Below are 57,671 nucleotides of genomic sequence, written 5' to 3'. Positions count from 1 at the left end.
GAGCACCTCTCGCTTGCCCGTTTCCGGTTCGTTCGGGACACCGAGGGACGCCTTCGGTGCGCTGGATGCACCGAGGGACGCCCTCGTCGCGCTCAAGGCACCAAGGGCGTCCCTCGGTGCGGCGGCCCCGCACTGAAGGACGCCTTCGGTGCGCTGGGCGAGCTGAAGGACGCTTTCAGTGCACTCAACGCACTGATGGCGTCCTTCAGCACTCCCCGCCCAGCGACACCGGAACGCGCGTGACATAACGAGCCCCGATACGGCGAAGCGCCCCCGGTCCGTGGACCGGGGGCGCTTCGTCAGCTGGTGCTCAGTGCTCACGCACCGCCGGACAGCTTCTCGCGGAGCGCCGCGAGCTGCTCGTCGCTGGCGAGCGTGCCGCCGCTCTTGGACTCGGCCGGAGCGGAGGTGTAGCTCTGGTCGCCACCCTCGATGCCGGTCGCGGCGTCCGCCGCGGCCTCGGCGTCGGCCTGGGCGGCCTTCTTGACCTGGGCCATGTGCTGCTCGTAGCGCGTGTGGGCCTCGGCGTACTGCCGCTCCCACTCCTCACGCTGCTTGTCGAAGCCCTCTTCCCAGTCCTGGGTCTCCGGGTTGAAGCCTTCGGGGTAGATGTAGTTGCCCTCGGCGTCGTACTCGGCGGCCATGCCGTACTGGGTGGGGTCGAACTCGGTCTCCGGGGTGACGCCCTCGTTCGCCTGCTTCAGCGAGAGCGAGATCCGGCGGCGCTCCAGGTCGATGTCGATGACCTTGACCATGACGTCGCCGTTGACCTGGACGACCTGCTCCGGGATCTCCACGTGGCGCTCGGCCAGCTCGGAGATGTGCACCAGACCCTCGATGCCCTCCTCGACACGCACGAACGCACCGAACGGGACGAGCTTGGTGACCTTGCCCGGCACGATCTGGCCGATCGCGTGGGTACGGGCGAACTGGCGCCACGGGTCTTCCTGGGTCGCCTTCAGCGACAGCGAGACGCGCTCGCGGTCCATGTCGACGTCCAGGACCTCGACCGTGACCTCCTGGCCGACCTCGACGACCTCGGACGGGTGGTCGATGTGCTTCCAGGACAGCTCGGAGACGTGCACGAGGCCGTCCACGCCACCCAGGTCCACGAAGGCACCGAAGTTGACGATGGAGGAGACGACGCCCTTGCGGACCTGGCCCTTGGCGAGCGCGTTGAGGAACTCGCTGCGCACCTCGGACTGGGTCTGCTCGAGGTAGGCGCGACGGGACAGGACCACGTTGTTGCGGTTCTTGTCCAGCTCGATGATCTTCGCCTCGAGCTCGCGGCCGACGTAGGGCTGGAGGTCGCGCACACGGCGCATCTCGACGAGCGAGGCGGGCAGGAAGCCGCGGAGGCCGATGTCCAGGATGAGGCCGCCCTTGACGACCTCGATGACGGTGCCCTTGACGGGCTCGTCCTTCTCCTTGAGCTCCTCGATCGTGCCCCAGGCGCGCTCGTACTGCGCGCGCTTCTTGGACAGGATCAGGCGGCCTTCCTTGTCCTCCTTCTGCAGGACAAGCGCTTCCACCTCGTCACCGACGCTGACAACCTCAGCCGGGTCGACATCGTGCTTGATGGAAAGCTCGCGCGAGGGGATGACACCCTCGGTCTTGTAGCCGATGTCGAGCAGGACCTCGTCGCGGTCAACCTTGACGATCGTGCCTTCGACGATATCGCCGTCGTTGAAGTACTTGATCGTCTTGTCGATAGCCGCGAGGAAGTCTTCCTCCGACCCGATGTCGTTGATGGCGACCTGCGGGGCCCCGGTCGGGGCGGTCGGGGCGGTGGCGGTGTCGGTGGTCATTAGGCGGGTTGCTCCGGTGGATGGGAAGTAGTGGGTGTGCAGTTGGCCGCGCCGCGGGCTCGGAAGCATACGAGGACCCCACAAGCAAACGTCCACCCGTGAACGACCGCGGCATCTCCCGCACACGGTGCGCTCCCCGATCCCCGGTGCCCGCCGAGGCGAGCCTGAGGGGAAGGCAGCGCGAACCCACTGCGCTAACAGGTATCCTACGCGGCCCCCGGTAGTGGGCACAATCAGGGTCCGCACCGGCGTCCGCGCCGGGCGATAGGCTGTCGCCAGACGCTCCCGAGCTGGGAGAACGTACTCGGGAAGGACTGGCTTGGAGCAGGGAACCACCCTCGGCGCGGAGGCGGGCACCGAACCGGCGCCGGAGGACCGGCACGCGCGTGCCGAAGAGCGGCTGGGCACGGCGGGGGTGGCCTACCGGACGGTCGGCGGCGGCGAGGCGGCCTCGGCGAACCTCGCGTGGTGGGACGCCGACGCCGACGACTACCAGGCCACCCACGGCGCGTTCCTCGGCGACGCCGACTTCGTCTGGTGCCCGGAGGGGCTGCGCGAGGCGGACGCCCGGCTGCTCGGCGACGTGCGCGGGCGCCGGGTGCTCGAGGTCGGCTGCGGGCAGGCGGCGTGCGCGCGCTGGCTGGCCGCCGAGGGCGCGCACGCGGTCGCGACCGACCTGTCCGCCGGGATGCTGCGGCACGCCAGCGCCGGCAACGCGCGCACCGGTCTCGACGTCCCGCTCGTGCAGGCCAACGCCGAACGGCTGCCGCTGGCGGACGCGAGCTTCGACATCGCCTGCTCAGCCTTCGGCGCGCTGCCGTTCGTCCCGTCGCTGGAGACGGTGTTCGCGGAGGTCCGCCGTGTCCTGCGGCCGGGCGCGCCGTGGGTCTTCTCGGTGACGCATCCGCTGCGGTGGATCTTCCCCGACGACCCGGGCCCGCTGGGCCTGACGGTCACCCAGCCCTACTTCGACCGGACCCCGTACGTCGAGGTCGACGACGACGGCGCCGCGACCTACGTGGAGTACCACCGGACGCTCGGCGACTACGTGCGCGCGCTGGCCGCCACCGGGTTCGCGCTGCACGACCTCGTCGAGCCCGAGTGGCCGGCGGGACACGAACGCGTCTGGGGCCAGTGGAGCCCGTTGCGGGGCAAGCTCTTCCCCGGCACCGCGATCTTCCGCACCCGCCGGGACTGAGCCCCGGTGGCGGCGCCGCGGCGGATCTGGCACACGCGGTTCGCCGCGCTGGATCCCCTGCTGCGGCCCGTCCCGCTGCCCGCAGGCGGTGTGCCGTTGAGGTCGGGCCCGGACTTCGGCGTGCTCACCAGGACGGTCGTGGCGCCGGCCTCGTGGCGGGCGCTGTGGGGCCCGTCGGTGACCTATCGGCTGAGCCCGGTGCCGGGCGAGGACGCGGCCGCCGGTGTCGGCGCCCTGCTTGACGCGTGGGACGCGCGCCGGGCCGGCGATCCGGAACACGACAGCGCGCGCGTGGTGACCTGGCCGAGCCGGGACCTAGCGGTCGCCGAGGTCCTCCTCTCCCGGGGTTTCGCGCCGGAGGTCGCGCTGGCGGTGCGACCGGCCGCGCCCGTGCCCGGTCACCGCGTCCCCGGGATCGCCGTGCGCGCGGCGAGGGAGGCCGACGTCGAGGAGATCGTCGCGCTGAGGCTGACCGAACTGGAGTACGCCGCGCTGGTCGGGCCGAGCGTGCGGCGGCCGGGCGCGGCGGCGCTGCTGGCCGCGGAAACCCGGCGAGGACTGCGGTTCGGCGCGCGGATCCTGCTCGCGGACCGCGACGGCGTCGCCGCCGGGCTGGTCGCCTTCGGCGGGACGTCCCGCGTCGCGCCCGGCGACGGCACGCTGCCGGAGGGACGCTGGGGGCATCTCGGCACGCTCGCGGTGTCCCCCGCCGCACGGGGCCGCGGGATCGGCAGGGTCCTCGCCGCGACGGCGCATCGGGAACTGGGTTTGTCGGGGGTCCGGGGTACGTTCCTCTACTACCACCCGGCCAACCCGCTGTCGACGGTGTTCTGGCACCGGCAGGGCTATCGTCCACTGTGGACGACCTGGGCCCGGCGACGGGGCGGCGGGTGACCGATCGGCGAGGGGCGAGGATGGAGATCACCGGCGAGCTGTTCGCCGCGCACCGCGCGCGGCTGGCGGCGCTCGACCCGCTGCTGCCCGGCGCGGCCCCACCGGCCGCCGGCGAGCGGCTCGACGCGGCGACCGCGGACGGCAGGCGGGTCACCGGGGTGCTGCAACGGCAGCGCCACGGGCGGGACGACGCGCCGATGCTCTGGTCGGCCGCCGACACCTGGCAGCTGTTCCCGTACTTCGGCGACACCGGCACCGAAGGCGCCGACGCGCTGCTGCGCGCCTGGCGGGCGCGGCTGGACCACGAACGGCCCGGCGCGGACTCGGCGTGCGTGGTCAACTGGCCCAGCCGGGACGCGGAGGCTATCCGGGCCTTCCTCGACCACGGGATGGTGCCGCTGGCCGCGCTGGCGGTCCGGGCCGGGGCACCGGCCGCGCCCGCGCGCGCGGACGGCGTCCGGATCCGGCGCGCCACCGCGGCGGACTTCGACAGCGTGCTGGCGCTGACCGCGGCGACCTTCGACTACACCGGGCTGGTCGCGGCGCCGCGACGGCCCAACGCGGCGGCGCTGCTCGCCCCGGCGCTGCGGGAGGACCTCGCCAGGGAGCCGCCCACGGTCTGGCTCGCCGAGCGCGACGGCGCGCCGGTGGCCTGTGCCCAGTGCGCGTGGCTGGACGCGGCCCCCGGCAGCGAGGCGGCGGAACTGCTGCCGCCGGGGCACTGGGGCTTCGTCAACACCGTCGTCACCGCGCCGGGCCACCGCGGCACCGGGGTGGGCCGCGCGCTGATGTCCCGGGTGCACGCGGTCTTCCACGACGAGGGCGCGGCGGGGACGTACCTCTACTACAACCCGACCAATCCGCTGTCCTCGGTGTTCTGGCACCGGCAGGGGTATCGTCCACTATGGACGTCCTGGGAGGTGCGTCCCGCGTCCGCGTTGCGCTGATCCGGCGCCGCACCGACCGGTTTGCGATGATTCCCCCGCAGCGGGGTCACCCGCAGGTGTGACGTGAGCCGGACGGTGTTGCCGTCCTCCCGCGCGGAGGTCTACGTTTTTGAACTGACCGGTCAGTTCAAAAGTGATCCCGACGCTGGAGTTCCCGTGCAGGTTCGAGCCGACAGGGTGTCCCTCCAAGGGCCCCACGGCACGCTGTTACCCCCCACCTCGCTGACCGTCCAGGCCGGCGACCTGGCCCTCGTGCACGGCGAGCCAGGGGTCGGCGTCACCGCCTTCGGCCTCGCGCTCGCCGGACGGCTCAAGCCGAGCACCGGCACGGTGACCGTCAACCACGCCGCCGACGCCACCGGCGATCTTCGCAAGATCGTCGCGGTGGTCGACGCCCCGGGGGTCAGTGAACCCGACGGCGCGCTGACCCTGCGTGTCGTCGTCGGCGAGGAACTGGCGCTGGCGCACCGCCCCGCCGCCAAGGCCGACGCGGAGCGCTGGCTGAGCGAGCACGACGCGGCCGCGTTCGCCTCCACCCGCTTCGAGAACCTCGAACCGGCGCTGCGGACCCGGCTGCTCACCGCGCTGGCCGCCGGGCGCGAGGGCGTGCGCGTGCTCGTCCTCGACACCCCGGACCGGCACACCAGCGACGTCGGCAGCTGGGCGCGGATCGCGCGCGAGCACGCCGAGCGCGGGCTCGCGGTCGTGGTACTCACCGCGACGACGCCGGAATCGGCTCTCCCCCACCCGCCGGCCCGCATCGGGTCGGCCGACCAGCCCGAACCACAACGGTGCTCGCCCGGCCCCGAAACCGCCGAGCTGAGCGCCGAAGGAGACCAGGCATGACTTCCCGCCCGAGCGGCACGAGCGCCTTCCGCATCGCCGCCAACGAACTGCGCAGGCTCAGCGCGGGCACCCTGCCCAAGCTCGCGATGGCCGCGCTGGTGCTGGTGCCGCTGCTGTACGCGTCCTTCTACCTCTACGCCAACCACGATCCCTACGGCCGCCTCGACAAGCTGCCCGCCGCCGTCTACACGAGCGACGCGGGCGCGAAGGACTCGGCGGGCAAGGAGCGCAACATCGGCCGCGAGGTGACCGACGAGCTCGTCAAGTCCGGCACCTTCCAGTGGCACCAGGTCTCCCAGGAGGAGGCGGCCAAGGGGGTGCAGGACGGCACGTACTCGTTCGTCATCGGCGTCCCCCACGACTTCTCGGCGGCGCTGCTGTCGGTCGGCAACTTCGAGCCGCAGCAGGCCACCATCACGCTGACCACCAACGACTCCAACAACTATCTGTCCGGCACGATCGCGAAACAGGTCGCCGAGCAGGTCCGCAAGACGATCGCGGAAAAGGTCGGCAGCGAGGCCGCGGACCGCTTCCTCGTCGGGTTCTCCACGATCTACGGCAAGATCTCCGAGGCGTCCGACGGCGCCAGGCAGCTCGCCGACGGGGCCGCGAAGCTCCAGGGCGGGCAGCGGGAGCTGGCCACCGGCGCGGACAAGCTCGCGACCGGGAGCGGCACCCTCGCGACCGGGCTCAGCACCCTGAAATCCAGTACTACTTCCCTGCCGTCGCAGGCGAAACAGCTCGCCGACGGCGCGGGCCAGGTCGCTGACGGCGCCGGGCAGGTCGCCGACGGCAACCAGAAGGTCGCCGACGCGGCCGCGCTGGCGGCGGGCGCGTCCAGCGATATCCAGAGCAAGCTCAACGGCTACCGCGCGCAGCTCGCCCAGGATCTGCGGGGCGCGGGCGTGCCCGAGGCGAAGGTGCAGGAGATCGTCGCCAAGGCCGACCAGCTGCGCTCCCCCGTCGACCAGGCGAACACCAAGATCCAGGGTGCGAACGGCGAACTCGCGAAGCTCGCCGCCGGGTCGCGGCAGGTGTCCAACGGCGCGCGGCAGGTGTCCGGCGGCGCACAGCAGCTCTCGACCGCCGCGCCGCAACTCGCGAACGGCATCGCGCAGGCGTCGGACGGCGCGAACCAGCTCCGTGACGGCGCCGCGAAACTCAACGATGGCGAGAAGACCGCGGTCGACGGCACCAACCAGCTCGCCGACGGCGCGGCGAAACTGCGGGACGGGCTCGCCGCCGGGCTGACGCAGATCCCGAACCCGGACGACCCGACCCGGTCGAAGACGGCCAACACCATCGCCGACCCGGTCGCCGTCGCGTCCAACGGCGTCGCCTCGGCGGGGACCTACGGCGCGGGTCTCGCCCCGTTCTTCATCGCGCTCGCCACCTGGATCGGCGCGTTCGTGCTGTTCCTGCTGCTGCGGCCGCTGTCGACGCGCGCGCTCACCGCGGGCGCGTCCCCGCTGCGGGTGGCGATCGGCGGCTGGCTGTCCTCGGCGCTGCTCGGGATCGCGCAGGTGATCGTCCTGTTCGGCGCGGTGACCTGGCTGGTCGGCATCCACGTCGCGCATCCGCTCGGCGCGATCGGGTTCGCCATTCTCGTCTCACTCGCCTTCACCTCGGTGGTGCACGCGCTCAACGCCTTCTTCGGCGCGGTCGGGAAGTTCCTCGGCCTGGTGCTGCTGGTGCTCCAGCTGGTCAGCGCGGGCGGCACGTTCCCCTGGCAGACGATCCCGGACGCCCTGTACCCGCTGCACGTGGTGCTGCCGATGAGCTACGCCATCGACGGGTTCCGGCATCTGCTCTACTCCGGGGCGTCGATGAAGATCCTCGGCGACATCGGGGTGCTGGTGGCCTATCTGGTCGGCGGGATCCTGGTGTCCACTTTGGCCGCCCGTAAACGCCGGACGTGGTCGGTGTCGGCGCTGAAACCCGAGCTGTCCCTGTGAGTCCGCGCGCCGAGGCGACCAAGCAGAAGCTCTTCGAGGCCACGCTGCGGCTCTCGGCGAGCCAGGGCCTGGTCGGCCTGACCGTGGACGACATCGCCGCCGAGGCGGGCGTGGCCAAGGGCACCGTCTACTACAACTTCGGCAGCAAGGACGGGCTCGTGGACGGGCTCCTGCGGTACGGCGTCGACCTGCTGGCCGGGCGGCTGCGGGCGGCGGTCTCCGACGCCGACCCGCTGGAGGTCGTCGAGGCGCAGGTGGACACCACGCTGGAGTTCATCCAGCAGTACCCGGGGTTCTCGCAGATCCTGGTCAGCGAGCTGTGGCGGACACCGGGCCAGTGGCACGACACGCTGTCACTGCTGCGCGAGGAGATCATCTCCATCGTCAAGCAGCAGCTGCAGCGGCTGGACGAGGCGGAGCGGCTGCCGGCGGGGGTGCGGATCCCGACGGCGGCGGCGGGGCTGTTCGGCACCATGCTCGTGGTCGCCCTCGACTGGCAGGTCTTCCAGCCGAAGCGCACCCGCGCCGACGTCCGGGACTCCGTCATGGTCCTCATCCGTGGCCTCGGCAGGTAGCCTTCCCAGCTCGCGCTTGCGTTTTCGCAGGTCAAGACCATCTTTCCTACGCCGGTAAGATGACGAGATCATGCGAGACCGTGACTAGCCGGTCCGCTCAGCACGTCGGGTGTGGTACTCAAGTGACCATGAAACTACGCAAGGTGTCCGGCGCTGACTGCGACAAGGAAACATGCCCAGCCGTCTACATCTCCGATCGGGGAACGGGCGTAGCACAAGGTCCCCTGGTAGCCGAGGCTGACGGGTTGACACTCGGGCCTGGCGAAGTGGCCGTAGAGCTGCCGCTAGACGTGTTGAGGGCTGCTGTGCGGGCTCTTGAGGCAGAGGAAGGCACTGCGTGACCCTGCTGGAGGGACAAGCGTTCTCGGCCTACTTCAGGGACTACGAACGGTCCGCGTGGAGGTTCGAGACTCAACCGACCTACACCATTCCTAGTGAACAGCCGAGTATTGCTCGTTTCCTGGCAGGAAAACCCAAGCCAGCGGGTCACAATGACGACTGGCACGAGCGAGTACGCAACTGGGTAGCGGCCGGTAGGGCATTCGGTCGCGTGAGGACCGTCCGCCAACCGTTGACGGACTACCAGCGGTATCAACTCGCATGGAGCATTCCCGGCAACGTCGAGGCGGGGGAAGACATCCGCATTCTCGACCTCACTGAGAATGATCTAGCGCTACCTGATCAAGACTTCTGGCTGTTCGATGACTCGACCGTCGTACATCTGAACTTCAACACTGACGGAACGCTTACGAACATCGAGCTTGTCGACAACCCAGACCTACCGAAGTACCTCGCATGGCGTGAAACCGCGCTGAAGCACGCCGTCCCCTTCACCGAATATGCCCCAACCTGATGAGCGACCCCAGAGCGGTACTGAACTAGCCGACGCTCTGAAGCAACTTCGCAAGGCGGCCAATCTTTCCGGCGAGAGGCTGGCCGCACGATGCGCTATGTCTCAGTCCAAGATCAGCCGCATTGAACGCGGCCGGATCCTGCCGACTGTGGTTGACGTTGAGCGGCTACTCAAGGCACTCGAGGTACCGGATGAGATCGAGCGAGAACTAGTCGCGCTTGCCCGCAGAGCGAACGTGCAACACACGTCGTGGCGGACTGCCGCAGAGATGGGACTCTGGCGACAACAAGACGAACTGAAGGCATTGGCCCAGTCGTCAACGATCGTCCGCCAGTTCCTACCAGCCATCCCCAGCGGGCTCCTGCAAACCGAGGAGTACGCGCGGCAAGTGCTGGAACCTACGGTTCCGGGGGATGTCTCCTGGAACGCACAGCGAGCCGTAAGGGCTCGTATGGAAAGTCAGGAAGTACTAGGGGACACGTCACGTAGGTTCATCTTCCTGATGCCCGAGCACGCTATTAGATGGAACCGCGTTGACCGCGAAGTCATGGCGGCACAGTGCGCCCATATGGCGAACATGTCAGAGCGACCAAACCTGGATATTGCCGTCATACCGCAATCCGCCAAGGTGCGAGCCGCACCGCTGAACGTCTTCGTGATCTACGACGAACGACTAGTGTCAGCAGAGCTGTTCTCAGGCAAAGTTGTGCTTCGTGATCCTCGGGACATCGCTTATCACCTGAACCTGTTCGAGTTCTTCTACAGCCACGCTCTCACCGGTGACAACGCTACCGCATTTCTGCGGTCGGTGAGTGACGATTTTATGCGAGAGCGCGGGTAGCTGTAGCAATTTATTCGAGACTGAGACTTGACCTCGCACTGACACTCCTGTCGCTCTTACCGTTCTTACATGTTCGAGACCAGCGAGGGAGAGCTGGCCGGTAGGCGGGTAGCGATTGCCCGCAATGGCCACACCGAGAATGGAACCGTGCAGAAGTACCAGCACGCTGAGGGGATGCGTTGGTACACGGTTCCGGTACGGCTGGACTCTGGCGTTTGGGTTCACGCACTCATCCGTGAGATTGAGGAGCAGGCCACAGCGTCGACCGAGGTTGCTTAACCATTTCCCTATGCCGGGAAATCGCAGGTCACAACGCGTTTACAAAAGTCCGCACCCGCAGGTCGGTACCAGGTGGGCGAGTAGCGGCGCAGCGCGTCCGGCAGACGCGGGCCGAGCTTCGGCCGTGGCGGTCCGAGAGGTTCGTCGCCGATCTCGACGAGCACATCTACGCCGCGCTTGTCGGGTAGTGGGCGGGTGTCGTTCGCCCCACGCGCCCGATGGGGAAGACGTCGTACAGGCCGACGCGGTAGCCCGCGTCGGCCTGTACGGCACCAAACCTGACGTCACTCGCGAGTGAGGTTGTTGTCGGCGAGACCGGCGCGTACCACCCGGCGCGCGGGCAGCCGGATCGACAACAGTCCGATGAGGACGGTCACCGCCACGATGCCGAGGTACACCAGCGGTGTCCCGCTCGGCAGCGGGCTGCCGGTGAAGTTGACGCCGAGGAACGCCAGCGGCAGCACCGGGATGGCCGAGCCGAGCACCACCGCGATGCCCACCACGATCCAGGACTCGACCCGGATCATCCGCAGAACCTGCCGCCGGGTGCCGCCGACCAGCCGCAGCAGGGTCAGCTCGCGGCTGCGGTCCAGCGTCGCGGTCACCAGCGTGTTGACCACCGACAGCGCGACGTAGAGCAGGATGACGCCGAGCAGGACGCGGTTGAGCCAGATGTTCGCCTCCTGCTCGCCGTCGGTGGCGACGGTGAGCGAGTGCCGGTCGGCGACCGAGAGTCCGGGGTAGGTCCCGGCCAGTTCCCGCAGGCCCCGTTCCACCACGGCGCGGTCGGCGGTGCCCACCGTGCTCACGAGCACCGAACCGGCCAGGCCGCTGGTCGTGTGCGGGAGCAGGACGTCCTGCGGCAGCAGCACGTCGCCGTAGCCGAGGTTGTTCCCGTACACCGCCACCAGCCGCGGGGACACCCGGGTGCGGTCACCGAGGTACAGCTCGACCCGGTCCCCGACGTGCTTGCCCTGCCAGGACGCCTCGGACTCGCTCAGCGCCACGGTGTCCCCGCGCAGGTCGTCGAACCGGCCCTGGCGCACCGCCAGTGAAAGGGTGCCGGTCAGCTGCCCGGCGTCGACGCCGTAGGCCTTGACCTTGGACAGCGGTTCTTCGCTCGCGTCGGGGTCGTACACGATGACGTCGCTGCCGACCAGCGGCGTCGCCGCGCGCACCCCCGGCACCGTCCGCGCGGCGGCCGCCGCGCTCGCCGGGATCCCGGCCGGGGCACTGAGCACGAAGTCGGCCGAGGTCGCGGCGCGAGCCTGTTCCTGGGTGGCGTCGGTGAGCATGGCCTGGCTGTAGAACTGGGTCACCGAGAAACCGAGGGTCAGCACCAGCGGGGTCACCGCGGCGGCGAGCCGCCGTGAGTTCGCCATGCTGTTGCGGGCGGCAAGGTAGCGGGAGGTGGCGCGCGAGCCCAGCATCAGCCCGCCGACGATCCGGGTCGCCCCGGACATCAGCCGGGGACCGAGCAGCCCGATGCCGATCACCGCGATCAGCGAGGACATCACGGCGGGCACCGCGGCCAGCTGCCCCTGGAGGAACAACGTCGCCGTCGCGCCGGCCCCGGCCAGCAGGAGCAGCACCACGCCGGTGATCGCCCGCCCGAGGCCGAGTTTCGCCTTCTCCACGGCCGCTTCGCCGAGCGCCTCGATCGGCTTGAACTTCAGCAGCCGCCGCGCCGAGGTCCACGCGGCCAGCCAGGCGGCGCCCACGCACAGCACGACCGCGGCCGCCATCGGCACCGGGCTGGCCGAAAGCTCGAAACCCTCGGGAATGACGCCGATCTTCACGAAGGCGTCCCGGATCCCGTAGGAGGCGAACAGACCCGGCAGGACGCCGAGCACCGCACCGGCACCGGACACGAGCAGCGTCTCGATGCCGATCAGGCGGCGCACCTGCCCCGGCGTGGCCGCGATGGTCCGCAGCAACGCGATCTCCCGGCGCCGCTGGTTCAGCACCAGCGCCAGCGTGCTCGCCGTCACGAAGATCACGATCATGAACACGAACCCGGTGAACGATCCGGAGATGATCGTCAGGATCTGCCGGGACTGCGCCGCGTCCAGCGACTCGGCCTCGCCGCGCTCGACTCCCGAGTAGACGGTGACGTCCTTGTTGTCCGACAGGGCCTTTTCCACCCCGTCGGCAAGATCGTCGGCGCTCCCGGGAGCGCCGAGCACGCCGATCGCGGCCAGCCTGCCGGGCGCACCGGACAGCGACCGCGCGACGTCGTCGGTGAAGAACACCGCGGACTGCCGGGCCAGCCTGTCCACTCCGGACGGTGCGGCGATGCCGCTCACGCGGTAGCTTTCCGGCCGGTCCCGCACCGAGATCCGCACGGTCGCGCCGACCGTGACGCCGGCGCGCTGCGCGAGCTCGGCGTCCAGCACCACGTCACCCGGTCCGGCGGGCGCGCTGCCCGACCGCACCGCGAACGGGGTCAGCTCGGCGCTGCCCCAGCCGTGCCCGAACGAGTGGCCGCCGTCCGCGCCGGGCAGCACCCGGCCGTCCGCGGTCACCACCAACACCGGGAAGCTCACCTCGCCGATCACCTTGGCGACCCCGGGAACGCCCGCGACGGTGCCGGCAAGTTTCGCGTCGACCGTCACCTTTTCGGGGAGGTTCTCCTGCTTGGCGTCGCGTTCGCCGCCCGGCCCCACCTTGATGCGCTGCGTGACGGTCTGGTTGCCGCCGACCACCACCTGCGTGGCGGCGTAGCGCTGCGCGGGCACCCCGCCGAAGATGCCGGACTCCAGCAGCACCCCGCACGCGGTGAACAGGATCGCCCCGCCGAACAGGGCGAGGAACGACGCGACGAACGCGGACCTGCGGGCCCGGATCGTCGCCCATGCCAGGGAAAGCATCGCGCTCACCACTCCCCGAGCGTGGTCATCCGCGCGGCCACGCGTTCGGGCGTGGGCGACGGCATCTCCTCGACGAACCGGCCGTCGGCGAGGAACAGCACGCTGTGCGCGTGCGCCGCGGCCACCGGATCGTGGGTGACCATCACCACGGTCTGGCCCGCCTCGTCGACGAGCCTGCGCAGCAGCGTCAGCACCTCGGCGCCGGTCCGCATGTCCAGCGCGCCGGTCGGCTCGTCGGCGAAGACCACCTCCGGCCGGGACACGAGCGCCCTGGCCACGGCGACCCGCTGCTGCTGACCGCCGGAAAGCTGGTTCGGCCTGCGCTTGAGGTGCTGGTCCAGCCCGACCCTGCCGACGATCTCCCGCAGCCAGGCGGCGTCCGCGGTGCGCCCGGCGAACCGCAGGGGCAGGGTGATGTTGTCCAGGACGGTCAGCGACGGCACCAGGTTGTAGGCCTGGAAGACGAAGCCGATCCGGTCCCGGCGCAGCTCGGTCAGCGCCTTCTCCTTGAGCCCCGACAGCTCCGTGCCGCCCAGCAGCACCGAGCCCGACGTCGGCCGGTCGAGCCCGGCCGCGCAGTGCAGGAACGTGCTCTTGCCCGAGCCGGACGGTCCCATCACGGCGGTGAACCGGCCCCGCCGCAGCTCCAGCGAGACGCCGCGCAGAGCCGTCACGGCGCTGTCCCCCGCGCCGTAGACCTTGGTCACCCCCGCCAGCCGGACCGCGTGATCCTGGCCGACCATCGGCTCCGTTCGTGTGTACACCACTACCGTCCCCACTCCTGTCCACTCGCACTTCCTGTCGTGAACGAAGGTAGGTTTTGCGGGAGGGTGCCGGACATCCCGCGGAATACCGGATCCGTGGTAGAGCACGCTCCACCATGACAGGAGAGGAATGGCCGGAAGATTGCTGAGCCACGCGCTGACCAGGGTGTGGCCGTCGTTCGTGTCGCTGGCGATCGGCTTCCTCACCGCGATGGCGTCCTGGGTCGTGCTGTGCGCGCTGCTGATCTGCACGCTGCTGGTGTTCACGCTGCCCCTGCTGCCGCCGCTGATGATCGCCGTCCGCAAGCTGATCGCGCTCGACCGCTGGCGGGTCTCCCGCTACACCGGCCGAGAGGTCACGGAGCGTTACCAGGAACTGAGCGGGCCGTTCCTCGGCCGGATCGTCACCGTGCTGTCCGACCCGGCGACCCGGCGCGACCTGCTGTGGCTGCTCGTGCACCCGGTGGCCTCGCTGCCGCTGAGCGTGCTCTCGATCGGCCTGCCGGGCGCGGCGGTGCAGAACCTCATCACCTCGCTCATCTGGTGGCTGGTCCCCGGCGGGCTGAAGAGCTCCTTCGGGCTGCCCGTCGACTCATGGCCCGCCTCGGCGCTCAACCTCGGCATCGCGCTCACGGCGGCGCTGGTGTCGTGCCTCGTGCTGCCATGGGTGGCCACCGGCGAGGCATACCTGGCACGGGCGCTGCTGTCCCCGCCGAAGGCGAGCATGGCGCAGCGGGTGGCCGAGCTGACCGCGACCAGGGCCGCCGCGCTGGAGGCCCACGGCGCCGAACTCCGCCGCATCGAACGGGATCTGCACGACGGCACACAGAACCGCCTGGTCGCCGTGGTGATGATGCTCGGGATCGCCGAACGCGGGCTGCGGCGCGACCCGGCCTCGGCGCTGCCGCTGGTGCTCAAGGCGCAGAACGCCGCGTCCGACGCGGTCGCCGAACTCCGCGACGTCGTCCGCAGCATTCACCCGCCGGTGCTGGAGGACCGCGGTCTCGACGGCGCGATCGACGCGCTCGCCGCCCGCAGCTCGATCCCCTGCACCGTGGACGTCGAATCGCTGCGGCGGCTGCCCGCCGCGGTGGAGGCCGCCGCGTACTTCGTGGTCGCCGAGGCGCTGACCAACGCGGCCAAGCACAGCGGCGCGGACCACATTTCGGTGCGCCTGACGATCCGGGGCGATCTCCTCACCGTGGAGGTCGTCGACGACGGCCACGGCGGGGCCGACGAGCAGGGTGGCACCGGCCTGAACGGGATCCGCCGCCGCGTCGAAGCGTTCGACGGGCACACTGAGCTGTCCAGCCCGGAAGGCGGGCCGACCGTGCTGCGCGCGGTCCTGCCGACCGGGGCCTGAGGAAGGGAACCACTGCCGCCATGCGGATCATGATCGCCGAGGACGACGCCCTGCTGCGCGAGGGACTCGTCCTGCTGCTGGGCACGGAGGGCTTCGAGGTGACCGCGGCCGTCGACAACGCCGAGGACCTGCTGACCGCCGTGGACGCCGATCCGCCGGACGTGATCGTGGTCGACGTCCGGATGCCGCCGACGTTCACCGACGAGGGCCTGCGGGCCGCCGTCGAGGCCCGCCGCCGGCACCCGCGGCTGGCGGTGCTGGTGCTCTCGGCCTACGTCGAGGACAGCTACGCCGGGGAACTGCTGGCCGGTGCCGGCACCGGCGGCGGCGTCGGTTACCTGCTGAAGGAGCGGGTCGGCAAGGTCGCGGACTTCCTGGATTCGCTGCACCGGGTGGCCGCCGGGGGCGCGGCGATGGACCCCGAGGTCGTCGCGCAGCTGCTGGTACGCCGCAAGGCCGACGACCCGATCCGCACGCTGACCCCGCGCGAGCGGGAGGTGCTTTCGCTGATGGCCGAGGGGCATTCCAACACCACCATCGGGGAACTGCTGGTGATCGGCGCGGGCGCGGTGCACAAGCACATCGGCAACATCTTCACGAAACTCGACCTGCCCAGCACCGACGGCGCCGGGCACCGCCGCGTGCAGGCCGTGCTCGCCTACCTCCGCGCGTAGTACCCGCTTTCCCGGGTCCGGGTGGGTGCCACGCCCCCAAGTCGCGACGCCCACCCGGCCCCGAAACGCCCGGAGGTTTCCCGATCCGGCACGCTGAACACATCTTCTTCAGCGTTTCCGCGATCGACAAGCCTTTTGTCCTGAACTAGAATTTTGCAGAAGGTCAACCGGCGACGCCGGGGGAACAGTGCTCAGAATCCACCTCTCCGACACGGATCTCGCCACGGTGCGGTTCGCCGAAAACCCGGCACCGCTGCTGGATTCGGTGCTGGCGCTGAGCGAACGACTGCGCGACTCGCACCCCGGCCGGTACCGGGAACTGCCGGCGGAGATCGGCCCGCTGCTGCCGATGGTGGGCCCGCTGGCACGCGGTCCCCTCTTCCTCGATCCGCTCGTCGCGGACGCCGAGCACGGCTTCGCGCTGGTGGACGCCACACCTCGCGCGATCCTGCGGTCCGAGCTGGCCAGGATCTGGCCGCCCGGCCGCGAAATCCCGCTCTGGGTACGGAATCTCGCCGACGGCGGCGCCGAGGAGCGGGGGCTGGTCAACCGCGCGTTGCGTGCCTGGCACCGGCTGGAGATCCTGCCCCGGCGAGAACGGCTTCACGCCGGTTTCCGCGACGGTATCGCCTCGCGGGCGATGACCTTTCACGAACTCGACACCGCGGCCGCGTTCAGCTCACTGCACCGCGGCCTCAGATACCACGACGGAGTGCTGACGATCCCGCACCCGAACGAAATCGACGTCACGCCACGCGGTGCGGGAATCGAACTGATGCCTTCCCCGGTGTGGTCGGGCCGCCCGCTGTTCATGACCCCCTGGCGCGACACGGACCGGCACGTCCTGATCTACCCCGTCCGGGACTCCCCCGGCACCGTCGGCCGCCGGCCGGCCGGCGCGCTGGCCAGGCTGCTCGGCCCGACCAGGGCGGCGGTGCTCTGCGCACTGCGGCGGCCCCGCACCACCGGCGATCTCGCGCGGCTGGCCGGCATCAGCGCGCCCTCCGTCTCCCAGCACACCGCCGCGCTACGCGACGCGGGACTGGTGCGCAGCACGCGCACCGGCCGGAGCGTGCGGCACGAGCTGACCCCGCTCGGCGCCGCGCTGCTGACCACCAATCCCGGACAGGCAGCGGATCCCGGACAGGACGCTTCCGTTTCAAGGTGACTTCGCGCCGGCCGGTCCGGCTCGCGCGCAGCCATCCCTCACTGTCCACAAGGGACGTCCAGCCATTCGCCGGGCGGGATGCCGCCACGGACGTTCTCCAACCGGGACAACAGGGTTTCCAGCTGCCCGGGATCGTTGAGGTATTCCAGCACCGCGCGGTAGAACGCGCCGGTCATCGTCGCGGGCATCAGGTCCGAGGCGTCGAAACACTGCTGCGGATCCGAGGTGAGCGTGGCGGCGACCTTCCGGCTGACGGCGTCGCCGTACACGCCGGGGTCCACCGTGCGGCTGGCCGAAAACGTGCTCCCGCCGGGGATCCCCGGCCAGATCCGCTGTGCCTTGTCCGAGGTGAGGAACACCATCAGCCGCCGGGCGGCGGGGGTGTCGTGGAACATCCCGGCCAGGTCGGCCGAAACCTCCGACACGTTCGCGCCGGGGAAGCGGAAGAAGTCGAAATCCGCACCCGGCCTCGGACCGCCGCCGTCCGGGCGGCGGACCGCCTGGTACGGACCCATGATGAACGAGAGCTGGTGTTCCAGCGCGCAGCCCTGCGGAGTGGTGAACAGTCCCTTCCCCGCGTCGCCGAAGTCGGTCAGCAACGCCGCCGCCGTGCCGCCGCGCACCGCTCCCGGCACGGTGACCAGGTTTCCCCACGCCTTCCACGCTTCCCGGACCGGCGCCGAGGTCCACGGCAGGGTTCCCGCCGACCACTGCCGGTAGGCCTCGGGCCCGGCCGTGTGCAGCAGGATGTCCTCGATCCAGTCGGTGCCCGGCCAGCCCGACGTCGGCGGCGCGCCCATGCCGAGGCACCACGGGGTAGCACCCGCGGCGATCAGGCTCGTGCTCAACGCGCCGAGTTCGGCGAGGGACCGGGGCGCCGGCCCCGGCAGGCTCGCCCGGTTGTACCAGATCACGCTCTTGACGTCGGCCTTCACCGGCACCGCGTACAGGTTGGCCGTACCGAGCTTCAGCAGGTTCTGCCACTGCCGGCCGAACGAGCCCCGCGCCTGTTCACCGAGCACGTCGTCCAGCGGGCGCACCTGTCCCTGCCGGATGTGGGCGGCGAGCGAGCCCGGGTTCGGCAACACCGCGACGTCGGGCGCGGTACCCCGCCGCACGTCCGAGGCGAGGACCTGGTCGACCGCGCGGGTGCCCTGATAGTCGACCTGGATCCCGGTCTCGTCCTTGAACGCCCGCAGCACCTTTCCGAAGGCCTCCCCTTCCGAACCGGTCCACGACGCGATGACACTGACCCTGTCGGCACCGGGACCCGCCGTACAGGCACTCGCCAGCAGACCCGCGAGGGCGAGGACGAGCCCCATCCCCCTTCCCTTCACGACGTTCATGCCCGGTACCGGTATTCGTCGATCCGGGCGTACAACCCGAGCAGGATGAGCACGCCGTCGGCGAGCGCGGCGGCGCTGACGAACACGGGCAACCCGCCCGTCCTGGTCGCGGACCCGGCGAGCGTGGCCACCTCCGACGCGCCCTCGGTGATCCGGGCCGGGTCACCGGGCACCGCGTCACCTCGCGGCGCCCCGGCGACGAAGGTATCGACGCTCACGCCGCAGTACCCGCATTTTTCCTTCAGCAGCGCGACCAGCATCGCCTTTCCCCTGGCGTCGAGTGCCACGATGTCGGCCTGCCGGTCGGCGAGCAGCACGTCGGTACGGTCCCGGACCTCGTCCAGGCGTTGCGCCAGCACCAGCGTCCAGCCGAGCGCGGCCACGATCCCTATCGTCAGCAGGCTCGCCGCGATCAGCGGGACGTTGAGCACGCGCCGGAACCGCCTGCCGAGGAAGACCTGGGTGAGCACGAGCAGCACCAGCAGCGTGGCGGGCGGCAGCAGCCACAGGGGCAGCACGCCCTGGCTCATCCCGTCCGCCGCGATCTGCCGGTCCAGTGCCTGACGCTGCAGAGTCTGCAGATCGGTGAGGACGCCGACCAGTTCGTGCAGCAGGCGCGAGGCGTACCACAGGTCCGCCGTGCCGATCAGTGCCCCGCCGCCGCGCCGGTAGTGCGCGTCCGCCTGGCCGATAGAACCCGAATACGCGGCGACGAGCCCTTCGACGACTTCGAGCGCGCTGGCCCCAGCCTCGCCCGCCTGGTTGAATTCGGCGACGCGGGCGAGGCTCTGGCTCGCCACCGTCATCTGGTTCTCGTACTCCCGCCCCGGTCCGGCCAGTTGCGAGTCGCCCGAATAGAAGCTCGTGATCGCGGCGTTGTCGGCGGAAATCAGCGCGTTCCGCGCCGCCGCGGTTTCCAGGACGGCCTGGGTGGTTCTGTCCCGGACGACTTCCGCGGTGTCCAGCACGTTCCGCACCGCGAGGACCGAGGTGACCAGCATGACGAGTGTGCCGGCGAGCAGCACCGCACGCAGCCGGGACAACGCCGTCCGTGTCGGGACGCGGACCGGTTTCGCGGCGGTGAGCGTTCCGGTGGTCATCGCGGTGGCCCGTCCGGTGCCGCGCCGTGGTTCAGCCCGTAATCACCCCGGACGCGCCAGCGTCTTCGCTCGCGTTCGAACCCCACCGCAGGAACCCTACGCGGATGGCGTCACCGGCGCGGAAACTTCATACAAGCGGACCTGCCCGGAGCAACGCGCTCCCCCGATCGGCGTCCCTCGACACGTCACATCAGGTGACGCCGGAGTCATCCGGAGCGCGAGCGGCTTGATCGTCCACTGTGGACGCTTCGGCGTCCTGGGGCGCTTCGCGGTGAAACCCGGTTACTTGCCGAGCAGGAAGCAATCTTTCGAAACTACCGGTACCGGCCCGAACACGGCGCGCGTGGCGACAATTCCCGGAGAACACGACGAAAGGCCGTCACGAGACCTGTGCCCGTGACGGCCTTCGGCGGTTCGCGCTCCGCTAGTGCGCGGCTTCGTTCCAGGATCGGCCGTAACCGACCGAAACCTCCAGCGGTACGGCGAGTTCGTAGGCCGAGCCCATCCCCTCGCGCACGAGCTTCTCCACCTCGTCGCGCTCGCCTTCGGCGACCTCGAGCACGAGCTCGTCGTGCACCTGCAGCAGCACCCGGCTGCGCAGCTTCGCCTCCACCAGCGCGCGGTGCACGTTGAGCATGGCGACCTTGATGATGTCCGCCGCGCTGCCCTGGATGGGCGCGTTCAACGCCATCCGCTCGGCCATCTCCCGCCGCTGCCGGTTGTCGCTGTTGAGGTCCGGCAGGTACCGGCGGCGCCCGAAGATCGTCTCGGTGTAGCCGACCTTCGCGGCCTCGCCCACGACCGAGTGCAGGTAGTCCCGCACCCCGCCGAACCGGGCGAAGTAGGCGTCCATCTGCGCCTTGGCCTCCTCGGTGGAGATCCGCAGCTGGGAGGACAGCCCGTAGGCGGAAAGCCCGTAGGCCAGCCCGTACGACATCGCCTTGACGCGGTAGCGAAGCTCGGGCGTGATCTCCTCCGGCGGCAGCGAGAACGCCCGCGACGCCACGAACGTGTGCAGGTCCTCGCCGCTGTTGAAGGCCTCGATCAGCCCCTCGTCCTGCGACAGGTGCGCCATGATCCGCATTTCGATCTGGCTGTAGTCCGCGGTCATCAGCTCCGCGTAGCCCTCGCCGACGACGAACGCGTCCCGGATGCGGCGGCCCTCCTCGGTGCGCACCGGGATGTTCTGCAGGTTCGGGTCCACAGAGGACAGCCGGCCGGTGGCGGCGATGGTCTGCTGCAACGTGGTGTGGATCCGGCCGTCGTCGGCGACGGACTTGATCAGCCCCTCGACCGTGGTGCGCAGCTTGGTGGCGTCCCGGTGTTCGAGCAGGTGCTGCAGGAAGGGGTGCTCGGTCTTCTCGAACAGCCCCTGCAGCGCCTCGGCATCGGTGGTATAGCCGGTCTTGGTGCGCTTGGTCTTCGGCATGCCCAGCTCGTCGAACAGCACGACCTGCAGCTGCTTCGGCGAACCGAGGTTGATCTGCTTGCCGATCACGGCGTACGCCTCGTCCGCCGCCTGCGTGACCCGGCCGAGGTAGTGCGCCTCCAGCTCGGTCAGCTGCTCGATGTCGACGGCGATCCCGGCGATCTCCAGCTCGGTGATGACCTCCAGCAGCGGCAGCTCCAGCTCCGCCAGCAGGCCGCTGCCGCCGGTCTCCTCGACCTCCTCGGCCAGCGCCACCGACAGCTCGGCGATCGCGCGCGCCTTGACCAGCTCGTCGGTGATTTCCTTCTGCTCCAGGCCTTCCGCCCCGCCGTCGAGCAGCGACAGCTGGCCGTCGTCCCCGGCGGCCTCCGAGCGCAGCTCCCGCTGCAGGTACCGCAGCACGAGGTCGTCCAGCTCGAAGGTGCGCTGGCCGGGACGCACCAGGTACGCGGCCAGCGCGGTGTCCATCACCAGCCCGGCGACCGCCCAGCCCCGGGCCCGCAGCGCGTGCAGCGGCACCTTGAGGTCGTGGCCGACCTTGCGAGCCGCCGGATCCGCCAGCCACCCGGCGAGCGCCTTGTCGTCGGCCTCGTCCATCCCGGTGACGTCGAGGTAGGCGCCCTCGCCGTCCGGCGCGGCGAAGGCGAGCGCCTTCAGGTCCGACCGGACCGACGCGCCAGTGGTGCGGAAGGACACCGCGACCGGCTTCTCCTCCCGCGTGTGCGCGGCGAGCCACTCGGCGAGCCCGCCGGGGGTGAGCGCTCCCCCGCTGACCTCGAACCCCTCGTCGGCCTCCGGCTCGGCGCTGCTGAGCGTGGCGAACAGCCGGTCGCGCAGCACCCGGAACTCCAGCTCGTCGAAGATCCGGTGCACCGCCTCCCGGTCCCAGGGGCGCAGCTCGAGACCGGACGGGGCGACCCCGAGTTCGACGTCGCGGATCAGCTCGGTGAGCTGCCGGTTCAGCGAGACCGAGGTCAGGTGTGCCCGCAGTGACTCGCCGACCTTGCCCTTGACCTCGTCGACCCGGTCGATCAGCTCGCCGAGCGAGCCGAACTGGCGGATCCACTTCGCCGCCGTCTTCTCGCCGACGCCGGGGATGCTGGGCAGGTTGTCCGACGGGTCCCCGCGCAGCGCGGCGAAGTCCGGGTACTGCCGGGGGGTGAGCCCGTACTTCTCCTCCACCGCCTCCGGCGTGAACCGGACCAGGTCCGACACCCCGCGCTTGGGGTAGAGCACCGTGACGTGCTCGTTCACCAGTTGCAGCGCGTCGCGGTCGCCGGTACAGATGAGCACCTCGAAACCGTCGGCGACCGCCTGGGTGGTGAGCGTGGCGATGATGTCGTCGGCCTCGTAGTTCTCCTTTGTCAGCGCCGGGATGTTCAGCACCGCGAGGACCTCTTCGACCAGGCCGACCTGGCCCTTGAACTCGTCCGGCGTGGTGCTGCGGTTCGCCTTGTACTCGGCGTAGGCCTCCGACCGGAAGGTCTTGCGGGACAGGTCGAACGCGACGGCGAGGTGGGTGGGCACCTCGTCGCGCAGCAGGTTGATGAGCATCGAGGTGAACCCGAACACCGCGTTCGTGACCTGCCCGGTCTTCGTGCGGAAGTTCTCCGCGGGCAGGGCGAAGAACGCCCGGTAGGCCATCGAATGGCCGTCGATGAGCAGCAGTCTCGGCCGCGCGCCCTCGGCGGTGGCGGTGGCTGCGGCTCCCGGGGCGGGGGCTGTGACGTTGGCGACGGGTCGGTTCTCACTCGGGCTCACGGGGGCGAGTCTAGGCTGAGGGTCCGACACTCTTACGTGTCGCATGGTCAGAGGAGCACTACGTGACGAACCACCAGGGCGGCGAAGCCCTCCAGCCGTTCGCCGGCGTCGACCCCACGGTCGCCGACCAGCAGCTCAACGACAAGATCGGCATGGAGATCATCGAGCTGACGCCCGAACGCGTGGTCGGCACCATGCCGGTCAAGGGCAACCTGCAGCCCTACGGCCTGCTGCACGGCGGCGCGAACGCCGTGCTCGCCGAGGCGCTCGGTTCCACCGTGGCCGCGCTCAACGCCGGGCCCGACCGCGCGGCGGTGGGCCTGGAACTGTCCTGCACGCACCACCGCGGGGTCCGGTCCGGGATCGTCACGGGTGTCGCGACACCGTTGCACGTCGGGCGGAGCACGATCACCGCGGAGATCGTGCTGACCGACGAGCAGGACCGCCGCACCTGCACCGCGCGGCTCACCTGCGCCGTACTGGGCGCCGCGCCGACTCCCTGACACCCCGCGCGGCAAACGCCCCAATGTGGCATTGGGTGCTCCGCTCCTTGCCCCCACCGCCACCCTCAACGGAGACGCTGCGCGCCCAGCCCCGATTCCACGCACCCAATGTGGCGTTCGGTGCGTTGGACGCACCGAACGCCACATTGGGGCGCATGAGCCGCCACCTCAGCCGACGCCGAGGTAGGCCTCCTTGATGCTCGCGTCGGCCAGGAGTTCCTTACCGGTACCGGACTTCGTGATCTGCCCGGTTTCGAGCACGTAGGCCCGGTGCGCCCGCGACAGCGCCTGCTGCGCGTTCTGCTCGACGAGCAGCACCGTGGTGCCCTGTTTGTTGATCTCGGTGACGATCCGGAAGATCTGCTGGATGAACTGCGGGGCGAGACCCATCGAGGGCTCGTCGAGCAACAGCAGTTTCGGCTTCGCCATCAGCGCGCGCCCGATCGCGAGCATCTGCTGCTCGCCACCGGACATCGTGCCGCCGAGCTGGGTCTTGCGTTCGGCCAGCCGGGGGAACAGCTCGAACACGCGGTCCAGGTCGGGACCGAGATCCTTGCGGTCCTTGCGCGCGTACGCGCCCATGTCGAGGTTTTCCATCACCGTCATGCCGGGGAAGATCCCGCGGCCCTCCGGCGACTGCGAGATGCCCCGCACCACCCGCAGATCGGCGCGCAGCTTGGTGATGTTCTCCCCGGCGAAGGTGATCGTCCCGTTCGACACCGGGCGGATCCCGGAGATCGCCCGCATCGTGGTGGACTTGCCCGCGCCGTTGGCGCCGATCAGCGTGACGATCTCGCCCTCGTTGACCGTGATGGACAGTCCGGACACGGCCTGGATCCGGCCATAGTGGACGGACACATCGGACAGTTCAAGCAACGTCATCGTCGGGCACTCCCAGATAGGCGGCGATCACAGCGGGGTTCTCCCTGATCTCGGCCGGCAGTCCTTCGGCGATCTTCTTGCCGAACTCCAGAACCACGATCCGGTCGGTCACGCCCATGACGAGTTTCATGTCGTGTTCGATCAGCAGGACGGTGTAGCCGTCGTCGCGGATCGTCCGGATCAGCCCCATGAGCTCTTCCTTCTCCGCCGGGTTGAACCCGGCGGCGGGCTCGTCGAGGCAGAGCAGTTTCGGCTCGGTGGCCAGCGCCCGCGCGATCTCCAGGCGCCGCTGGTAGCCGTAGGGCAGGTTCTTCGCCTTCTCCGCGGCGCGGTCGGCGATGCCCACGAACTCCAGCAGCGCCATCGCGCGGTCGACCGCCTGACGCTCTTCGCGGTGATGCCGCGGCAGCCTCAGCAACGCGCCGAGCACGCTCGTCTTGTGGCGGGCATCCGCCCCGACGACGACGTTCTCCAGCGCGGTCATTTCGCCGAAGAGCCGGATGTTCTGGAACGTCCGCGCGATACCGCGCTGGGTGATGACGTGCCGGTTGGCCTTGCCGAGAGGCTTGTCCTCCAGCAGCACCTGGCCCGAACTGGGCCGGTAGACGCCGGTCATCGCGTTGAAGCAGGTCGTCTTCCCCGCGCCGTTCGGGCCGATGAGCCCGAGGATCTCGCCGCGGCGGATGCCGAAGGACACCGAATCCAGCGCCACGAGCCCGCCGAAGCGCACCGTGACGTCCTGAAGTCGCAACAGGGTCTGGCCGACGTCGACCGCGATGTCACGGTCGGGCGCGACGACCTCGGCGACCTCGGCGAAGTGCTCGGCGCGCTGCTCCTCGGTCATCTGCTCGACCTCGGCCACGAGACCGCCTTCGACCGGCTGGGCGCCGTCGTGTGGCTGCGTCATGCCTTGCCCCCTGGAGTCGGTTCCGCGGCGAGCGCGCTGTCCCCGCTGATCTGCTCGCCCTTGCCGAGCAACCGCTGGTACGCCTGCCTCCCCCGCGCCAGCAGCCGCTGACGCGCGCCGAGCAGGCCCTGCGGGCGAAAGATCATCAGGACGATCAGCGCGATACCGAAGATGAGGTAGTTGTACTCGGCGATCTGCACGAACCGCAGCGGCAGGTACGCCACGACGACGGCGCCGAGCAGCACGCCCACCTTGTTGCCCGCCCCGCCGAGCACCACCGCGGCCAGGAACAGCATCGAGGTCACCACGTCGAACGACTGGTTGTTGACGAAGCCCAGCTTACCGGCGTAGAGCGCGCCGGAAAGACCGCCGATCGCCGCACCGATGACGAACGCCCAGATCTTGAACTTGTACGTGGCCACGCCCATGATCTCGGCGGCGTCCTCGTCCTCCCGGATGGCGACCCAGGCACGGCCGACCCGGCTGCGTTCCAGGTTGCCGACCAGCAGCAGCACGGCGATGATGACCGTGACCGTCAGGACGTACCAGAGACCCGCGTTCGCCAGGAACGGTTTGCCCGCGGCGTCGGACCCGACCGCTTCGAAACCCGACTGGCCGCGCAGCGGGCCGACGTTGTCCGCGATCAGCCGGATGATCTCGCCGAAGCCCAGCGTCACGATGGCGAGGTAGTCACCGCGTAGCCGGAGCGTCGGAGTGCCGAGGATGACGCCGAAGATCATCGTGATCGCCATCGCCAGCGGCAGCGTCCAGATGTAGGGCAGCTTCGACAGGCTCGAACTCGGGCTGGTGAACAGCGCCGCGACATAGGCGCCGACGGCGAAGAAGCCGACGTAGCCGAGGTCGAGCAGGCCCGCCTGGCCGACCACGACGTTGAGGCCGACGGCGACCAGCGCGTAGCGGGCCACGTCGAACATCGCGGTCGGGAAGTCGGTACCCGTCGTGGCCAGCAGCGGCGGGTTCAGCCACGGGAGGAAGTAGATCAGCACGACCAGCGGGATGAGGATGCCCCACTGGGCGGGACGGCTCAGACTGTTCCAGCGCTCCCGGATCGACGGGCGCGCGGGGGTTTTGTGAGTGGTCATACCCGTGCCTTCCCGAGTGACTCGCCCAGGATGCCGGTCGGGCGGAGCATGAGGACCAGCACCAGGACGACGAACGCGACGACGTCCTTCCACTCGCCGCCGAACAGCGACTGGCCGTAATTCTCGACGACGCCGAGCAGGAGCCCTCCCAGCAATGCGCCACGCAGGTTGCCGATACCGCCGAGGACCGCGGCGGCGAACGCCTTGATGCCCAGCAGGAATCCGCCGTTGTAGATCGCGCCGGACGGGATCTTCATCAGATAGAACAGCGCGGCCGCGCCGGCGAGCAGACCGCCGACGAGGAAGGTCACGATGATGACCCGTTCCTTGTTGACGCCCATCAGCGTCGCGGTGTCCGGATCCTGCGCGACCGCGCGGATGCCGCGACCCACCTTGGTGCGGTTGACGAAGTAGTCCGCCACGAGCCAGGCCAGCACCGAGGCGACGACGATCAGGATGTCCCGGTCGGTGATCGTGGCGCCGAAGACCTCGAACAGCGGCTGCGGGGTGAGCAGCCGGATCGAGCGCTGCGCGTTGAGGCCGAAGATGAGCTTCAGCGTCTGCTGCAGGACGAAGGAGGCACCGATCGCGGTGATCAGGAAGACCAGTTTCGGCGCGTTGCGGTTGCGCAGTGGCCGATAGGCGACGCGTTCGAGGCCGACGGCGGTCAGACCGGACACCGCCACCGCCGCGATCAGCGCGAGGCCGAGATAGAGGATGAGTTCCCCGACCCCGAGGACGGGGTCGGCGCCGGGCCGGAAGCCGAGCAGGTAGAACGTCAGCCAGGCGGCGAAGGTCCCGACGATGAAGACCTCGGAATGGGCGAAGTTGATCAGTTTGAGGACACCGTAGACGAGGGTGTACCCCAGGGCGATCAACGCGTAGATCGCTCCCTGGGTCAGCCCGTCGAACGTGTTGTTCCAGAACTGTCCGAGGAACGTGTTCACATCGAAGTGGATCCACGTGTCGGATTCAGCCAGGAACGGAGTCAGCGTGGGGTGCACGGATTCTCGTTCTCTCCGGGTACGGCTCGGGCATGCGCGCGGAGGCGATCGGCCCCCACGCGCATGCCCGAGTCACCTGTTTGAACAGGCAAGGTTGACGGAAATCAGATCTGGCCGTTGTTGACGATCTTGCCGTTGTCGACCTTGTAGCTCCAGACGGGCACGTCGGAAAGCTCGCCCTTCTCGTTCCACTTGAACTTCTTGGTCAGGCCCTGGCCGTCGTAGTTCTTGACGAAGTCGAGCAGACCGGCCCGGTCCTTGACGCCCTTGTCGATGCCCTTCAGCAGAACGGTCGCGGAGTCGTAGCCCTCCGGCGAGTAGGTGCCCGGGTCGCGGCCCTCGGTCTGCTTGTAGGCGGCGGTGAAGTCCTTGAAGTTGTCCTCCGGCACGCACGGGCAGGTGAAGTACGCGCTGCCCGCGGCGTTACCCGCGTTCTTGACGAATTCCTGGTCCTTCACGCCGTCCGGGCCGACGAACTTCGCGGTGACGCCCTTGTCGTTGAGCTGCTGCGCGAACGGCGCGCCCTCGTTGTAGTAACCGGCGTAGAAGATCGCGTCCGGCTTCTCGCTGGCGATCTTGTTGACCACGGCCGAGAAGTCGGTCTGCTTGGTCTTGACCTTGTCCGAGCAGGTGGCCTTGCTGCCCAGCGCCTGCTTCACCTGGGAGGCGAGGCCGGTGCCGTATTCGGAGTCGTCCTCGACGACGCAGACCTTGTTGGCCTTGAGCTTGTCGGTGATGAACTTCGCCGCGGCGGGACCCTGCACGCTGTCGTTGCCCATGCCGCGGAAGAAGGTCTTCCAGCCGTGGTCGGCCAGTGCCGGGTTGGTCGCCGAGGGCGTGATGTGCACGAGACCGGCCCGCTCGAACAGGTCGCCGGTGGCCTTCGACTCGCCGGAGAAGGGCAGGCCGATCGCGCCCAGGATCGGGGCCTCGCTGATGGCCTGCGCAACGACACCGGGCGCCTTGTCCGGCTTGCCTTCGGTGTCGAACTGCTTGAGGGCGACCTGGCAGCCGGGGTTGGCCTGGTTGTGCTGCTTCACGGCAAGGTCCACGCCGTAGAGGATGTTCTGGCCGAGCGCGGCGTTGTCACCGTTGATGGTGCCGATGTAGGCGAGGGTCACCCCGGAGCACTGGGCCTTGCCGTCGCCCTTGGGGTCCGCCGCGTTGGCCGCCTGCTGCGGTGCGGCCGCCGACGAGTTGGTGTTGCCGCCGGAACCGCCCTGGTCACGCGCCGCGCACGCAGTCAGCGCCACTGAGGCGGCCGCTGCCAGCACGATGATCCGCGTGAGTCGTGCTCTTGACACTCTTCCTCCAAATGCCGACCAGCCGCCCTGGTGAGCGGCAGTCCCGTAGGACTTGACTGGGCGCTGAACGTAGCCGCCGGTAGCGGTGTTGCACAGAGTCACTCGAGCTCTTGTATCCACATCGTGACGGTCGTCACGAGCGTTAACGGACGATTTACACCCGATCGTCGCATTGTGACAATCGGGTGATAACGCTGAGTACTCGGTTGACATCGAGTGAAGACTTGACAGCTTCGACCCGAATTGCGAGCGAGCTTAGGGCTCCCGCCCGGTTCTTGGCGCCGGTTCAGATGTTCGGGGCCCCGAAGATACTAAATGTGCCCGTTCAGGCAGCGACACCAGACCGGCGAGCGGGACGGCGCGCAAAGAAAAACGGGCGCGACCGGTCAGGTCGCGCCCGTTCCCTGTCTCGGGTGGGTCAGCCGATACTCTCGACGACGGCCTCGGCGACCGCCTTCATCGTGGTCCGCCGGTCCATCGCGGTCCGCTGGATCCAGCGGAAGGCGTCGGGCTCGGTAAGCCCCTGGCGGCTCATCAGCAGCCCCTTCGCCCGGTCGATGACCTTGCGGGTTTCGAGCCGTTCGGTGAGCCCCGCGACCTCGGACTCGAGCGCCTGCAGCTCGGCGAACCGGCTGACCGCGAGCTCGATGGCGGGCACCAGGTCGCGCTTGGCGAACGGCTTGACCAGATAGGCCATCGTCCCGGCGTCGCGCGCCCGCTCGACCAGGTCGCGCTGGCTGAACGCGGTGAGGATGACGACCGGCGCGATCCGGTCGCCGGTGATCTTGGACGCCGCCTCGATCCCGTCGAGTTTCGGCATCTTGACGTCGAGGATGACCAGATCGGGCTTCAGCTCGGTGGCGAGGTTGATCGCCTGCTCGCCGTCGCCGGCCTCGCCGACGACCTCGTAGCCCTCTTCACGCAACATCTCGACCAGGTCCAGCCGGATGAGTGCTTCGTCCTCCGCGACGAGTACCCGACGCTGCGGCACGGTGGCGGCACCGTTGGCCTCGGCAGCCTGCTCGGTCACCGGGGTCCTCCTGACGGCTCGGCGGGACGGTTGGTTCGCGGATACCCGCGAATCCGCAGCCTACCGGGAACGATCCAGTCGGCGGGGATGGCGTTCACCACGAAGTGGTCCAGGCGACACCTGTCTTCTCGCGGAACCGGGGTGTCCGGCGGAGAACGGCACGGAGATCGCTGTTCGAGGTCGACCACCTCGCGGAGAAAGAAGACGGAGGGCTGCCGACCACAGCGGGCCCGCGGCGAGCGCGAGCCGGGCTTGTGGGGTTCCTCGACGTGCCCCCGGTGAGATTCGAACTCACACTGGACGGGTTTTGAATCCGTTGCCTCTGCCAGTTGGGCTACGGGGGCCGTGACCGGGAAAACTCTACGGGATCGGCCAGTCGCGGCACCGACCGGGCCCGGCGAACCGGCGGTCGGACCGCGCGGCTTCAGCCGCAAGATCGCCGCTCCGCTGCCGAGGTCCGCCCCGAGACCGCCGGTCCTTCGTTCCTGGTTTTCTCATGCCCGAGACGCTCGGTCATTTCCCCGTTGAGCGAGCAGGACGGATTCGCCCGCTGGAGTGTGCGAGTCCCCCGTAGAGCAGATGCGGTCCGGCGGCGACGGGACAAAGCTTTCGGGTGAGGGGTGTTCCACGGCGCGGTCGGTTCGGGGAGGTCAGCGGGGATGGGCGACCAGGAGGACGAGGAAGCGGAAGCCAGGGAGCGGCTCGCGCACGGGTTGCGTGCGCTGAGGTGCGCCGCGGGTAAGAGTCTCAAGCAACTCGAGCCGGAGGTGCATGCCAGCGACTCGGCGTTGTCGCGGTACTTCACCGGGCAGGCGGTGCCGCCGTGGGAGGTGGTCGAAAGCCTGTGCCGGGTCACCGGGTCACCGGCGACGGAGCTGCGGACGGTGTGGGAACGTGCCAGCGGTGTCGCGCACGACCGGGTCAAGCCCGCACCGGCGCCGGTGGGGGCGGGCCGGAGTTCCCCGCCGGCACGCAGGCCGGCAGGGCGGCGCCGGGTGCTGCTGGTGGCCGGTGTGCTGGCGACCGCGGTCCTGCTGGTGGGAATCGGGGCGTGGCTCGCCCGCGAGACACCGGAGAAGGACGCCGCGGTGCCCGACCTGGGACCGCCCGAGGCGATCATGCTGGTGAACGCGCGGGTCGGTGTCGCCGACGGCGCGCGCTATGTCGTCGACATCGCCAACTGGTCGCAGGACGAGGGCGCCGAGGCGCACCTGTGGCACTGGCGCTCGGACACCCGGAACGACATCCGCAACCAGCTCTGGCACGCCGAACCCGCCGCACCGGGCGGCACGCGCTTCCGCAACGTGCTCAGCAACCGCTGCCTCGCCGCGTCCCCGGCCGGGGCACTGGCGCAGTCCGACTGCAGCGCCTCCCCCGCGCAGGCCTGGCAGCACACCGCGCAGGCGCGCCTGGAGAACCTCGCCGACCGCCGGTGCCTCGACGTCAAGGACCACCAGCTCAACGATGGCGAGGCCCTGGTCATGGCGCCCTGTCACGACAGCCCGACCCAGCACTGGAACCTGCGGCGCCGGACCGGTTAGCCCGGACCTGCCATCGCCGAGCCGTCCCGCACCTCGGTGACCAGGTCCTTCCTCGCGTCCCGCGTGCCGAGTACCGGCGATATCCCGCGTCCCGCCCCCGTCCCGCGCGGTACCGGGACGCCCGCCCGCCGAGAAGACTCGGGGTACCGAACCGGCGAGGGGTGCCGGTACGAGTTCGATCAACCTCATCACTCAGGGGAGACCATTGTGAAATCGAGGGGTACGACCACGACCGTCCGGGGACGGGCCATGGCCACCACGGGGAGGACCAGGCGAGCGCGCATGGGGGTGACCGTCGCCGCCGCGATCGTCACGGCGATGACGGGTACGGCGGCGCCCGCGCTCGCCACCACGGAGCCCGCGGGCGGTGGAACCTGGAGCTACGGGGTCTCACTCGGCGTCAACTATTCCGACTACTATCACCCGACGAAATGGCACAAATCCTCGGTGAGGAGCGGTGGCGTCACCCGGCACAGTGGCTGCGCCGCGCCGGGCACATGGTCCCACGCGACGATCAGCGCCGCCATCTCCGGCAACAAGGCATACTGGGACGACTCCTGCTGATCACGGTCCTGCTTGGGGGTGGCTGATCGCGCTACCGGCATCCCGCTCGGGCCTCGCGCGGCGCGGGAACGGTGAGCCGATCCACGGAAAGCCATGGTCGCGACGCGAAGTCGCGGCCATGGCTTTCCGCGCTGCCCAGGTGGTGCCGCCGCGGCGGGATGATGCGACGGCCACAAGTGTCCACAAGGGACGTTTCACGCGCGGAGCCGTCGTCTACGGCGCCGGGTAGGAGATCATCCGTTCTCCCGCGAATCCGGTGAACCCCACTGGTTTCCCGGTCATGTCCCACCGCAGGATGTTGTCCGTGCCGGTACTCACCAGGAGTTCGTGGATGACCTTCGACATCGGTCCCGGGTGTTCGTGCCAGTCGTCCCTGTCGTTGTAGGCGATCCGCCAGGTGTCCGGGCCCGCCGCGTCGGTGATCCACCAGAACGTGCCGCCCGCGCCGTCGCTCCCCCACGGATACAGCCCACCGGGTTCGGGGAACAACCGGTAGGACACGCGCGTGAGGTACCCGGTGTCCGGGTCCGCGAAGATCTCCAGGAGCTGGTCGTTGTTCCTTTTGACGGTCGCGAGTTCCGCGGCGCTTTGTGCTGGGTTCTCCACCTCGACGCTGTCCCGGAAGCCACCGGACGGGAAGCGGGTCAGCAGGTCCTTGTAGTCGGCGGGCAACGGGGTGCCCAGCTCGCGTTCGACCGCTGCCCAGTCGAGCTCCGGCCGAAAGTCCCCGGGCCGCCAGCCGACGAGGTGGGCCACCTCGTCGACATGGGACTGTCTTCGTGCGTCTGTCATGCCTCTGCTCCTGGTCGAGATCGGGTGGCCCCGAACGAGTCACCTCGTTCCTCGACGGCGCGACCCGAAGGTACGTCGCGGATCCTAGCGAAGCGGTTGGCCCCGCTCGACGAGATCGCCTCGGCGAAGGTCCATTCCGAGCGCGCCGCCCGCCGGGGCGGCCTTCGACCTCCCGGATCAAGCGCGACCCTACTGGAGGTTTTCCTTCTGCGGAAAGCTGTTTTGACACGCGCCGATCCGGCAGCACACTGCCGTGGCACCACTCACGTGCCATGGGGTGACAAGGCGCGGTACGGGGCTTACGTCGGATGTGTTCGGCCGATCAGCGGTACCTGTCCCAGCGAACGTGCACCCCGCGTCGTGGCGCCGATGGAGCCGGGAAACCCGGGACCGCCGCACGCGGCGGCACGAGCACGCCCGAGTCCCGAAGACGTCCCTGGTGACGCGGGCGGACGATCGGTCCACTTCGGACTCGCGGCGCCGATCGCCGGACGCGCCAGGCCCGGGTTTCCCACTCTGCGCGAGAAAACCGGACGAAGGCGCCGCGAAGCCACGCGACGATGAGCACGAGCGACCCGAAGCCGGGGTGTGGCGGGCGGGCGGCGCGTACGTGCCGTTCGATCCCGGCCTGCCCGAGCCGCGGCTGCGCTACCGACCGACGCGGCCGGGTGCGCGCTGGTCCTCACCGATGACAACGCGCATCGTGCTCCGTCACAGTCTCGTCTCGTCAACCGGACGGTTTCCCACCTATCGGGTCGCACCGTCCCATCGACGACCGTCCTGACCACCGCGCCCACGGTGAAGTGAAGCCCTCCGATACGCGTCTCGTGGCGACTAGCATGCCGACATGAGCGCGGACGAATGGCTGGCAGACACCCGAACCTCGTACGACACCGGTGCGGCCGGCTACGCGGACGTGGTGCGGGACATCCTCGGCGGACGGCAGCCGCACCTGAACGCGGCACTGGACCTGTTCGCGGGCCAGGTACTGGCCGCCGGTGGCGGGCCGGTGGCCGACGTCGGCTGCGGTCCCGGGCACGTCACCGCGCACCTGCACGACCAAGGCGTCGACGCCTTCGGCATCGACCTGTCACCGGGAATGATCGAGCAGGCCCGATCCGACCACCCCGGCCTGCGGTTCGAGGTCGGCTCCATGACGGATCTGGACCTCCCCGCCGCCTCGGTCGCCGGCCTGATCGCCTGGTGGTCCCTGATCCACATCCCCGACGACGCCATGCCCACCGTGCTGGGCCATTTCCACCGCGTGCTGCGCCCGGGAGGGCCGTTGCAGGCCGGCTTCCACGTCGGCGACGGGCCATCGGCGGAGGCGGACGGCCGCGGCGCCCCGGACACGGTCGATGGCCACCGCCGCCGTCCGGAGCGGATGGCGGCCTGGCTGCGCGACGCCGGATTCACCGTCGAGGCGCAGTGGGAGTTCAACATGGGCACGGACCGGCCGGGCGCCGTCCTGTTCGCGCGACGCTAGCCAGGAAAGGCTCCGAAACCGCGAGAGCAGGGCGAGTACGCCCCCAGCGTCGGTGTCGTCGGCTCGCCCGGTGTCCTCAGGCTTCGTCGCGCAGATCGCCGGTGCGCCACAGGGCGACGGTGTAGCGCTCGAGACCGGAGTGCTCCTCGGCCGCGGCACGGAGGTCGAGGCCGGGGTTCTCGGCCAAGCGGGTGAGGAGTTGTTCTCGCCGGCGTTCCGCTTCGAGGCGTCCGTGGTGGGTGACCAGGACGCGGTAGACGCCGGGGCCCGTCGTCAGGTCGATGCCGATGGCCTCGCCGGTGGGTGAGCCCAGGACGAGCCGGCCACTCGGGCATTCGAGAGTGAGCCGCAGCGAGCTCGCGTCGGCGTTTTCCCCGGCCGGGTAGTCCTCCCGGATTTCGACGCGGACGAGGACGGGCAGGAGGTCCTGGGCGCAGCTGATGTAGAGCTCGTAACCGGTCGAAGCGACGATCGTGGTACCGGCGCGCTCGATGGCGTCCCTGGCGCCGACGCCCGCGTCGTTGTCCTGATCTCGCAGCGTGATCAGACGGTAGGCGGGCACGGTGCGCAGCTGGTACGCGGAAGGCGGCCGGGCGTTGTTCTCGTCGGGCATGACAGTGATTGTCGCGCCCGGCGCGGTCGGCGGGCGGATGCGGGGGCTCGCGCGGCGGGCGAGCCCCCGCATCACTCAGCCGATCTGGTAGGCGCGGGTGATGGTCTGGCTCACCGCGTTGCCCTTGTCATCGGTGGCCTTGGCCCGCAACGAGGCGAACCCGCTCGCCGGGTGGCGGACCTTGGCCGTCCACTTCGGACCGTCCGGGGTCAGCTCGACCGGTTGCCAGGTGGCATCGTCGTCGTAGGAGATCTCCACCGAAAGCGCGGTGACCTTCGGCGGCGAGTCCTGCCGGGTCACCGTCACCGGGAAGCTGATCTCCTTTCCGCCCGGCACGATGTTGCGCAGGTCCGCGGGCGGGGCGAACCCGACCGCGAGCATGCCCAGCGGAGCGTCCGGCAACCGGGCCGACGCGACCGTCCACTCACCACTGAACTTCGTGGAGGTGGGCCACCAGGGCTTGTCCCTGCTCACCTCCGTGGTGATCCGGTACGTACCGAACCGCGCCGGGCCCTGGAAAACACCGCGTCCCGGCGAGTTCTGGGTACCGAGCAGCTGACCGTCCAGATAGGCCGCGGTGGTGCCCCGGTCCAGTCCGTAGAGGTAGTCCGTGCCGCTGCTGTGCCCGGCCGCGTCGGAGAACACCGGCAACGTGACGTCGAGCGCGTAGTCCTTGTTCTGCGCCACCCACGGACGACCCGACCCGGTGGTGCCGGTGAAGGCGGGGCCGATGACCGCGGCGTTCCAGTCGATGCGGGAGGACCTGCCCGCCGCCAGGGTGCGCGGCCCGTCGACGAGGGTGCCGCCGGGAGCGACGGTGGTGTCGGTGAACTCGGTGCCCTGCACCTCGAGCCGCCAGTCGCCCGGGGTGAAGTAGCGCCGTTGCTCGGACTGGGGCGCGGCACTCATCCCGCCCCGGTTGACCGCCCCTTCCGGACCCACCACGAGCGCGGACACCATCGGGGGAAACTCCTTGGCGTAGCCGTGGTAGGCCATGGTCACCGCGGCCACGTCCGCGGCCCTGGCCTCGTGGACCAGGTTGGCGGGGATGCCGCCCGCCGACGGGTAGTACAGGTCGTACTGGTAGTCGCTGCGGTCCCGCATGGTCAGCGAAGAGGTCAGCCCGCCGGCCTTGGCCAGTGCCACGTAGCGGTCGGCGGTGTATCCGTTCACCTGCAGGGTCGGCAGCGACCAGGTGTCGGCCGCGGCGCCGAGCAGCCTGGCCGAGGCGCCGGCTTCGACGAGGCGGAAGGCCGCGAGGCGCCCGCCGGCCGCCTTCACGTTGTCGATGCGCTTGCCTGCCTCGGTGACGAGGATGCCGTCCGGGAAGTCCAGCACCACCAGCTTGCCCTTGGCGTCCACCTTGGACAGATCGGTCGGCGTGCCGGCACCGCCGTAGACGGTGCCCAGGCGCTGGGTGGAGGGCGGGACGATGTCGGAGAACCGCGTGAAACCCGCGTCCACCGCCAGCGGCTGTTCCCCTTCCGCGGTGAGTTCCAGCCACGGCTGATAGAGCTGCACGTCATTGGTGAAGCGGAAGTACTTCGAGCTCACCCCCGGCGTGGAATACGCGTAGAGTCGCTGGAACTGTGCGCCCGCGGCCAATCCGAGCGTCACCGGCTCGTGCGGCCCCTCGGGGCGGGTTTCCAGCCGGGCGTTCAGTCCACCGTCGAGGGCCCCCGTCTGGTCCGTGCGGACCGCCACCGGCTTGGCCTGGCGGGCGTCGAAGGACACCGTCGTATCACGGGTCACCTTGACGTCCGGGTTGGCGAACGCGGTGACTTCCACCGGAGCGTCCGGCCTGCCGGTCGTGAGTCCCGCGCTCAGGGTGTACTCCCCCGGCGGCACCCGCATCGACTTCCCGGCGTAACCGAAGAAGCTCTGTCCGGTGTGGACGTTGACGGCGACGGAGGTCTGGTTGTCCTGCGCGCCGGGTGCCTTGCCGTCCCTGCCCAGCGTCTTCACCGACAGGTCGTACAGCTCCGGCTCGTCCTGCACCCCGATCGGGGTGCGCACCCGCGTCTTACCGTCCGCGGTGCTCGCCAGCAGGAGACCCTGGTAGGTGCCGGGCTTGCCGGACCTCGAGGTGAACGTGATGTCCACAGTGGACTTACCGCCCGCGGGCACGGTGACCGAGTTCGCCGAGATCTTCGCCAGGTTCGCGGCGGGCGGCTGCCCCTGCTTGTCCGCCAGGCCGAAGGCAAGGCCCAACGTGACCGGGGTGGCGCCGGGGTTGGTGTAGGTGACCGTGCGCTTGTCCGGCTTGCCGGACCACCGTACGACGGTGTTCACCGTCGCGGGCTCGGACCGCACGGCCTGGGTCACCGCGGTGGCCACGTCGAGCCGGCCACCGCCGAGCGCGGTCACCCCGACACCCGGTAGTTCCTTGGCCGTGCCGACCAACCCGGACTTGAGTTGCTCGCCGGTCCAGTCCGGGTGCTGCTGCGCGAGGATGGCCGCGGCGCCCGCGGTGTGCGGGGTGGCCATCGAGGTACCGGAGAGCGTGGTGTAGTACTCGCCCACCGGTTTGCCGATAGTGGTCCCCTTGGCGCGCGCGGCCACGATGTCGCTGCCAGGGGCGCCGATCTCCGGCTTCACCGCGCCGTCGCCGACGCGCGGGCCGCGGTCGGAGAACGGGGACAGCGCGTCGGACTTGGTCACACTGCCCACCGCCAGCGCCGCGTCGGCCGTGGCCGGGGAACTCACCCCCTCGTCCTGGCCGGAGTTGCCCGCCGCGATCACGAACAGCGTGCCGTACTGGCGGCTCAGCTTGTTGACCACCTGCGAACTGGGATCGGTGCCGTCGGTGGGATAGCTGCCCAGGCTCAGGTTGACGACCTTCGCCTTGGCCTCGCGCGCGGCCCACTCCATGCCGGCCATGATGTCGGACGCACGGCCCGAGCCACCGTCGTTCAGCACCTTGCCGATGGCCAGCTTGGCGTCCGGGGCGACTCCCTTGTACTTGCCGCCCAAGGCCGCACCCGAGCCGGTGATGGTGGAGGCGACGTGCGTGCCGTGCCCGTGGCCGTCGACCACGCTCCCCTTGCCGCTGAAGTCCTTGCTCTGCGCGACCTTCCCGGCCAGGTCGGGGTGTCCGGCGTCCACTCCGGTGTCCAGGATGGCCACCGTGACGTCCTTGCCGGTGTACCCGGCCTGCCAGGCCGCCGGCGCGCCGATCTGCGGCACGCTCTGGTCCAGCGAAGCGCGCACGCGGGCGTTGAGCCAGATCTTGCTCGGCCCGCCGGAGAGCGCGGCCGGTCCGCCCGCGCTCAGCCCGGCCCAGAACCCCTTGGCGTCCTTTTTGGACTCACCGAGTTCGGTGTAGCCCAGTTCGCCGAAGCTGCGGCCGCGCCGCGCGCCGAGAGGCGCCGCCGAGCGGGTGGCCGCGCCGTCGGAGTACTCGGCCAGCAGCGGCAGCGTGTCGGTGCCGGCGTCGTCGTAGCCCTGGCGGATCAACCCGGTGATGTTGAACAGTTCCCGGTCGAGCCGGCCCGCTTCGACGAGCGGAAGGGCCGAGACCGGGACCAGATACGAATCGGTGGTGTCCCCGTGGCGAGCACCGAACTGGACGTACGGCGTGTGCCCGGAGCGGGCATCCTCCTGTATGGCCACTGACCAGTGGCCACGCGCGTCCCTGCGCGCGCTGACCCGGTCACCGGTGACCAACGTGACCTGGTGACCGGCGCCGTCCCCGGCCGCTGCCGGTGTGCCCGGCGCGTCGGCGGCGCCCGCTTGGCCGGGCACGGCCACCAAGGTCGCCGCCGCGCAGGCCGTGGCCAGCGTGACGGCGGTCGATCGTCTCCGTGATCTCATCAGTACTCCCTCGTGAGGTGATACCGGGGTTTCCGGATCATCGGGATGTTCGGGTGGATACGGGCCGGCAGGTCAGCGTCCTGGCGGGACGACTCCCAGTTCGCCGGCGACGGCGGTCCGCACCGAACTGGAGACGGTCACGGTGCCGGGTTTGATGCCCGCCACCGTGAAGTCGTTTTCCTCCGGCTTGAGCTGGGTCCGGCGTTCCCCGATGAACTCGCCGGTAGCCGGGTCGACGATGATTTCCATCCGGAAGGTGCCGTCGACGGGGTCCACGCCCAGCGCGACGCCGGTGCGGCCGTCGAGGTTCGCCACCTGCTCGGTCACCTTGAGGCCGGGGATCCTGGCCACCGCGCGGTAGAGCGACTCCTTGAGGTCGGCCGGTACGGTACCGGTCTTGAGCAGCTGTGCGGCGATGTCCAGTACCCCGCCGAGCTTGGGTTTGTGCACGACCGAGAAGTCGGCCGCCATCAGGTCGTACAGCTGCTGCGGGTCACGCGGCAGCTCGTCCAGCCGCCGTGGGGTGGGTGCGCCCCATTCGTCGTCGGACCGGCCGACGACGGCCATGGCCTTGGCGGGGAACTTTCCGCCGTCGGCACGCCATTCACCACTCGGCCAGTATTCCTTGAGGTCGACATCGTGACGTTCGATCTGCTCGGTGTAGGACTTGAGCGTCTTCTCGTTGCCGATGAGCCATTTCCGGTTCCCGGTGGGCGCGGTCCTGAGCAGCCATTGCCCGGCGAAGTCACTGGGCTGCCAGGTCTGGGTCAGCTGTTCGCCGGAGAAGGCGGCCGGGATCCTGCTGTCGTTCCACAGGCGCCAGGTGCGGGTCGCGACATAGCGGAACCCACCCGCGGGGAGGGGAGTCTCACCGGTGACATGGATCCGGTCGGCGGCGGTGTCCAGTGCCTGCCGCACCGACACGAATCTCACCCCCGGCGCGGCTACCGGCGTCGGGGCCGAAGGGGCATCACGGCCGGCTCCGCTGATCGCCGCGGTGGCGCAGACGGCGATGACCGCCACGGCGGCGGCACCGATCCACCAGCGCCGTCCGACGGGGGACGCGGGCTTTCCCCTGAACTCGATCAGTGGGGCGGTTTCGGGCACACCAGTGTTCGTTCCCTCGATGGACCGTACCGCGTCCAGCAGGGCGTTGTTGGCGGCGGTCAGCGGCCGCTGGTCGGTGGTTTCCTCGGCGCGCAGCAGGTTCAGTGCCTCGTCCAGTTCGTCGTTCGTCCACAAGCGACGGACGTTGTCCTCAGTCATCGGTGCGCCCTCCTTCCGGGCGGTGTCGGGCCTTGGGTGTGGCTCGGGCTCGGAGCAGCCGCCTGACCCGGTGCAGCCGGGAACGAACAGTGCCCGCGGGAATGTCGAGTACCGCACCGATTTCACTGGCATCCAGCTCTCCCCAGCTGGTCAGCAGCAACACGTCCCGGTCCCCCGGGGCGAGCTCGGCCAGCGCGGCGGCCAGTTCCCGGACCCTGACCTGAGCGTCGACCCGGTCGGCCACCCGGTCGGCATGACCGTGGGTGACCTGGGTGCCGTCCTCGTGGGCGGTCATCCGCAGGTACCGGGTTTCGGCCCTGACATGCCGGCGCAGCAGGTTGGTGGCGATGCCGAACAACCAGGCGCGGGCACCGGCCCGTGCCGGGTCGTAGCTGGCCCGGCGCTGCAACGCGATCAGGAACGTGTCACCGAGCAGATCGTCGGCTACCTCCGGCCCGGCGCGGCTGGCCAGGTACCGGCGCACGTCCCGGGCATGGTTGTCGAACAGGCTCTGGAAGACCGACCGGAGGTCGTCCCCGCACAGGTCCGGTCGATCATCACCGTCCACCTCGCTTGCCGCGGCGTACCGCTCAGCCCTGGTCACAGTGGATATTCGCCCGAGCCGCCGGAAGTGTTCACGACGCGGCCCGGAGCCCCGCACACCTGGTCCGGACCTGTGCACCGGACCAGGTTATGCCTGGTGGCAACCGCGGCTATCGGCTCCGTCGCCTGGGCGGGGAGGCGGTCCTCCCCGGAGCACGGACCGGCTCACCGGCCAGCGGGACGCCGGCGGTGAGACGCCCGAGCATGGCGTCCAGCTCGTCGACGTAGCGCTCGGCGCGCCCGGCGGCCATGCGCGCCCGGACGGCGTGGCGGACGCCCATCAGGATGGCGCTGAACAGCAGCACATCGGAGTCGTCGGGCTCCCGGCCCGTCGCGGACCCGATCGCCTCGGCGTACTGCTCGATGCCGAAGGCGTTGCGCTCGCGCAGGATCGCCGCGATGGCGGGCACCGTCCTGGCCAGCCCCATGCGGACCTCTTCGAGGTCGCGGGCTTCCTCGTCGAGGGAGGCGAACGAGTCCCGCAGCACGCCGCGCACGGCCTGGAGCAGCGGAGTCCCCTCGGGCACGACGGCCATCATGCGGCACATCACCGGGTCCACGGTATCGAAGAGGAGCACGTCCTCCTTGGTGCCGAAGTACCGGAAGAAGGTGCTGCGGCTGACCTCGGCGGCCGCCGCGATGTCGTCCACCGTCGTCTCGGCGTACCCCTGGTCGCGGAACAGCCGCAGGGCATGACGCTGTAGCTCGGCGCGCGTGCGCTCCTTCTTCCGCTCCCGCAGGCTCACTCGCTCATTGTGACACGCGAATCTTTTTGACACTCAGTCTCAATTGAAGCGTAGTATCACTTCCGTGGATGACACGAGGATGGGGGCGACGGTCATGGGCTCGGCTTCGACACGCACGGACGGGACAAGGAAAAACAGGCCCGCGAACGGGGAAGCGGACGAGCGGAAACCCGGCATCCCCCCTGCGTCACGGGCGCTGCTGCCGGGGCTGACGCTCGCGTGCCTGGTGGTGGCGATCGTCAGCAGCCTGGGCGCGCCGTTGATCCCGACCATCGCTTCGGAAAACCACGTGTCACTCACCGACGCCCAGTGGTCGTTGACGATCACGCTGCTGGTGGCGTCGGTCGCCGCCCCGGTGATGGGCCGCCTGGGAGACGGGCCCCGCCGACGGCAGGTCTTCCTGCTCTCGCTGGTCGCGATGATGCTGGGCGGAGTACTGGCGGCGCTGCCGGTCGGATTCGGCCCGTTCCTGGCCGGACGCGGCCTGCAGGGTTTGGGGCTCGGGCTGACACCCCTGGCCATCGCGACCGCCCGCGAGGCCCTGCCGCCGGAGCGCATGCGGGCGGGGGTCGCGATGCTCTCGACCACCACCGCGGTGGGCGTGGGCCTGGGCTACCCGGTCACCGGGCTGCTCGCGAAGGCCGGTGGTCTGCACCTGGCCTACTGGTTCGGGGCGGCGGTCGCCGCGGCCGCGTTGCTCGTCTCGTGGCGCGTCGTCCCGGCGTCGGCGCGGCGCCACCAGGAGCGGCTCGACATCGTCGGCGGCGCGCTGCTCGGCGCCGGCCTGGCCGGTCTGTTGCTGGCGCTCAGCAAGGGCGGGCAGTGGGGCTGGGGATCGGGGCCGGTGCTCGGGATCCTGGTCGCGGCCGCGGTGGTGCTCGCCCTCTGGGTGTGGTGGGAGCTGCGGGTGGCCCATCCGCTCGTGGCCCTGCGGCTGCTGGGTGCGCGCGCCGTGCTGACGGCGAGTGTGACCACCTTGCTCGCCGCCGTCGGGATGTACCTGCTGATCTCGCCGGTGACCACGTTCGTGCAGACGCCGGGCAGCACCGGATACGGACTGGGCGGCACCGTCGTCGTCGCCGGTCTGGCGCTGGTCCCGTTCTCCGCGACCAGCTACCTGACCACCCGGGTGGTGCCGTGGCTGGTGCGGCGTACCTCCTACGAGGCAGTCCTGCCGCTGTCCGCGGCCATGATGCTCGGCAGCATGGTCCTGTTCAGCCTGGCCCGCGACAACATCGGGGAAATCATGGTGGTGATGGCCGTCGCCGGTGCCGGGACCGGCAGCGTCTTCGCGGTGATGCCCGGATACCTCATGCGCGCCGTGCCGGCACAGGAGACCAGCAGCGCGATGAGCTTCAACCAGATCCTGCGCACCGTGGGCTACTCCGCCGGCGGAGCGTTGGGGGCGACCATACTTCAGGCGCACATCGCGCCCGGGGAAAGCTTCCCCGCCGACAGCGGCTACACGACCATCGGCGTGATCGCCTGCGCCGGGTGGGTGCTCACCGCCGCCGCCGCGATCCTGCTGCCGCTGGTCCGGCGCCCTCACCCGGCCCCGGACAGCGCGGCGGACGGCAAGGCGAGCCCGCCGCGACGATGACACGGAGCTTCTCCGCGGGTCTTGCTTCCTACGCGTGGTATCCGTCCAAACGCGACAGAACGTACAGCATGACCTCGTCGGCGCCGCCGCCGATCGACCACACCGGGCTGTCCCGGAAGTACCGGGCGGTCCACATCTCCTCCATGTATCCCACGGCTCCGTGGAACTGCAGGCACGTCGCGGCGATCTCGCGTGCCAGCCGGCCGGCCTCCAGCTTTCCGACGGTCGCGAACCGGTTCACGTCCTCGCCGCGGATGTAGGCCTCCGCGGCCGCGTAGTTGTAGTGCCGCAGCATGTCCACTCGCGCGCTCAGCCCGGCCAGGGTGAAGTTCAGGTGCTGGTTGTCGATCAGGGGCTTGCCGAAGACCTGGCGTGTCTTCAGGTATTCCGCGGTCCGGGTGAGGGCCGTCTCCATGCCGCCGACCGCGGCGTAGCTCAGCGCGAGGCGTTCGTTCTGGAACTGGCTCATCTGCTGGTAGAAGCCCAGGCCGACCTCGCCGATCGTGTTGCTCACCGGGACCCGCGCGTCGGTGAACGTCAGCTCGGCGGTGTCGGAGGAGCGCATGCCGAGCTTGTCGAGCTTGCGCTGGACCCGGACGCCCGGTGTGTCCGTCGGGACGACGAGCTGCGAAAGGCCGCCGTAGCCCGGCTTGTCGGCGGTGCGGGCCAGCAGGCAGATCCAGTCCGCCTGGGTGCCGTTGGTGATGTAGAGCTTCGCGCCGTTGATCACCCAGTCGTCGCCGTCACGCACCGCGCGGGTGCGCAGCGCGGTCACGTCGGAGCCCGTGTCGGGCTCGGTCACCGCGACCGAGCAGACCGCCTCGCCGTTGATCGCCGGGACCAGGTACCGCTGCTTGAGTTCCTCGCTGCCGAAATGGTGCAGCGACGGGGTCGCCATGTCCGTCTGGATACCGATGCCCATGGCCACCCCGGCGGGGCCGACCCTGCCGAGTTCTTCGTGCAGGATCACCGTGCAGAGGTGATCCGCGCCCTGACCGCCGTACGCCGTGTCGTACTCCAGGCCGAGCAGCCCGAGTTCGGCCATTTTCGGGAACAGCTCGTGCGCGGGGAAGATCCCGTTCGCCTCCCATTCGTCCGCGTACGGCCCGATTTCCTTCTCGGCGAAATCCCGGACCAGCTTCCGCAGATCGTGGTGTTCGGCGGTGAAGGCTACCATTTTCACTCCGATGGCTTCACGTGAGTCAATTGTCAGAGGAGGGCGAACAGTTTAGGGGTGTAGAGGGCGTCCGCCGACACGATTCCGGCCACCATGTCGAGGTAGGTCGCGACGAGTTCGGGATCGGACTGCACGGCGCGCAGCAGGGCGAGCCGCTGCTCGTGCGGAGGGGCCAGCCGGGCGACGTTGAGCGTGGCCTGGTAGCCAGGGGCGAGTGTCGCGTCCCGATCCTCGGCGAAACGTGCCAGTGCGGCGTCGAGTCGCGCGGGATCGCCGCCGAGCGCGTTTCCCATCTCGCCCACCAGGCTTTCCGCCTGCTGGAACGCGTCGCTGATACCGCGTGCGGTGATGGAATCCTTGTGGTGCCCGGCATCGCCGACGAGCACCCAGCCGGGTCCTGCCGCCTGCCGGAAGAAGTTCTGCTGGTCGCCGGTGCCGTACAGGCGTTCCACGGGCGCGCCGTCCCGCAGGCGCTCGTACAGCGCGGGCGCGGTGACGCGGATCTGTTCTTCGTAGGCACGGCGCGCGTCGGCGCGAACCTCGTCGAAACGGGACTGCGGGAAGTAGGTCTGCACCAGCGTCGTCTCGTCGTTGGTGCGCACGGCGGCCACACAGCCGCCGGGTCGCTCGTACAACTCCACGCCGTCGGCGGGCACGTCCTGCCAATACGTGTGGTAGGCGCAGGTCCTGAGCGGGTCCCGGACTTCGTCCGGTGCCGCCACCAGCCGGGCGACGGTGGAGCGCTTGCCGTCCGCGCCGATCACCAGACGCGCGCTTTCGGTGAAGGTCCGGTCCCCGTGCCTGCCCTCGACACCGACCACCCGGCCCGTCCCGTCCCACCGCAGGCCGGTCACCCGGCAGCGCTCGCGAAACTCGGCGCCCGCCCCGACGGCCGCGTCCACCAGCAGCGCGTCCAGGACACGGCGCCGGGGAGCGAACTTCGCCCGCTGGCCCGCCACTCCCCCGGCGTACCCGTCGATGCGGATGTCGGCGACCTCGTAGCGGGTCCGGTCCAGCGGCGGGCAGCCCGAGGCGCGGACGTGGTCCAGCACTCCCCAGCGGGCGAGTGCCGCGACCCCGGGCTGGTGGACGAGATGTGTGGAAAGGGTGTCGGAGCCGTACGCCGATTTGTCGAGCAGGAGCACCCGGTGGCCCGCGCGGGCCAGCAACAGGGCGGTGGGCGCGCCGGCGCAGCGCGCCCCCACCACGATGGCGTCGTACATGCGTGCCTCACAACGAACGTCGGCGAGCGGTGGCTCGGCGAGGGAACGGGGAATGGCGGGAACTGCCTACTGGCCCTGCCGCTTCGCGAAGGAGCCGGCGGGCCTGGCGATGGCTCCGAGCCGGCGCCGGTCGATCTTCCCGGTCGTCGTGACAGGCAGCTGGTCCACGACCGCCCAGAGACCGGGGACCATGTACGACGGCAGTTCGTCCCGCAGGCGGTCTCGCAGGTCGGCGGGGGTGATCGCCGTTCCGGGCGTCAGCCGGACCGCGGCGATGAGCCGCTTGTCGGTGCTGTCGCCGTCCGTGACCGTCACGAACGACTCCTCGACTCCCTCCTGGGCACGCAACGACTCGCTGATCGCGTGCGGCTCGATGCGGAAGCCGCGGAGCTTGACCTGGTCGTCCGCCCGGCCCAGAAAGCGGAGCTGCCCGTCACCGTCGATGCGGACCAGATCGCCGGTGCGGTACAGCCGTTCCGGAACGTCCGGGGAGAAAAAGCCGAACACCCGGTCGGTCTCCGCCTCGTCCTCGACGTAGCCCGAGGCGAGGCCGTCTCCGGCCGCGTACAGTTCTCCGACGGCACCGGGCATCAGCAGCCTCCCCCGTTCGTCCAGGACGTACACCCGGGTGCCCGGGACAGGCGCGCCGATCGGCACCGGCCCGTCGACGCTCGCGGGATCACGAACCGAGTAGGACGTCGTGACGACAGTGTTCTCGGTGGGCCCGTAGCAGTTCGTGATCACGAGCCCCGGGTTTTCTTCCAGCGCCTTCTTGACGTGCTCGGCGGGCACCACGTCCCCACCGGTCATGAGGTGACGCAGTCCGGCAAGCGACGCGCCCGCGAATTCCCGCACGAGCCCGAAAAGGCCCGCGGTGAGAAACGCGACGGTGATCCGGCGTTCCTCCAGAAAGGCACCCACCTCGGTCGGGAGCAGCGATTCCGGTGGGCAGATCTCCAGTGTCGCACCCGTCAGCAGGGTGCCCCAAAGCTCCAGTGTGGACGCGTCGAACGCGAGGGACGCCAGCCGAAGAGAGCGCTCTCCCGGGCCCAGTGCCAGATACCCGCTGTCGTGGACCAGCCGGATCACGCCCCGGTGCGGTATGGACACCCCCTTGGGCGCACCGGTCGAGCCCGAGGTGAAGGCGATGTACGCCCGGCGATCGGTGTCGGGCCGGGCGGGAGGTACGAGTTCTCCGCCGCTTTCCCAGCCCTGGTGCCAGAAGCCGACCAGCGGCACGTCATGGGGCGCGAGCCGGCCTGCCACGTCGTCGGCCACGATCGCGGCGGACGGCGATGCCTTGGCCAGTATCCTCGCGGTGTGGGACGCGGGCTGCGTCAGATCGGCTCCGAAATACGCGGCGCCCGCCCAGAGGGTGCCCAGCACGGCCACCACCTCGGCCACCGACCGCGGCACACTGATCAGTACCGTGTCGCCTTCTGCGACACCGGCCGCCCGCAGCAGGCGGGCCTGTTCGGCCACGGCGGCGGCCAGTTCGGCATACGTCAGCGCCGACTCCGCGTCGCGCACGGCCGGCGCGGCGGGCCATCGGCTCGCCGCCTCGCGGAACAGTTCGTCCACGGACGATTCGGGGAAGACACGACTGGTGTCGTTGACGGCTTCGAGGATCTTCCGCGAATGGGCGGAGACGCACCGGATATCCGCCAGTGTCACGCCCGCGTCACCGGCCACCGTGGCCCCGGCGAGCTGTTCCACGGCGGCCGACCAGTCCAGGACGAACCTCTCCGCGTCACCGCCCTCCCACAGGTCCGCGGCGTAGTCGAGGTGACCGGTGAACGACTCACCGGCGTCATCCAGCCGCACGGCGATGTCGAACCGGGGCTTGACGGTGCCGGCTTCCTCGATCCGGCTCGCTGGGGGTTCGGCACCGACCGTCTCCTGGCCGAGGTGGCCGGGAATCCGGAAGAGCACCTGGACGAGCGGATGCCTCCGGCCGGACCGCTGGACGCCCAGCCGCGCGACCACCTGGTCGAGCGGGAAATCTCCCCGGCCAAGGCTCCAGGTCAGCGATTCGTGTACGCCGCGAACGAATGCTTCCGGCGTCAGGTCGTCGTCGACGTCGACCCGGACCGGAACGGGGTCGCCGGGCTCGCCGACGCCGATCAGCAGGGTGCGCGCACCGGTCAATCTCGCCAGTGTGAGGCCGAACGCCGCGAAGAGCACGGAGGAGGGCGGCACGTTCCAGGTTCGCGCCCGCCCGCGTATCGCCGTCGCGGTTTCGGCGAACAGTTCGACGGGGCGCCGGCCACCACGCGTGGCGGCGTGCCGTGGCAGGCGCTTGTCCGACGGTATCTCCACCGCCGTCGGTACCTTCGCCAGCCGGTCCGCCCACAGTTCGACCGCGTGGGTTTCCTGGCTTTCCGGTGTTCCCATCAGCCCGCCCCGCCCGGGACGTCCTCGCGAGGACCTTCCATGAGCCGGCCGAGCAAAGCGGCCTGTTTGCGTATCGTGGGGGCCCGGAGGACGTCAACGGACTTGAGCGTGAGACCGGAGGATTTCGCGATCTTCCCGATGAGGGAAACGAGTACGAAAGAGTCGCCGCCCGCCTCGAAAAAGCTCGTGTCGTCGTCGGGCGCGTCGTAGCCGAGAGTGTCTCGCCAAGCCGAACGGACGAGATCGAGGAGACGAGATTGGTCCGGAACCCGGGCGTCGGCACGAGGCGTGCCTGTCACGTTTGCCATGATCTGTATCTCTCCCATTGGTTTCGCAGCTCCACATCAGGCGGTCGTCGTGCCGGATCCGACGAGCTCCAGTACGTCACGCAGGTCCGCGAGCAGGGTGGCCTCCTCGGGTTTGAGGTAGAAATGCCCGCCGGGCAGCACCCGGAGCCGGAAGGCGCCGTGCGTCATGTCCGCCCAGCCCCGCATTTCCTCCGGGGTGACTTCGGAATCGTCGGCACCGGCGTACGCGTGGATCGGGCAGGCGAGCGGCGGCCGCGCACCACCGGAATAGCCCCCCACCAACCGGTAGTCGCCGCGGACCGCCGGGAGCACGGCCTCCCTCAGGTCGGGATCCTCGAAGGCCGCGGCACGGCTCGCGTCCAGGCTCACGACATGGGCGATGACGTCCTCGTCCGTGCTGGGGACCACCCGGCCCGCGGGCAGCGCGTGCGGCGGCTGTGTCCCGGACACGCACAGGGCGGCCGGCGGATACCCCCGGTCCTGCAGGCGCAGCGCCACCTCATGCGCCACCGTGGCCCCGAAACAGTGACCGAACAGCACCATCCGCTGCCGGGCCAGTCCGTCCAGCGCGTCGGCGATTTCCTCCGCGAGGGCTTCCAGCCCGGCCGGGAACGGATCGTCGAACCGCTCCTCCCGGCCCGGGTACCGGACGGCCATGACGGCGATGTCCGGCGGCAGTCCTCTCGGCCAGGTGCGGTACTGCCCCGCCACGGCACCGGCGTGGGGAAAACAGACCAGCTTCGTCGCACACCCGTCGTCATCACGGAAGCGGCGCAGCCAGTGCTCCGCCAGCGAACTCCTCATCGAATAGATCCCTTCTTCGGCAATGAGTGAATATCGCCCACTGTCCCGGGCCGGAATTCCGATCGGCGAAATGATACCGTCGCCGGTCAGGATGATCGCTTATCCGAAAATGCGAAGAACCGTCACCTGCCGAAGCGGCCAGGGCACCGAGCGTGCATCCTGAAACCGGGAGCACACTTCGAGGTAAAAAATGACCTGGTGCCGTGCGGCCACAGTGCCGGCAGCGTCCTCGACATTTGATCCGCTTCGCCGACCAACTCGGCGTCGATGTCGCCAGAAGTTGACGGAATTCGCACATCGAGCCAATTGGTATCCGAGCACGCGAACCGTAGGAGATATCGGCGAATCCGTCTGCCCCGATTTCCGGCCGCCGACTGCCAACGCCCTTGATTGTCCGGTAAAGGCGTGAACCGCACCGACGCGCCGACCACGCGTGCCCGGGCGCGCCGTCAACCCCCGAGTTTCGGGGATGTCCGGCGACCCCCTGACGGCGGCAAGGTCATGACCGTGCCGTTCCCGACCGTGCCGCGCCGCCCGCCACCACCTCGACCGGAGGAATCATGAATCGCTTTCGGACACCGACCTGTCTCCTCATCGGATAGTGGAATGGTGGCGAGGCCGTGAGCGTCCGATGACCACGATCCTGACCGGCTCCGGCGTCCTTCGAACCCGCCTGCGGGACGCGGGCTTCACGATCGTGGACGGGCCCGGTGAGCGGCCGGACGTGGTCGCGGTCGACTTCCGCGAGCGCGCCGCCGTGCCGTCCGGTGCTCCCGTGCTGGCCTGGGTGGACACCGAATCGTTGCCGGCCGCGATCCGGTCGGGGGCACGAGGATTTCTCCAGGCGCGCGTCTGCACCGGGACCGTGCGGCGGGCGGTGCTTTCGGTCGCCGCCGGCGGTGTGTTCTTCGGGCCGGGCCTGCTCACCACGGCTTTCGAAAGAAGCTGGTGCGGGCTGACCGCGCGGGAGGAGGAAATCCTGCGGCTGCTCGCGGACGGCCGATCGACCGCGGACCTGGCCCGGCACCTCATGCTGGCACCGAAGACCGTCCGCAACCATCTCTCCACGATCGGCGGCAAGCTCGGTCGACGCGGCCATGCCGAACTCACCGCCTTCGCACGGAGAACACCCGCCCGGCAGACCACGACGTGACGCGAGATCTGCCAAGATCGGGTTTTCCGTCCGAGCAGGCGGCCGCCGCCGTGGTTCCGGAGAAGGGGACGAATCATGAACAGGGTCCAGGGCGTGTGTGACGACCGGTTCGCCAACGTTTCGGAAACACTGGCGGGGCTGCTGGACACGAAGGATCTCGGTGCCTCGGTGGCGGTCTCCCTCGGCGGTGAACTCGTCGTGGACCTCTGGGGAGGCCACGCCGACGCGGCGCGCACCCGGGCTTGGGAGTGCGACACCCTCGTCGATGTGTGGTCCACGAGCAAGACCTTGACCAGTCTGTGCGCGCTGATCCTCCTCGACCGAGGGGAGATCGATCTGCACGACCCGGTCGCGAAGTACTGGCCGGAGTTCGCCGCTGGCGGCAAGGAAGGCGTCGAGATCCGTCACCTGCTCTCCCACACCGCCGGCGTCCCCGGCTGGGACACCCCGCTCGCGCTGGAGGATCTCTACGACTGGGACACCTGCACCGCGTTGCTGGCCGCGCAGGCTCCCTGGTGGCAGCCCGGTACCTCCTCGGGCTATCACGCCATAACCCAGGGCTATCTCGTCGGTGAAGTCGTCCGGCGGGTCACGGGAGGGTCCCTGGGGACGTTTCTCCGGGAGCAGGTCACCGACCCCCTCGGCACCGACTTCCACATCGGCCTTCCCGCCACCGAAGACGATCGAGTCGCCGAACTGGTCATCAGCGGCGCGCTCGGCACTCCCCCCGCCACCGACGGCGGAGACCCGGTGATCCAGAAGCGGGTCGGCACCAATCCGCCGGCGGGCGGGCTGCTCGCGGCGACCAGGACCCGGGCGTGGCGGGCGGCGGAATCCCCGTCGATCAACGGGCACGGCAACGCGCGTTCGGTCGCGCTCACCCTGTCCGTCCTCGCCTGCGGTGGCTCGGCCGGCGGAACACGCCTGCTGTCCGAGGAGGGCTGCTCGACGGTCTTCGAGGAGCAGTCCACCGGTGTCGACAAGGTGCTCGGGGTGCCCGTCCGGTTCGGGGTGGGCTACGGCCTCAACGACGCGCACACCCCGATCCTGCCGAATCCACGCACCTGTTTCTGGGGCGGCGCGGGCGGGTCACTCGCCGTCGTCGACTTCGACGCCGGGATGGTCGTCGCCTACGTCATGAACCGCATGGTGAGCGACGGCACCAGCGGTCTCCTCGGGGACGCCAGGGCCCAAAGCATCGTGACGGCGGTGTACCAGGCGCTGTCACGCTGATCCCGTTCCCGGGAAACCCGGCGACCGCGTCGGCTAGGCGTGCAGCACGGCGAGCAACTCCGCCCGGCTGGCGACGCCGAGCTTGTGGTGGACGGCCTTGAGGTGATCGTGCACGGTGTGCACCGACACGTCCAGGCGTCGCGCGACCTGTTTGGCCGCCGCCCCGTCCAGGAGACACCCGAGTACCTGCCGCTCCCGGGCGGTGATCCCGTACCAGCCGCCGAGCGAGTCCAGCATCTGCCGGGGCGGGATCGCCCGTACCAGCACGGTCACCGAGCCGTCCTGGTCGAGTAGTTGCCCCTCCGCCGAAATCCACCGGCCGAACCGCACCGCCGGCCCGTGCATCACCGGCGGTGCGGCCGCGGACAGCCGGGTCTGCTCGGCCAGGCCGACGACCAGGGCCTCCACCCAGCTGGCCGGATGGTGTTCGCGCAGCCGTTCCGCCCACCACCGGGCAGCCGACGTGGCGCCGACGACCTTGCCGGCCGGGTCGACGACGAACACCCCCGGTGCCGGCTCCGGGGTGACCGGCCGCACCGGCCCGCTGAGTACGTGCCGCCGTAGCGTCGCGATCAACTCGGGTGTCCACTCCAGCACCCGCGTGGCGTCGGCCCGGTCGAAGGCCCGGCCGCCCGCCGAACGCAGCAAAGCCAGCGACCCCCAGACACCGTGCGCGTCGCGCAACAGCACCCGCAGCTCACCGCCGACACCGTGGACGTCGAACAACCGGCGCATCTCCCGATCCCGCCCGCCGCGCCCGGTACCCACCAGGCCCGCGGGCACCGGCCGCCGTGCGAGATCCGCCGGCGGGCACGGATCGTATCCGGAGAAGTACCTCCGCATGAACTGGTCCCCGAAGTCGTCCTCGAAATTGTGCCAGAAACTGAACACGGTGTGCCCGGCACCGGCTGGGCTGTTGCCCACGAGCCGCAGCGCGTCATGCGCCACCACCTGGCCCAGCGCCAGCGACACCGCCTCGGCCAGATCCCGCGGATCCGAGGTTTCCCCCGTCAACGCGGGCAGCGCACGCACACCCTCCCGAACGCCCATCCACCCACCGTCGCGCATTCCCGCCATCGCCACAACCGAATTCACCGAACCGGTGATCGCGCCCGCTCCGCGAGCACCCGGCGGGAAACGCCCGCACGGCGGGGAACCGGACGGCTGCACGGCCGAGGAGACTCCGGGCGGTTGAAAGCCGGAACCGGCCGTCGATTCGACCGAGATCGCGCGGCGATTGTTTCGGCAATCGAGGAAAGCGTTCGGAAACTGACCGCCCGGCCCGCGCCGGGCACTGCCGGCCGCGAGCCGCGCCGGCTCATCGGGTACTCCCCTCGTGGTCGGAGGCCACCTCCGCGGCCACCACGCCGGGCACGGCCTGGGCCAGCAGGACCGCCACGTGCCGGTCGGTCTCGTCGTCGTAGGCGTCGGTGATCCGGACGACGCCGTCGTCCACCCGCACGGTCCAGCGATCCGCACCGCCGTAGATGCCAAGGCGATGCCGGACATCGACCCGGATCGCCTCGTCATCCCTGGCCAGCACCCGCACGATGTCCCCGCGGGTCACGATGCCGACCACCCTCCCGCCGTCGACGATCGGCATGGCCCGGAACCCGGACTCGACCAGGGCGCTGCTCACGTCCGCGACGTCGGCGCCCGGCGCCATCCCGACCGCGGGCGTGCTCATCACCGCGCCCACGGTCGCGCCGGGATCGATGTGCGGCGGGTCCTCACCACGGCAGTTGCGCGGATCCGGCGGCACCCGGTCCCGGATCAGGTCGGCCTCGGTCACGATGCCGACCAGGCGATCCTCCTCGGTCACCGGCAACGCGGTGAAACCGTGCGACGAAAGGATTTCCGCCGCTTCCTTCGCCGTCGCCGACGTACCGACGGTGAGCACCGGCGAGGTCATCACGTCACGAGCCCGCATCGGGCACCTCCCTGGACTGGCCTGCCACCCACGGTATTCCGGCCGGGCCCAGCCGCGCCGCGTCCCTTCGTCACCACCGCCCGGGACCTACGTCCTACCGGTCCACAATGGACTCTCCGGGCCGGGTCCGGCGGACGGCCACCCACACCGGCCGGCGCCCCGCCGCGGCCCAACGTCCCCGATGTCCGGGACCAACGGCCGTCGACGGGCGCCCTGGCGACGGCCTACCGTCGGCACCACCCGGCAGACGGGAGCACACCATGACCACCATCTCCGCCGGCGGCGCGCTCGTCGTCGGCGTCGACGGCACACCCGGTGCGGCACAGGCCGTGTCCTGGGCGGCCGGCCTCGCCGCGGAGCGCGGCGCCCCGCTCCTGCTCGTACACGGACTCGGCATCTCCGAGCTCTACCGGGGCCAGCTCGTTCCCCCGCCCGAACGGCTGGTCCGCGAGCTGCGCGACCGCGGCCACCGGATCCTGCGCCAAGCCCGCGATCTCGCCACGACGTCCACCACCGCGGACCTCCGCGTCCACCTGGCCGACGACTCCGCCGAAGCCGCGCTCACCGCGCTTTCCGCCGGCGCGCGGATGGTCGTGCTCGGCGCGACCGGGAACACCCGGCTCACCTCCGTCTTCGGCCGCTCAGTCACGCTCACGCTGGCCGCGCACGCGCACTGCCCCGTCGTCTCCGTACGCGGCGACACCTCCCCTGGCGACCTGCCCGTGGTCGTCGGCGTCGACGGCAGCCCGCTCTCGGAAAACGCCGTCGAGACCGCCTTCGCCGAAGCCGCCGCCCGCGGCACCTCACTCGTCGCCGTGCACGCGTGGGGCACCGGTCAGACCACCCGCGTCTTCGGCGAGGTCGCCGACTACTACGACTGGGCCCCCACACTCGAAACCGAGACCGCGGTCCTGGCCGAACGGCTCGCCGGACGGCGCGGGCGTCACCCCGACCTCACGGTCGAGCACGTCGTCGTCCACGACGACCCCCGCACCGCCCTGCTCGGCTGGAGCCACAAGGCCCAGCTCCTCGTCGTCGGCAGCCGGGGCCGCGGCGGATTCACCGGCCTCCTGCTCGGCTCCACCAGCCAGGCCCTCCTCCACCACGCCGCCTGCCCGGTACTCGTGGCGCACTGACCCCGGCGCGGCCGGGGCCAGGGGCCGCCGCCATCGTGTCCACTATGGACGGAAGCGCTTCACCGTGCCGTTCGCGGTCCGCTCGCCGCGTTCGGCCGTCAAGGGCCGCGGCAGTACCCGGAGGTCCTTCACGTGGTCCCCGCCGGGCACTGACCGATCCCGCCCGACCGCGGACGACCGGCGAGCGCCGACCGGTCAGGCCCGGCGGAGCCGGTGACCATGGACATTCGTCGAGCACCGCGTGATGTCCACACGACAGGTGTCGGCAACGGAGCATTCCCCCACCGTGGACACGGGAAGTGATGAATCGGACAAGTCCGGTCTTGTCCGGCAACCACCGCGTCACGCTCGTCCTCGGATACCGTCGCGAGATAACAGGGAAGCGACGTTCGCATGACCGATGAGTCAATCAACGAAGGAAAGACGCCATTGCTCGTCCGGTCACCGACGTCGGTGTTTTTGTTCTGCTTGAATTCCCGTCCATTGACTTGACGTGGGGGCGAGCGAAGAATTGCGTGCTCCTGGCGACGAGCACTGCGGCCGTTCAGGCTAACTGCTTTGACCAGCGAACATGCCTGTCGTAGGCTGACGAGGCCTCCACATCTGGGGAGGCGCTATTTGGGGGGTTTCCTTTTCGCCTGGCTCGGGGCGTGTATGGGGCGGCGGGGACTTCCGTACTTGTGTCAAGGAGTACGCATGCATACCCGATATCATTCATTCGCCGCTGCCGTGATTGTCACGGCCGGAGCCGTCCTGGTCGGTGTCCAGCCCGCGGCGGCCGACGACGCGCCGGTACCCGCCGTGGAGGAATTCGCCTATCCCGGGGCCGCGCAAATCCACGCCCAGCGCGGTATCACCCTGATCAAAGGTGACGGGCACATCGTGTTCACCGGGTGCGGCCAGGCCGGACTGGTGGAAGTACGCAGCAGCAACGTGCCCGGCGACACCGATCCCGACGCGGGCCACTACTGTTTCAAGGTCATCGGCTCCTCGGGCGACCTGACCCTCGGCGTCCCCAACGCCTACCAGGTCAAGGGCGACGATCACGACGTCACCGCCACCGTCAACGTCAAGGGCAGCACCTCGACGGTCCCGGTCGACCACAACGGCTGGACCGGTGTCGGGCAGGGCTCGGGGCCGGATCCGGCGACCCTGCTGGAACTCAAGGCGAGCACGGCCGGCACCGCGAAGGCCGCCCGGCTCAACGGGCCCAGCCCACTGGCCAGGATCAGCATCGGCAACCCCATGTCCGACGGCGGCCGGGCCTGCAGCGGCACCCTGATCGCCGCCCGGTGGGTGCTCACCGCGGCCGGCTGTTTCGCCGACGACCCGGCCTCACCCGGCGCGCTGAAACCCGGGGCGCCCAAGGTGCCCGCCACCGCGAGCTTCGCCTCCGGTGCCACTCAGCCGATCGTGGCCCTCGTGCCGCGCAACGACCGTGACGTGGTGCTCGCCAAGCTCGCCGCGCCGATCACCGACATCCCCGTGGAGCCGGTCTCCACGAAGCCCCCGCAGCCGGGCGAGGCGCTCAGCGCGGTCGGCTACGGCCGCACGGCCACCGAATGGGTTCCCGCGCAGGCGCACAACACCGGCCTGACCGTGGCCACGGTCGGCGCGACCTCCGCGACGCTGACCGGCGCCGCCGATTCCTGCCGGGGAGACGCCGGCGGGCCCGCGTTGCGCACCGTCGGGACCGGCACCGAGCTCGCCGCGATCACCAGCCAGTCCCACGGACACGGTTGTCTCGGGGAAACCGCCACGACCGGCGGCACGGTCGACACCCGCGTCGACGATCTCGCCACCTGGATCCGCCTGACCACCGCCCCCACGATCGCCACCTGCGCGCCGGCCCCGGTGTGGTCGGTCCGCACCGACGGCGGCCTGTGGAGCTACCGGCACAACGACCCGGCGGGCGGCGCCTACGCCTGGAACCAGTCCTCCGGCGCGGTGGGCAGCGGGTGGACCGGGCGCATGCTGGCCGCTCCCGGCAACGTCGTCTACTCCATCAACTACAAGAACAGCCGATACCACGAGGGTGATCTCGTCCGGTGGGTCTGGAACGGCAGCAGCTGGAGCGGCGGCAACGTCATCAGCGACCGTCCCTGGCTCGGCTGGCTCGATCCCGCCTACCGCAACCGGATCACCGTGGACGCCAACGGCAACATCTACACCGACGAAGCCGACGGCAATCTCTACCTCCACACCTACAAGCCCACCACCGGGGCGTGGACGCACACCAAGATCGACAGCGGGTGGGGCCAGTACGACTCCATCACCGCCGCGGGCGACGGCGTCCTCTACGCCAGGGTCGCCGACCCGAAGGCGGGCGGGGCGCTGCGCCGCTTCCAGTTCGACGCCGCCACCGGGCAGTGGCTCCAGCGTGAGAAGCCCGTAGGCGTCGGATGGCAGCACTTCAGCCAGATCTTCTCGCCGGGCGGCGACGTCCTCTACGGCCGGGGAGACTTCCAGAACGGCCAGCCGGTCCTGCGCTGGTACCGCTATCTGCCCGACACCGACACCTGGGCGCCCGGCGCCCCCGACGGCATGGGCAAGGTCGTCGGCAACGGCTGGAACACCGAAACCGACGTGTCCGCCCAGCCCGACAGCTGCAAGCTCACCTACTAGCCGCGCGATCGCGACGGCGTTTCCCGGATATCCCCCGCTTCGCGCCGCCGGCCGGGCGGCGCGAAGCGGTGTCCCGGGGGAGCTCACGAACCGGACGCGACCGGAGCCGGGAGTTCGGCGTGCCCGGCTCCGGGTCGTGGCCGGACCGACCTGGTGCCGTTCCCGAGAAAGGACTTCCCACTCATGAGACCGAGATCGAAGCAGGCGTCCCCGGGCCGGATACGCGGGTTCGTCGCCGCGGCGACGGGCATCGCGGTGGCGGCGGGACTGGTCGTCGTCCCGCCCGCTTCCGCGGCGGACCCGCCACCGCCCACGGACCGGCAGCGCGTCGTCACGCTCATGCAGACCGGTACCCCGCTCGTGGCCCGTGCGGCCGAGGACGCGCTGGTCGGCACGGATCAGGATCTGCAGACCTTCCTGGCCACCGGGCTGACCAGGATGCAGGAGGTCGACGACCGCGTCACCGTGCAGCGCATGCTCGGTTCCGGCGGGCCGGCGACCCGCGACGCCGCGAACGCCGCGTTGAACGGCGACATCGGTGTGGTCCGCGCGTTCCTGGCCACCGGCTGGCAGCAACCGTGGAAGAACGATCTGCGCATCCAGGTCACCCGGCTGCTGTCGGCGGCGACCGGGCCCGCGGTGCGATCGGCGGCGAACACCGCGCTCAACGGTGACGAGAACGCGCAGCTGGCCTTTCTCAACGACGGCTGGCGGCGGGCACAGGACAACGACGACCGGATCACGGTGCAGGGCCTGCTGAACAACGGCGGGCCCGAAGTCAGGAAGGCCGCCAACTGGGTCCTCTCCGGCAGCGCCGAGGACGTGCGGGAGTTCCTGCGGATCGGCTACCAGGTCGTCGTGCAGCGCGACCAGGAAACCATGTCGGTCAAGCAGTTGGCCGATCTGGCGCAGAGTTCGCAGGCCCGCTCGGCGGTGCTGACGCAGCAGGCGAAGGAGGCCTCGGATCAGGCCGTCGCGGCCGCCGCCGCGGCGAAGGTGGCGGCGCAGACCGCGGCCAGGGAGACCGAAGAGGCACAGAAGTCCGCCACCCAGGCCGCGAGCGCGGCCTCCCGCGCGGCGGACGCGGCCACCCGCGCCGTCGCCGCGGCACAGCGGGCGATCGCCGCCGCCGCGGCGGCGAGCAACGCCGCGCGGGAGGCGTCCCACGCCGCCGCGCAGGCCGCCTGGGCCGCCTCGATGGCGGGCAAGGCCGCCGCGAACGCGCGCCAGGCCGCCGCGGCCGCGGCCACCGGGCCGAAC

48 protein-coding genes and 1 tRNA gene (1 of these 49 running past the window's edge) are annotated in these 57,671 nt (G+C 70.1%); 23 read left to right on the top strand and 26 right to left on the bottom strand.

Annotated features, from left to right (window positions below):
- On the top strand, window positions 1-2 hold a 2-nt sliver of the coding sequence (locus tag ABD987_RS40810) for a TetR/AcrR family transcriptional regulator (protein WP_425551101.1). It extends 643 nt beyond the left edge of the window; just 2 of its 645 coding nucleotides fall inside the window; its start codon lies off the left edge, out of view; only part of the stop codon is in view: it crosses the left edge, with 2 bases visible at window positions 1-2.
- Window positions 3-317: 315 nt separating this feature from the next.
- Here ABD987_RS40810 and rpsA read toward each other — a convergent pair whose 3' ends face one another.
- Window positions 318-1,808, bottom strand: a complete 1,491-nt coding sequence (rpsA, locus tag ABD987_RS40805; protein ID WP_345407650.1) for a 30S ribosomal protein S1 — start codon at window positions 1,806-1,808, stop codon at window positions 318-320.
- Window positions 1,809-2,127: 319 nt separating this feature from the next.
- Here rpsA and ABD987_RS40800 point away from each other — a divergent pair, with 319 nt between their 5' ends.
- From ABD987_RS40800 to ABD987_RS40760, 9 genes are all read left to right on the top strand, one after another.
- On the top strand, window positions 2,128-3,006 hold the full coding sequence (locus ABD987_RS40800) for a class I SAM-dependent methyltransferase (protein WP_345407648.1): 879 nt from the start codon (window positions 2,128-2,130) through the stop codon (window positions 3,004-3,006).
- 6 nt (window positions 3,007-3,012) lie between these two features.
- Window positions 3,013-3,900 carry a GNAT family N-acetyltransferase gene (locus ABD987_RS40795; RefSeq protein ID WP_345407646.1) on the top strand — a complete coding sequence of 296 codons (888 nt, stop codon included), beginning with the start codon at window positions 3,013-3,015 and terminating at the stop codon, window positions 3,898-3,900.
- 20 nt (window positions 3,901-3,920) lie between these two features.
- Window positions 3,921-4,847 (top strand): GNAT family N-acetyltransferase, encoded by a 927-nt coding sequence (locus ABD987_RS40790; RefSeq protein ID WP_345407787.1) that lies wholly within the window; start codon window positions 3,921-3,923, stop codon window positions 4,845-4,847.
- 156 nt (window positions 4,848-5,003) lie between these two features.
- Entirely contained in the window at window positions 5,004-5,693 is a 690-nt protein-coding gene (locus ABD987_RS40785) for a P-loop NTPase family protein (protein WP_345407644.1), read from the top strand.
- On the top strand, window positions 5,690-7,648 hold the full coding sequence (locus ABD987_RS40780; protein WP_345407642.1) for a YhgE/Pip family protein: 1,959 nt from the start codon (window positions 5,690-5,692) through the stop codon (window positions 7,646-7,648). The genes ABD987_RS40785 and ABD987_RS40780 overlap by 4 nt, the downstream gene beginning before the upstream one ends.
- Entirely contained in the window at window positions 7,645-8,223 is a 579-nt protein-coding gene (locus ABD987_RS40775) for a TetR/AcrR family transcriptional regulator (RefSeq protein WP_345407640.1), read from the top strand. Before ABD987_RS40780 ends, ABD987_RS40775 begins: the two co-directional genes overlap by 4 nt.
- 337 nt (window positions 8,224-8,560) lie before the next feature.
- Window positions 8,561-9,076, top strand: coding sequence for a DUF6879 family protein (locus ABD987_RS40770; protein ID WP_345407638.1), 516 nt, complete (start codon window positions 8,561-8,563; stop codon window positions 9,074-9,076).
- Window positions 9,063-9,917, top strand: a complete 855-nt coding sequence (locus ABD987_RS40765) for a helix-turn-helix domain-containing protein (RefSeq protein ID WP_345407636.1) — start codon at window positions 9,063-9,065, stop codon at window positions 9,915-9,917. The genes ABD987_RS40770 and ABD987_RS40765 overlap by 14 nt, the downstream gene beginning before the upstream one ends.
- Window positions 9,918-9,986: 69 nt before the next feature.
- Window positions 9,987-10,196 carry a hypothetical protein gene (locus ABD987_RS40760; RefSeq protein WP_345407634.1) on the top strand — a complete coding sequence of 70 codons (210 nt, stop codon included), beginning with the start codon at window positions 9,987-9,989 and terminating at the stop codon, window positions 10,194-10,196.
- Between the two features lie 284 nt (window positions 10,197-10,480).
- Here the strand turns inward: ABD987_RS40760 and ABD987_RS40755 are convergent, their stop codons facing one another.
- Together ABD987_RS40755 and ABD987_RS40750 are read right to left on the bottom strand one after the other, a co-directional pair.
- The gene (locus tag ABD987_RS40755; protein WP_345407632.1) at window positions 10,481-13,066 is read right to left on the bottom strand and encodes an FtsX-like permease family protein; all 2,586 of its coding nucleotides are present in this window, start codon (window positions 13,064-13,066) and stop codon (window positions 10,481-10,483) included.
- Window positions 13,067-13,071: 5 nt separating this feature from the next.
- On the bottom strand, window positions 13,072-13,809 hold the full coding sequence (locus ABD987_RS40750; RefSeq protein ID WP_345407785.1) for an ABC transporter ATP-binding protein: 738 nt from the start codon (window positions 13,807-13,809) through the stop codon (window positions 13,072-13,074).
- 151 nt (window positions 13,810-13,960) lie between these two features.
- Here ABD987_RS40750 and ABD987_RS40745 point away from each other — a divergent pair, with 151 nt between their 5' ends.
- From ABD987_RS40745 to ABD987_RS40735, 3 genes are all read left to right on the top strand, one after another.
- Window positions 13,961-15,193 (top strand): sensor histidine kinase, encoded by a 1,233-nt coding sequence (locus ABD987_RS40745; protein ID WP_345407630.1) that lies wholly within the window; start codon window positions 13,961-13,963, stop codon window positions 15,191-15,193.
- 20 nt (window positions 15,194-15,213) lie between these two features.
- Window positions 15,214-15,867, top strand: a complete 654-nt coding sequence (locus ABD987_RS40740; protein ID WP_345407628.1) for a response regulator — start codon at window positions 15,214-15,216, stop codon at window positions 15,865-15,867.
- Window positions 15,868-16,054: 187 nt separating this feature from the next.
- Window positions 16,055-17,035: an ArsR/SmtB family transcription factor gene (locus ABD987_RS40735; RefSeq protein ID WP_345407626.1), complete on the top strand. Its 981-nt coding sequence runs from the start codon at window positions 16,055-16,057 to the stop codon at window positions 17,033-17,035.
- Window positions 17,036-17,073: 38 nt separating this feature from the next.
- Here ABD987_RS40735 and ABD987_RS40730 read toward each other — a convergent pair whose 3' ends face one another.
- The 3 genes from ABD987_RS40730 to polA form a co-directional block, all read right to left on the bottom strand.
- Entirely contained in the window at window positions 17,074-18,357 is a 1,284-nt protein-coding gene (locus ABD987_RS40730) for an ABC transporter substrate-binding protein (protein WP_345407624.1), read from the bottom strand.
- Between the two features lie 20 nt (window positions 18,358-18,377).
- Complete coding sequence (locus tag ABD987_RS40725) at window positions 18,378-19,481, bottom strand: hypothetical protein (RefSeq protein ID WP_345407622.1); 1,104 nt, start codon at window positions 19,479-19,481, stop codon at window positions 18,378-18,380.
- Between the two features lie 424 nt (window positions 19,482-19,905).
- Window positions 19,906-22,671 (bottom strand): DNA polymerase I, encoded by a 2,766-nt coding sequence (gene polA / locus ABD987_RS40720; RefSeq protein ID WP_345407620.1) that lies wholly within the window; start codon window positions 22,669-22,671, stop codon window positions 19,906-19,908.
- Between the two features lie 62 nt (window positions 22,672-22,733).
- Here polA and ABD987_RS40715 point away from each other — a divergent pair, with 62 nt between their 5' ends.
- Window positions 22,734-23,174: a PaaI family thioesterase gene (locus tag ABD987_RS40715; protein ID WP_345407618.1), complete on the top strand. Its 441-nt coding sequence runs from the start codon at window positions 22,734-22,736 to the stop codon at window positions 23,172-23,174.
- A gap of 168 nt (window positions 23,175-23,342) precedes the next feature.
- On the opposite strand, the gene ABD987_RS40710 is transcribed toward ABD987_RS40715, so the two are convergent.
- From ABD987_RS40710 to ABD987_RS40680, 7 genes are all read right to left on the bottom strand, one after another.
- Window positions 23,343-24,056 carry an ABC transporter ATP-binding protein gene (locus ABD987_RS40710; protein WP_345407616.1) on the bottom strand — a complete coding sequence of 238 codons (714 nt, stop codon included), beginning with the start codon at window positions 24,054-24,056 and terminating at the stop codon, window positions 23,343-23,345.
- Window positions 24,043-24,963, bottom strand: coding sequence for an ABC transporter ATP-binding protein (locus ABD987_RS40705; protein WP_345407614.1), 921 nt, complete (start codon window positions 24,961-24,963; stop codon window positions 24,043-24,045). Before ABD987_RS40705 ends, ABD987_RS40710 begins: the two co-directional genes overlap by 14 nt.
- Complete coding sequence (locus tag ABD987_RS40700) at window positions 24,960-26,066, bottom strand: branched-chain amino acid ABC transporter permease (RefSeq protein ID WP_345407612.1); 1,107 nt, start codon at window positions 26,064-26,066, stop codon at window positions 24,960-24,962. The genes ABD987_RS40705 and ABD987_RS40700 overlap by 4 nt, the downstream gene beginning before the upstream one ends.
- Window positions 26,063-27,070 carry a branched-chain amino acid ABC transporter permease gene (locus ABD987_RS40695; RefSeq protein WP_345407610.1) on the bottom strand — a complete coding sequence of 336 codons (1,008 nt, stop codon included), beginning with the start codon at window positions 27,068-27,070 and terminating at the stop codon, window positions 26,063-26,065. Before ABD987_RS40695 ends, ABD987_RS40700 begins: the two co-directional genes overlap by 4 nt.
- Before the next feature lie 104 nt (window positions 27,071-27,174).
- Window positions 27,175-28,344 carry a branched-chain amino acid ABC transporter substrate-binding protein gene (locus ABD987_RS40690; protein WP_345407783.1) on the bottom strand — a complete coding sequence of 390 codons (1,170 nt, stop codon included), beginning with the start codon at window positions 28,342-28,344 and terminating at the stop codon, window positions 27,175-27,177.
- A gap of 448 nt (window positions 28,345-28,792) precedes the next feature.
- Window positions 28,793-29,404, bottom strand: coding sequence for an ANTAR domain-containing response regulator (locus ABD987_RS40685; protein WP_345407608.1), 612 nt, complete (start codon window positions 29,402-29,404; stop codon window positions 28,793-28,795).
- Window positions 29,405-29,674: 270 nt separating this feature from the next.
- A tRNA-Leu gene (locus tag ABD987_RS40680) sits at window positions 29,675-29,748 on the bottom strand.
- A gap of 315 nt (window positions 29,749-30,063) precedes the next feature.
- On the opposite strand from ABD987_RS40680, the gene ABD987_RS40675 reads away from it, so the two are divergent.
- Window positions 30,064-30,945, top strand: coding sequence for an RICIN domain-containing protein (locus ABD987_RS40675; protein WP_345407606.1), 882 nt, complete (start codon window positions 30,064-30,066; stop codon window positions 30,943-30,945).
- Window positions 30,946-31,194: 249 nt separating this feature from the next.
- Entirely contained in the window at window positions 31,195-31,509 is a 315-nt protein-coding gene (locus tag ABD987_RS40670; RefSeq protein ID WP_345407604.1) for a lactococcin 972 family bacteriocin, read from the top strand.
- A 213-nt stretch (window positions 31,510-31,722) separates the two neighbouring features.
- Here ABD987_RS40670 and ABD987_RS40665 read toward each other — a convergent pair whose 3' ends face one another.
- Entirely contained in the window at window positions 31,723-32,301 is a 579-nt protein-coding gene (locus ABD987_RS40665) for an SMI1/KNR4 family protein (protein ID WP_345407602.1), read from the bottom strand.
- An 847-nt stretch (window positions 32,302-33,148) separates the two neighbouring features.
- Here ABD987_RS40665 and ABD987_RS40660 point away from each other — a divergent pair.
- Window positions 33,149-33,787 (top strand): class I SAM-dependent methyltransferase, encoded by a 639-nt coding sequence (locus tag ABD987_RS40660; protein WP_345407600.1) that lies wholly within the window; start codon window positions 33,149-33,151, stop codon window positions 33,785-33,787.
- 76 nt (window positions 33,788-33,863) lie between these two features.
- Here ABD987_RS40660 and ABD987_RS40655 read toward each other — a convergent pair whose 3' ends face one another.
- From ABD987_RS40655 to ABD987_RS40635, 5 genes are all read right to left on the bottom strand, one after another.
- Entirely contained in the window at window positions 33,864-34,400 is a 537-nt protein-coding gene (locus ABD987_RS40655; protein WP_345407598.1) for a hypothetical protein, read from the bottom strand.
- A 75-nt stretch (window positions 34,401-34,475) separates the two neighbouring features.
- Complete coding sequence (locus ABD987_RS40650) at window positions 34,476-38,213, bottom strand: S8 family serine peptidase (RefSeq protein WP_345407596.1); 3,738 nt, start codon at window positions 38,211-38,213, stop codon at window positions 34,476-34,478.
- 72 nt (window positions 38,214-38,285) lie between these two features.
- Entirely contained in the window at window positions 38,286-39,479 is a 1,194-nt protein-coding gene (locus ABD987_RS40645) for a CU044_5270 family protein (RefSeq protein WP_345407594.1), read from the bottom strand.
- The gene (locus tag ABD987_RS40640) at window positions 39,472-40,083 is read right to left on the bottom strand and encodes an RNA polymerase sigma factor (RefSeq protein WP_345407593.1); all 612 of its coding nucleotides are present in this window, start codon (window positions 40,081-40,083) and stop codon (window positions 39,472-39,474) included. The genes ABD987_RS40645 and ABD987_RS40640 overlap by 8 nt, the downstream gene beginning before the upstream one ends.
- 109 nt (window positions 40,084-40,192) lie before the next feature.
- Complete coding sequence (locus ABD987_RS40635) at window positions 40,193-40,828, bottom strand: TetR family transcriptional regulator (protein WP_345407591.1); 636 nt, start codon at window positions 40,826-40,828, stop codon at window positions 40,193-40,195.
- A gap of 64 nt (window positions 40,829-40,892) precedes the next feature.
- Between ABD987_RS40635 and ABD987_RS40630 the strand changes: the two genes are divergently transcribed.
- Window positions 40,893-42,428: an MFS transporter gene (locus tag ABD987_RS40630; protein WP_345407589.1), complete on the top strand. Its 1,536-nt coding sequence runs from the start codon at window positions 40,893-40,895 to the stop codon at window positions 42,426-42,428.
- A 28-nt stretch (window positions 42,429-42,456) separates the two neighbouring features.
- Here the strand turns inward: ABD987_RS40630 and ABD987_RS40625 are convergent, their stop codons facing one another.
- The 5 genes from ABD987_RS40625 to ABD987_RS40605 all read right to left on the bottom strand — a co-directional run bounded on the left by ABD987_RS40625 (window position 42,457) and on the right by ABD987_RS40605 (window position 48,334).
- Window positions 42,457-43,605, bottom strand: coding sequence for an acyl-CoA dehydrogenase family protein (locus ABD987_RS40625; RefSeq protein WP_345407587.1), 1,149 nt, complete (start codon window positions 43,603-43,605; stop codon window positions 42,457-42,459).
- A 32-nt stretch (window positions 43,606-43,637) separates the two neighbouring features.
- Complete coding sequence (locus ABD987_RS40620) at window positions 43,638-44,828, bottom strand: NAD(P)/FAD-dependent oxidoreductase (RefSeq protein WP_345407585.1); 1,191 nt, start codon at window positions 44,826-44,828, stop codon at window positions 43,638-43,640.
- A gap of 66 nt (window positions 44,829-44,894) precedes the next feature.
- Entirely contained in the window at window positions 44,895-47,222 is a 2,328-nt protein-coding gene (locus ABD987_RS40615; RefSeq protein ID WP_345407583.1) for an amino acid adenylation domain-containing protein, read from the bottom strand.
- Window positions 47,222-47,548, bottom strand: a complete 327-nt coding sequence (locus ABD987_RS40610) for an acyl carrier protein (RefSeq protein WP_345407581.1) — start codon at window positions 47,546-47,548, stop codon at window positions 47,222-47,224. Before ABD987_RS40610 ends, ABD987_RS40615 begins: the two co-directional genes overlap by 1 nt.
- Before the next feature lie 18 nt (window positions 47,549-47,566).
- On the bottom strand, window positions 47,567-48,334 hold the full coding sequence (locus ABD987_RS40605) for a thioesterase II family protein (RefSeq protein ID WP_345407578.1): 768 nt from the start codon (window positions 48,332-48,334) through the stop codon (window positions 47,567-47,569).
- Between the two features lie 631 nt (window positions 48,335-48,965).
- Between ABD987_RS40605 and ABD987_RS40600 the strand changes: the two genes are divergently transcribed.
- Both ABD987_RS40600 and ABD987_RS40595 read left to right on the top strand, forming a co-directional pair.
- Window positions 48,966-49,487, top strand: coding sequence for a LuxR C-terminal-related transcriptional regulator (locus ABD987_RS40600; RefSeq protein WP_345407575.1), 522 nt, complete (start codon window positions 48,966-48,968; stop codon window positions 49,485-49,487).
- Window positions 49,488-49,562: 75 nt separating this feature from the next.
- Window positions 49,563-50,720 (top strand): serine hydrolase domain-containing protein, encoded by a 1,158-nt coding sequence (locus ABD987_RS40595; protein ID WP_345407572.1) that lies wholly within the window; start codon window positions 49,563-49,565, stop codon window positions 50,718-50,720.
- Between the two features lie 33 nt (window positions 50,721-50,753).
- On the opposite strand, the gene ABD987_RS40590 is transcribed toward ABD987_RS40595, so the two are convergent.
- Complete coding sequence (locus ABD987_RS40590; RefSeq protein ID WP_345407569.1) at window positions 50,754-51,770, bottom strand: helix-turn-helix transcriptional regulator; 1,017 nt, start codon at window positions 51,768-51,770, stop codon at window positions 50,754-50,756.
- 268 nt (window positions 51,771-52,038) lie between these two features.
- The gene (locus ABD987_RS40585) at window positions 52,039-52,650 is read right to left on the bottom strand and encodes a CBS domain-containing protein (protein WP_345407566.1); all 612 of its coding nucleotides are present in this window, start codon (window positions 52,648-52,650) and stop codon (window positions 52,039-52,041) included.
- A 260-nt stretch (window positions 52,651-52,910) separates the two neighbouring features.
- Between ABD987_RS40585 and ABD987_RS40580 the strand changes: the two genes are divergently transcribed.
- From ABD987_RS40580 to ABD987_RS40570, 3 genes are all read left to right on the top strand, one after another.
- Window positions 52,911-53,786, top strand: coding sequence for a universal stress protein (locus ABD987_RS40580; protein WP_345407563.1), 876 nt, complete (start codon window positions 52,911-52,913; stop codon window positions 53,784-53,786).
- 729 nt (window positions 53,787-54,515) lie between these two features.
- On the top strand, window positions 54,516-56,411 hold the full coding sequence (locus tag ABD987_RS40575) for a tachylectin-related carbohydrate-binding protein (RefSeq protein WP_345407560.1): 1,896 nt from the start codon (window positions 54,516-54,518) through the stop codon (window positions 56,409-56,411).
- A gap of 183 nt (window positions 56,412-56,594) precedes the next feature.
- The coding region (locus tag ABD987_RS40570) for an ALF repeat-containing protein (protein ID WP_345407557.1) at window positions 56,595-57,671 on the top strand (1,077 nt) is incomplete at its 3' end.

It is taken from the genome of Amycolatopsis samaneae (assembly GCF_039541975.1).
Lineage (GTDB): Bacteria > Actinomycetota > Actinomycetes > Mycobacteriales > Pseudonocardiaceae > Amycolatopsis > Amycolatopsis samaneae.
The sequence above is the reverse complement of the archived record's forward strand: the minus strand, read 5'-3'. Positions and strand labels throughout refer to the sequence as shown.

Coding starts and splice junctions, on each gene's coding strand:
- ABD987_RS40645 (WP_345407594.1), bottom strand. CDS start 39,479: ATGACTGAGGACAACGTCCGTCGCTTGTGGACGAACGACGAACTGGAC.
- ABD987_RS40670 (WP_345407604.1), top strand. CDS start 31,195: ATGGCCACCACGGGGAGGACCAGGCGAGCGCGCATGGGGGTGACCGTC.
- ABD987_RS40790 (WP_345407787.1), top strand. CDS start 3,921: ATGGAGATCACCGGCGAGCTGTTCGCCGCGCACCGCGCGCGGCTGGCG.
- rpsA (WP_345407650.1), bottom strand. CDS start 1,808: ATGACCACCGACACCGCCACCGCCCCGACCGCCCCGACCGGGGCCCCG.
- ABD987_RS40650 (WP_345407596.1), bottom strand. CDS start 38,213: ATGAGATCACGGAGACGATCGACCGCCGTCACGCTGGCCACGGCCTGC.
- ABD987_RS40590 (WP_345407569.1), bottom strand. CDS start 51,770: ATGGGCGTTCGGGAGGGTGTGCGTGCGCTGCCCGCGTTGACGGGGGAA.
- ABD987_RS40760 (WP_345407634.1), top strand. CDS start 9,987: ATGTTCGAGACCAGCGAGGGAGAGCTGGCCGGTAGGCGGGTAGCGATT.
- ABD987_RS40675 (WP_345407606.1), top strand. CDS start 30,064: ATGGGCGACCAGGAGGACGAGGAAGCGGAAGCCAGGGAGCGGCTCGCG.
- ABD987_RS40600 (WP_345407575.1), top strand. CDS start 48,966: ATGACCACGATCCTGACCGGCTCCGGCGTCCTTCGAACCCGCCTGCGG.
- ABD987_RS40605 (WP_345407578.1), bottom strand. CDS start 48,334: ATGAGGAGTTCGCTGGCGGAGCACTGGCTGCGCCGCTTCCGTGATGAC.
- ABD987_RS40660 (WP_345407600.1), top strand. CDS start 33,149: ATGAGCGCGGACGAATGGCTGGCAGACACCCGAACCTCGTACGACACC.
- ABD987_RS40595 (WP_345407572.1), top strand. CDS start 49,563: ATGAACAGGGTCCAGGGCGTGTGTGACGACCGGTTCGCCAACGTTTCG.
- ABD987_RS40620 (WP_345407585.1), bottom strand. CDS start 44,828: ATGTACGACGCCATCGTGGTGGGGGCGCGCTGCGCCGGCGCGCCCACC.
- ABD987_RS40610 (WP_345407581.1), bottom strand. CDS start 47,548: ATGGGAGAGATACAGATCATGGCAAACGTGACAGGCACGCCTCGTGCC.
- ABD987_RS40710 (WP_345407616.1), bottom strand. CDS start 24,056: ATGACGTTGCTTGAACTGTCCGATGTGTCCGTCCACTATGGCCGGATC.
- ABD987_RS40755 (WP_345407632.1), bottom strand. CDS start 13,066: ATGCTTTCCCTGGCATGGGCGACGATCCGGGCCCGCAGGTCCGCGTTC.
- ABD987_RS40765 (WP_345407636.1), top strand. CDS start 9,063: ATGCCCCAACCTGATGAGCGACCCCAGAGCGGTACTGAACTAGCCGAC.
- ABD987_RS40700 (WP_345407612.1), bottom strand. CDS start 26,066: ATGACCACTCACAAAACCCCCGCGCGCCCGTCGATCCGGGAGCGCTGG.
- ABD987_RS40780 (WP_345407642.1), top strand. CDS start 5,690: ATGACTTCCCGCCCGAGCGGCACGAGCGCCTTCCGCATCGCCGCCAAC.
- ABD987_RS40655 (WP_345407598.1), bottom strand. CDS start 34,400: ATGCCCGACGAGAACAACGCCCGGCCGCCTTCCGCGTACCAGCTGCGC.
- ABD987_RS40625 (WP_345407587.1), bottom strand. CDS start 43,605: ATGGTAGCCTTCACCGCCGAACACCACGATCTGCGGAAGCTGGTCCGG.
- ABD987_RS40740 (WP_345407628.1), top strand. CDS start 15,214: ATGCGGATCATGATCGCCGAGGACGACGCCCTGCTGCGCGAGGGACTC.
- ABD987_RS40725 (WP_345407622.1), bottom strand. CDS start 19,481: ATGACCACCGGAACGCTCACCGCCGCGAAACCGGTCCGCGTCCCGACA.
- ABD987_RS40665 (WP_345407602.1), bottom strand. CDS start 32,301: ATGACAGACGCACGAAGACAGTCCCATGTCGACGAGGTGGCCCACCTC.
- ABD987_RS40745 (WP_345407630.1), top strand. CDS start 13,961: ATGGCCGGAAGATTGCTGAGCCACGCGCTGACCAGGGTGTGGCCGTCG.
- ABD987_RS40580 (WP_345407563.1), top strand. CDS start 52,911: ATGACCACCATCTCCGCCGGCGGCGCGCTCGTCGTCGGCGTCGACGGC.
- ABD987_RS40585 (WP_345407566.1), bottom strand. CDS start 52,650: ATGCGGGCTCGTGACGTGATGACCTCGCCGGTGCTCACCGTCGGTACG.
- ABD987_RS40750 (WP_345407785.1), bottom strand. CDS start 13,809: ATGGTCGGCCAGGATCACGCGGTCCGGCTGGCGGGGGTGACCAAGGTC.
- ABD987_RS40705 (WP_345407614.1), bottom strand. CDS start 24,963: ATGACGCAGCCACACGACGGCGCCCAGCCGGTCGAAGGCGGTCTCGTG.
- ABD987_RS40615 (WP_345407583.1), bottom strand. CDS start 47,222: ATGGGAACACCGGAAAGCCAGGAAACCCACGCGGTCGAACTGTGGGCG.
- ABD987_RS40730 (WP_345407624.1), bottom strand. CDS start 18,357: ATGGGGCTCGTCCTCGCCCTCGCGGGTCTGCTGGCGAGTGCCTGTACG.